Origin of the sequence: uncultured Shimia sp. (genome assembly GCF_913054185.1) — a bacterium.
Lineage (GTDB): Bacteria > Pseudomonadota > Alphaproteobacteria > Rhodobacterales > Rhodobacteraceae > Shimia.
Genome location: NZ_CAJXIV010000016.1, coordinates 1 through 50,972 on the forward strand (window position 1 = coordinate 1; position 50,972 = coordinate 50,972).

The following is a 50,972-nucleotide window of genomic DNA, read 5'->3' on the forward strand; positions in this document are numbered from 1 at the left end:
TGGACGCCGATCCGGCGATCAACATGAACCTCTATCCGTCGACACGGATCATCTATTCGCCAATCAACACCCGTGAGACTCGTGCGGATGGCTCTGCCAACCCACTGAACGATGTGCGGGTGCGTCAGGCGGTCAACTATGCGACCAATAAAGACGCGTTGATTGGCCTGGTTCTGCAAGGCGCGGGTCAGCCAATGACCGCACCGCTGATGTCCTCCTCTACACGTCTGGCCTCCAAGCTGGATCTGTATTCCTACGACATGGACAAAGCCATGGCGTTGGTGAAAGAGGCGGGGATTGAAGCCGGAACCAAGGTCACATTGACCACGCTGGCGGGCTCGTCTGATGACGCAACCATCTTTGCCGCGCTGCAACAGATGTGGGCACCATTGGGCATCGAGCTGGTGGTGGAGCAAGTGGATGGGGCCACCCGTGGCGCCAAGAACCGCTCTGGTGAGTTTGACATCCACACCTATGGCTGGGTGGACGATGTGAACGATCCAAGCCAGGTCACCGGCTGGTTGGGCTATTCTCCAGTGCGCAATGCGGTTGGCACCGGCTGGGAGAGCGACAAGTTCAACGCGCTCTTTGAGGCTTCCGGCACGGAAATGGACCAAGCGGCTCGGGCGCAACAATATGCGGACATGCAGAAGATCTACGCCGATGCTGCGCCGCTGTTGTTCATGTATGAGACACCGTTTGCGGTGGCGGTTTCCACAGAGGTCGACGGCTACGTTCAGACCCCTCTGGGTGCCAACATCTTCTCTCGTGCCACTGTGAGCAAGTAAGCGACCAACGCGCCGCGGGCGAGGGCCCGCGGCGCGTAACTTAACTGGAAAATACCCATGGCCGGACTGCAATATGTTCTGAAGCGCCTCGCGCTGATGATCCCCACATTTGTGCTTGTGATGATCATCATCTTTCTTTTGGTCCGGCTGCTGCCGGGCGACCCAGCCATCGCAATAGCAGGCGACAAAGCCTCGGACGCCGATTTGGCAGTGATCCGGGATAAGCTTGGCCTGAATGACCCGCTGCTGGTGCAGTTTTGGCTGTTCTTCACAAACACTTTGCAAGGCGACCTTGGGCAATCGATCATGATGCGCACGTCTGTGTCCGACGTGATCATTGATCGGCTGCCAACAACAGGGTTCCTTGCACTTTTTGCGGTGTCTCTGTCGCTGATGATTGCTGGGCCACTGGCCTTTGTCGCGGCGCTCAACCGGGGCAAGTGGCCTGACACAGTGATCCGCACCGTTTTTCAGGTCGGCTTGTCGATGCCAGTATTTTACATCGGTTTGATCCTGCTGACCTTTCTCGCCGCGAAGCTGCGTTGGTTCCCTGTTGGGGGCAGTGGTGAAGGCTTTTGGGGGCAGATACACTACCTCTTCCTGCCTGCAATGACGGTTGCGCTTTATACGTCTGCGATCATCATGCGGAACTTGCGCGCCGCCATTATCGAAGTGCTGGATGCGGAGTATGTGCAGTTTGCGCGGGCCAAAGGGCTGCCCAACCGGTTGATCCTGGGACGCCATGTGCTGCGCAATGCGCTGATTTCCACGATCACGCTTTTGGGCCTGTCGATTGGCAACCTGATGAGCGGCACCCTGGTGACCGAGACCGTGTTTGCGGTGCCGGGTTTGGGGCGGTTGATGCTGGAGGCAATTTTTGCCCGCGATTACCCGCTTATTCAGGGGCTGACGCTGACCTTTGCTGTTCTGGTGTCGATTGTGTTCCTGCTGACCGACCTGTTCCAAAGCCTGCTTGACCCAAGGATGCGCCTGACATGAGTGATGCTGCTGTGACGTCTGCAAAAACATCTGATGCGCCCCAGACACGGGTACAGATTGCCTTGCGCAAGCCGGGGTTCCTGATTGGGGCGGTGATCATTGGGTGCTCGGCGCTGCTGGCGCTGTTTCCAGGCCTTTTTTCACCGTATGACCCTAACTTCATTGACTATCTGGCGGTGCGTCAGCCGCCAAGCTGGGCCCATCCATTTGGCACCGACATGCTGGGGCGGGATGCGCTGTCGCGTGTGATCCACGCCTATACGGTGAACATGCAGATGGCGATTTTGGCCACGGTGTTTGCGCTGACCATTGGTGTCACTGTTGGGGCCTTGGTGGGCTATTACCGCGGCGTGGCTGACATGATTTTTGGCCGGGTTGTGGATGCGGTTATCACCTTCCCGTTTCTGGTGCTGGTCATCGCGGTTGTGGCTGTGTTGGGGCCGGGGCTGATCAATATGTATATCGCGATCACTCTGGTCGGCTGGGTCTACTATGCGCGGCTGATGCGGGCGGAAGTGATTGCGCAGATGGGCAATGACTACGCCAGCGCCGGGATCGTCATGGGCTATTCCGACCGACGCATCATTTTTCGCCATCTGCTGCCCAATGCGATCACACCGGTGATTGTCTATTGGATGACCGATATGGCGCTGGCGATCCTGTTGGGCTCGTCGCTGGGCTACCTCGGCTTGGGGGCACAACCGCCACAGGCCGAATGGGGCGTGCTGATTGCCGAGGGGCGCAACTTTATCACTACCGCGTGGTGGCTGAGCCTGATGCCGGGGATTGCGATTGTGATCACGGGACTGGGTTTCTCGCTGATTGGCGATGGCTTGGCTGACCTTTTGCGGCCACGTGGGTGAGGGAAAAGACAATGACAGATCACCCAATTTTGGAAGTAGAGAACCTCTGCACCACCTTTAGCCGAGGCGGCACCGCCCTCCCTGCGGTGCGCGATGTGAGCTTTGCGCTGGGCAAAGGTCAGGTGCAGGGGCTTGTGGGGGAAAGTGGCTCTGGCAAGAGTGTGACGCTGCGCTCTATCCTTGGCTTGGCGCGGCACTATGGCGAAGTGAGCGGCTCGGTGCGCTGGCAGGGGCAGGAGCTGACCACCATGTCAGAGCGGCAATTGCGCAAGATCCGTGGTCGGGAGATCGCGATGATTTTTCAAGAGCCGATGACCTCGTTGAACCCCTTGCTGACCGTGGGCACGCAGATCAAAGAAACGTTGACGGCGCATACGGATTTGGGGCGTCGGGCGCGGCGGGATCGGGCGATAGAGATGCTGGATCACGTCGGCATTCCGGCAGCGGCGACGCGACTGGAAGAATATCCGCACCAGTTTTCCGGCGGCATGCGGCAACGGGTGATGATCGCGATTGCCCTCGCGGCGAGCCCAAAGCTGTTGCTGGCGGACGAGCCAACCACGGCGCTGGACGTGACCATTCAGGCGCAGATCCTCGATTTGATTCTGAAGCTGGCGGATGAAATGTCGATGGGCGTTGTGCTGGTGACACATGACCTTGGGGTTGTGGCGCAGACTTGTGACACGGTGTCGGTGATGTATGCGGGACGGGTGGTTGAGCAGGGCGCGGTGCGTCAGGTTTTGCGCACGCCGCGCCATCCCTATACCGAAGGCTTGATGCGTTCGGTGCCGCAAGATGTGCCGCCGCGTACGCAGCTCTATTCGGTGCCAGGCACGCCGCCCAGCCTGTTTTCCTTACCTGAAGGCTGCGCTTTTGCGCCGCGGTGTCAGGCGGCAGGCCCAGCCTGCCAGACCGCGCGGCCCACGTTGCAGGACATTGCTCCGGGGCGGCAGACGGCCTGTTTCCATCCACTTCCAGCCACACAAGAAGACGCCGCATGACCCAGACCGTGATGAAAATCGACGACCTGCATTTGTCATTTCCAGTGTCGCGCAGCCTGCTGGATGTGGTGCAGCGTAAGCCGGGGAAATCTGTCAACGCGCTCAATGGGGTGAGCCTTGAGTTGAAACAAGGGGAGACCCTTGGTGTGGTTGGGGAATCCGGCTGTGGCAAGTCGACCTTGGCGCGCTGTATTGTGCGGCTGTATGCGCCCACAAGTGGCCAGATCCACTTTGAGGATGAGAACATTTTTGGCGCGGCGGCACGTAAAGATCGCAGCTACAATCGCCGTGTTCAGATGATGTTTCAGGACCCGTATTCGTCGCTGAATCCCCGCATGTCCACGGGGGACATTCTGGCGGAAGCGCTGCGGGTGCATCAGATGCGACCTGAGAGCGAGATTGCCGCTCGGGTTGCGGAATTGTTGGAACTGGTGCGGCTGCCGCAGGATGCGGCGGATAAACTGCCACATGAGTTTTCTGGCGGGCAACGGCAGCGGATTGCCATTGCGCGGGCCTTGGCGGTGGAGCCGGAAGTGTTGATCGCGGATGAGCTGGTTTCAGCCTTGGATGTGTCGGTGCAGGCGCAGGTGGTGAACCTGTTGTTGGAGCTGCAAGATCGGCTGAATTTGACAATCCTGTTTGTGGCGCATGATCTGCGATTGGTGCGGCATGTGTCCAATCGCGTGGCGGTGATCTATCTGGGGCGGATTGTGGAGATTGGCGACAGTGAGACGTTGTTTTCGGCGCCGTCACACCCCTATTCGCAGGCTTTGTTGAGCGCGGCGCCCTCATTGGATCCGGACGACAAAGGCGCTGCAATCCAGCTGGAGGGGGAACTGCCCTCGCCGCTGAACGTGCCGTCTGGCTGTCCGTTCCATGTGCGGTGTCGTCATGTGACGGCGCAATGCCGGACGGTTGTGCCTGTGCTGCGGGTCTTGGAGGGGCGGGGCGAAGTGGCCTGTCACCTTGCCGAGGAGGTCAACCAGCATGCCTGATTGTGTGATGGGGGGCGTTCCGCCGCAGGTGACGGCGTTGCGCGCAGAGATGCGTGTGCGTGGGTTGGATGCGTTCATTCTGCCAAGATATGACGCGCACCAGGGCGAGTATGTCGCGCCGCATGACGAGCGGTTGCAATATGTGACCGGATTTTCGGGCTCAGCTGGCATGGCGATTGTGACCATGGATGAGGTCGCGATGTTTGTGGATGGGCGGTACAGCGTTCAGGTGCGGGAAGAGTGCCTGGGCGCGGTGTTTTCTTTCCATCACCTGTTTGAGGAACCGCCGGAGGATTGGCTGGCAGATCATGCCGGAGACTGGTGGCGGATTGGGTTTGATGCGATGCATTTGCCGCCGAGCTGGTACGATCGGTTTGCCGATGCGTTGACTGAAAAAGGTGCGCAGCTGGCGGCGCAGAATGACAATCCGGTGGACTTCATTTGGGACGAACAGCCATCTTCGCCAATGGGACAAGTGACAGCCATGCCGCTGCAATTTGCCGGACGTGCCACGTTAGAAAAGGTTGCGGAACTGACGGCCTTTATGGCGCAAGAGCAGGCGCAGTTTCATGTGGAAACGCAGCCTGACAACATTGCCTGGTGTCTGAATGTGCGGGGCGACGATGTGCCGTTTTTGCCAATCCCGCAGTCCTTTATGCTGGTGTCGGACACTGGCGCGGTGACGTGGTTTGTCGAGCCAGAAAAATTGCCGGCAGATTTGGCGGCCACGCTGCCGGAAAACATCTGTGTGGTGCCGCCGCATGGCTTCCTCCCGTTTGTCCGCGCGTCGGTGAAAACCTGGCAGAAGGTCTTGGTGGACCCGGAGTTTTCGCCGGTTGCTGTGTGTTTGGCGCTGGAGAATATTGGCGCAAAAATTGACCGGCGCACCAGTCATCTGACCTACCTGAAAACACTGAAGAATGCAGTTGAGTTGGAAGGTATGCGCGCTTGTCATATTCAGGATGGCGTGGCGGTGACGGAGTTTTCCGCCTGGTTGGCCGAGACGGTGCCGGCGCGAGCAGCGGCGGGTGATCCGCTGCGTGAAAGTGAGGCGGAAGCGGAAGTGCAGGCGTTGCGTCAGGCAAGCGGGAGTTTCCTGAGCGAGAGTTTCAACACAATCTCGGCGGCGGGCGGCAATGCCGCTATGTGCCATTACGCCACCACGGAGATACGCGACGCGGAGATATTGCCGGAGGCACCGTATTTACTGGACAGCGGTGGGCAGTATGAAACCGGCACAACGGATATCACCCGCAGCTTTGCCTTTGGGCAGCGGCCCGCAGGCTACGATCAAGCCTATACGGCGGTGTTCAAAGCGTTTTACGCGCTGGCCACGTTGAAGTTTCCACGCGGCACGCAGGGCCATCATATCGATGCAATTTGCCGTCGCCCATTGTGGGACTTAGGGTTGGATTATGACCACGGCACGGGCCACGGGATTGGCCATCGGCTGTCGGTGCATGAGCATCCGCAGCGAATTGGCAAGCCAGTCAGCGAAGTGGATCTGGTGCCCGGTATGGTGATGTCGATTGAGCCGGGGCATTATGTTGCGGGGCTCTATGGTATCCGGATTGAGAACTTGTTTGAGATCGTCGAAGAAGAAAATGGCTTCTTTGGGTTTCGCAATCTGACATGGGTGCCGATCATGACCGAAATGTTGGATTTTGACGCGCTGACAGCGGCAGAGATTGATTGGTTGGCCACCTATCATCAGCACGTGGAGACCAAGTTGGCACCGTTGCTGAGTGGGCGAGCGCTGGCGTGGTGTCGGGCCAATGCGGCCAACAGGTAATTTGCAGTGATAGGTTGAGCGTCGTACGGACGGGCCGGGGCGTTAGACCGGCACGTCAGGTGTGTTTTTGATTTCGTTGAGCGCGAGGCTGGTGCGGATGGATCCAATGTGCGGCAGCTTGAGCAGGCGCTGTTTGATGGTTTCTTCATAATCCCGCACGCTGAGCGCCAATACCTTGAGGATGTAGTCCTGATCGCCGGTGGCGGAGTAGCATTCCACCACCTCAGGAAGAAACTCAACAGCAGTCTCAAACTCTTCCAAGGACTCCTGCGTGTGCAGTTGCAGTTTCACCAAACAGAACGCGACAATGTCAAAGCCAAGCTTCTGCGCGTCCAAAACATACCGTTTTTCAGTGATGTAGCCGTCTTCGCGCAGGCGTTTGAGGCGGCGCCAGCACGGGGTGTGGCTCAATCCGGTGACCTCGCCAAGCTCGCGCATTGTAAGCTCAGGTTGTTCCTGAATGGCACGTAAAATGCGTTTGTCGGCGTCGTCCAATGTTGATCCCTTCCGTCGTTGTAACTGTATACAGCGAAAGCAAATTTCCTTGCAGTCCAAAAATTGACCGTTTGGTCCTATTTCTTGACCAGAAAGCGAAACACTGTTGCGCGGGTGTTTCGGAACGTGTCTAAAAACGTGACCCGGTTTCCCGAGCGTCACCTAGGCTTGAATTGTATTTATAGAGATTTTTGGGAGGAAATCATGAAACATTGGATCGCAGCAGCCGCGACAGCTGCACTTGTGAGCGTTGCACCGGTTGCAAGCTTTGCGGAGACCATTCGGGTAACTTTGCAGCTGCCGGAAACCCATTCTTTGGGACAAAACTGGCAGGACTTTGCCAACATCGTCGAAGAGAAATCCGGCGGTGCGCTGGAAATCCAACTGTTCCCGTCCGCACAGCTTTTCAAAGACAAAGAAGTGCCGGGTGCCGTGGGCAGTGGTGCTGTTGAAGCAGGCTCTGCGTTCATTGGTCGTTTTGCGGGTTCCGTGCCTGCGGTGGACGTCGTGTCGATCCCGTTTATCTTTGCTGACGAAGCGCACATCCGTGCGGCCGTGGCGCCGGGGTCTGACATGCGCGCCACATTGGATGCGGCGATCCTGAAAGAGACCAACAACCGTATTCTGTGGTGGCAGGCGTTTGGGCGGAACGTGTATCTGACCAACGGCGACGCAATTGTGGAACCGGCTGACATCGCAGACAAAAAAGTCCGTACCTACGGCAAGGTTCATGGTTGGACCGTTCAGGAATTGGGCGGCGCGCCAACGTTGATGTCTGGTTCCAAACAGTTCTTGGCCTACCAGCAGGGTGCTGTGGATGTGGGCATGACTGGCGCGTCGGCGGTGAAATCTCGCAAGTTGTTTGAAGTGATGGATCAGATGACCCTGACCTTTGACAGCGCGATCGAGTTTGTCGCGGTGATGAACAATGATGTCTATGAAGGCCTGTCTGACGAGCACAAAGCGATCATCGACGCGGCTGCTGCGGAAGTGGAGCAGAAGCTTCGGGATCAGATTTATGCTGAGGAAGCCACAACAGTTGATGAGATGAAGGCCAACATGACCGTGACAGAGTTGACCGCTGAGCAGCGTGCGGCATGGGTGAGCGCGACGGCCAGCGTTGTGGATCGGTTTGTTGAAGAAACCGGTGACACCGGCGCGGCTGCTGTGTCCGCTGTGAAAGCCGCGATGACCAACTAAGACTTTGGGAAGGCTGCCAATAGCGGTGGCTTTCCCTTTTTTGTTTCCCCGCGAAAATTCAAAGCAAGGAGTGGCCAATGATCATCCGGATCATTGATGGTATCACTGAATTTACAGGCAAGCTATGTGCCTGGACTCTGTTTGCCGTCGGCTTTTTCATCACGTTTGAAGTGCTGATGCGTTACGTGTTTAACGCGCCCACCATTTGGGTGGATGAGATCAGCCGGGTGCTGCAGGTCTGGGTGGTGTATCTTGGCGCGGCTTATGTGCTGAAGCACCGTGAGATGGTCACGATTGATGTGCTGCTGAGCAATCCGAATACAGTCTGGCGCCGTTTGGCGGAGACTTTGGCCATCATAATTCTGTTCATTTTTGCGGGTACGGCTTGTTATTTTGGCTTTCAGCTTTGGTTGAAGGCGACAATGGCCGGGCACACAACAGATACTTATCTCGCGCCACCCAAGATGATCACCCACGCTCCGGTTTGGGCGGGCAGTGCTTTGTTGATGTTGCAAGGCGCGGCGCAGCTTTATCGCGTTTGGGCGGAACCTTTGCCCAAGGATGACGTGATGGGGAGCGCACACTGATGGAAGCGGTTTTTATTCTTGTGGCGTTGATGGCGCTTTTGTTGTTGCGCACGCCGGTGGCCTTTGCACTGGGCGGGCTGGGTGTGATCCTGTTGGGCCTCAAAGGCCTGCCGTTGGTGGCGGTGCCGCAGCGCCTGCATGGCTCGATGGACAGCTTTGAACTGCTGGCTGTGCCGATGTTTTTGTTGATGTCCAATGTTTTGCTGAAAGGTGGGGTGGGGCGCGATTTGTATGCGGCGGTGCAGAGCTGGGTCGGGCATTGGCCCGGTGGGTTGGGCGTCGCGACAATCTTGTCCTGCACCTTGTTCTCCGCGATTTCCGGCTCTTCGGTGGCGACGGCAGCGACCATTGGCACTGTGGCGATCCCGGAGATGTCCAAGCGTGGCTATGACAAACCGTTTGTCTACGGCATGTTGGCGGCGGGTGGCACCTTGGGCATTTTGATCCCGCCGTCGATCCCGCTGATCATTTATGGCGTGGTGACGGAAAGCTCGATCCCGACGCTGTTCCTCGCAGGCATTGGGCCGGGGTTGTTTTTGGCGGGCGCGTTCATTGTCTACGGGATGTTGTTTTCGCGTTTCTCTGGTGCCTATCAACCAATTGCCAAGACGGATTGGGGCACGCGTGGGCGGGCCTCGCTGATGGCGCTGCCAACCGTGGCGTTGGCGGTGGCGATTGTTGGCTCGATCTACACTGGGATTGCGACACCGTCAGAAAGCGCGGGGCTGGGCTTTGTGATTGCGCTGATCATGACGTTTGCCATGGGGCGCATGGATTGGGCCAAGCTGCGGGAGGCGGTGGAAGGCTCTCTGCGAACTTCGGTGATGGTGTTGATCATTGTGGCGGGGGCCAAGGTGTTTTCCTATGCGATCACGCTCTATCTGATCCCACAGTCGATCAGCGCGTTTTTGACAGAGAACATCTCCAACCCAAGCCTGTTCATTCTCGCAGTCGGCCTAGTGCTGCTGTTCATGGGGTTCTTTTTGGAGAGCCTGTCGATGTTGCTCATTATGGTGCCGGTGCTTCTGCCGGCGGTGCTTAACATCGGGATTGATCCAATCTGGTTTGGCATTTTCTTTGTGGTGCTGATTGAGACCGCGCTGATTACGCCGCCCGTGGGGATGAACCTGTTTGTCATCCAAGCGGTGGCCAATGCGCGGTTGCAGGAGGTCGCGAAAGGCGCGTTGCCGTTTGCGGCGATCATGTTGGCGGTCGCGGTGCTGTTGTGGTTCTGGCCCGCGCTGGCGCTCTATATTCCCTATGAATTGGCCCGCTGAGCAAAAGGACAGTGACAATGACAAATACAGTTCGCATTGCGCCCAACGAGGGGCGCAACCTGCGCGCGGCCCGTCTGCGCTCGCTTTTGGAGCAGAAAGAACTGGTGGTAGCGCCGTGTTGTTATGATGCGCTGTCTGCCAAGCTGATTGAGCAGGCGGGATTTGACATGACATTCATGTCGGGCTTTGCCGCCTCGGCCTCGCGCATTGGCATGCCGGATTTGGGGCTGATGAGCTATGGCGAGGTGGTGGACCATGTGCGCAACATTTCAGAGGCGACTAGCCTGCCGTTTGTGGCCGATGGCGACACGGGCTACGGCAATGCGATGAATGTGATCCGCACCGTGAAAGGTCTGGCGCGGGCCGGGGCGGCGGCGGTGATGATTGAGGATCAGGTGGCACCAAAACGCTGTGGCCATACGCCGGGCAAAGCGGTGGTGGAGCGTGAGGTGGCGTTTGATCGCATTAAGGCAGCGGTGGATGCGCGCGAAGAAGAGGATGTGCTGATCCTGGCCCGAACAGACGCGCGCAAGGCGCATGGGTTGGGCGAGGCGATTGACCGGGCGCAGCGGTTCTTTGAGCTGGGCGCGGACATCATTTTTGTCGAGGCACCGCAGAGCGTGGATGAGATGCGCTTGATTTGTGAGGAAACGCCAGGGCTGTTGATGGCCAACATGCTGGAAGGCGGCGATACGCCGATCCTGCCTCAGACCGAGCTGCGTGACATGGGGTTTAACATCGCGGCTTATCCGTTGACGTTGTTGTCTGCGGTGATGCAGCAGGTGGTGGAGACCCTGGCCGAGCTGAAGGCGGACAAGGTGCAGGACAGCGCGCTGATGTCGTTTGCAGAGGTGCGGGAGCGGATTGGGTTTGAGACGTATTATGAGGCGTCTGAGGGGTATAAGGCGTAAACCTAGCTGAGTTGCGCGGCGGCGCAGGTGCGGAATTTTTGCACCTCTGGCGCCGCGCCCTCGAGCGGGATGGTTACGGTTTGGGCTTCGGTGAAGGCCAGCGCCGCTGCGTTGAATTGCAGCCCGTCGAGCACATTGCCAAAGCCTCTGTCCGCGACGTTGAGCGTCTGATTGTTGTTTGAGAACGCGTGCTCAGGCGTGGAGATGGCGATTTCGTTGGGACCGATGAAGCGCATGGCGAACCATGGGGTGGGCTGCCATGGCGCGGATTTTTGGGTGATCGCGAGGGTGTAGAGCGGTTTGCCTGGGTCGTAAGTGAGGTGGGTGTGGGCCTCTTCGGTCTCATAGGTGAGGGTGCAGATGGGCAACGTTGTGGCTTCCCAAGCGGTGGCTGGCGAGGCGAGGAAGAGGGCAGGGATCAGGAGTGCGCGCATGGTCAAAGCACGGTGGCGACCGTTGCTAAAGTGAAAAGCGCGGCAGGGCATAGTGCTAGGGTGAGCGCAGTTTTCGGGGCCCGGTCCTTCCAAGTCAGCAGCGTTGCTGGCACAAGAAATGCCGCTGTGATGGCTGCAAATATCAACACAAACTGAAGCATGAGGCCACGACCGTCCTCCGGCGCGAGGCTATGCGTGTCAAACCAAGCCCAGACAAAGAGGATCAGGTAGGCGACAATCAGGACGGTTGTGGCACGTTTCACGAGGTCTCTCCGTTTTTTTTCCGGTCTTTCGCGGTGATGCCTTATCCAACATCAGGATGTGTCACGACAATAGCGGGACCACCGAATTCATATCCAGAGATTTCAGAGGCGTCCCCGCCTAGTCGTAGGTAGAGTTTGCCGTCCAGTTCGAAGAGGTTGGGTGATACACCTAGCAATAGAGCCAGCGTATCTGGGTAAAGACGGTCGAGTATGGGAACAGCGATGGCTTCTCTGGTGTGGCGCCAATTTATGAATTGCTGCCTTTGGCCTGATTGCTGCGGAGGCTTGTATTTGTGAAGAGACACGCTGTCCACAATCGAAAAGCTGGATCTCTCGAAATCAACCCACTGATCCGTGTTCTCAGAATGGAGCTTGGGTGCGCCAGCGAAATACTGCGCCTCCCATTTTGGTTTTTTGCCGCCGCCTTTCAGCAAGAATTCGATTGGCGCAAGCTCCAGTGCGTCTGCCAGAGGCGACTCGGCGGGCACTCCGTTGCTTTGAACAAAGATCAGTTCGCTGTTGATGATCACAACTGACGGCGGCGCTGGTGTCACACCCTCTAATTGCAGGATCGGGACCTCCGGCACAGGTTTGAGGATGGACCACGCAGCCCCTTCGAGTTGTTTGGCTTCGTTCCAATTCTCTAGCGCAAGCTTGGATTTATGTGTGAGCGGTCCAAATCCGTCAGCGCCATGAAGCGCAATATCGGAACTTATTATTTGATATTCAGCGTCCACGACGACCCGCAGTATCATTCAATTTATGCATGTAGGCACGCTAGCGCGCGCCTTGGCAGTCTGTCCAGAATTCAAAACGCTTTCGCCGGGCCGATTGGCCCGGAACAAGGCGCGGGCCTTTCTGTTGCGTTCACCGCCCCCGCCGCTTCACATTACCACCGCGTTGCCCAGCCCGACCAGCCATAGAGCGGCCACGGCTTTTGGTGGCTTTCTCTTCCGCGGCCTTGATCGCGTATTGCCGGGCCATGGGGTCATCGGCGACGGCCAAATCCACGGCCTCCAGACGTTTGACCTCATCGCGCAGTCGGGCGGCTTCTTCGAACTCCAGGTTCTCGGCGGCTTTGCGCATGTCGTCACGCAACCCGTCGAGCACCGCCTCCAGATTGGCGCCGTGCAGCGGGTTGTCAATGGTGGCGGTGACGCGAGATTGATCGGTGTCACCTTTGTAGAGACCGGACAACACATCCTCGACGTTCTTTTTCACAGTCTGGGGGGTGATGCCGTGCTCTTCGTTGTAAGCGATCTGCTTGGCGCGGCGGCGCTCGGTCTCGCCCATGGCGCGTTCCATGGAGCCGGTGATGCGGTCGGCGTACATGATCACGCGGCCCTCGGCGTTGCGCGCGGCGCGGCCGATGGTTTGCACCAAGGAGGTTTCGGAGCGCAAAAAGCCCTCCTTGTCGGCGTCCAGAATGGCCACAAGGCCACATTCGGGGATATCCAGCCCCTCGCGCAGCAGGTTGATGCCGATCAGCACGTCAAAGGCGCCCAGACGTAAATCGCGCAGGATTTCAATGCGCTCCAGCGTGTCGATGTCACTGTGCATGTAGCGCACCTTGATGCCCTGTTCGTGCAGGTATTCGGTGAGGTCTTCGGCCATGCGTTTGGTCAGCGTGGTGACCAATGTGCGGAAGCCTTCAGCTGTGACTTTGCGCACCTCGTCCAGCAGATCGTCGACTTGCATTTCCACCGGGCGGATTTCGATCACGGGTTCCAGTAGGCCCGTGGGCCGGATGACCTGTTCGGCAAAGACGCCGCCGGCTTGCTCCAACTCCCAGGCGGAAGGCGTGGCAGAGACAAAGACCGACTGGGGCCGCATGGCGTCCCATTCCTCAAACTTCAGCGGGCGGTTGTCCATACAGGACGGCAGACGGAAGCCGTGTTCGGCCAGGGTAAATTTGCGTCGGTAGTCGCCGCGATACATGCCGCCAATTTGCGGCACGGAGACATGGCTTTCATCCGCAAAGACAATGGCGTTGTCAGGGATAAATTCAAACAGGGTGGGGGGCGGCTCGCCCGGAGCGCGGCCGGTGAGATAGCGCGAATAGTTTTCGATGCCGTTGCAGAAGCCCTGCGCCTCCATCATTTCCAGGTCAAAGGTGCAGCGCTGCTCCAGCCGTTGGGCTTCGAGCAGTTTGCCTTCGTCGACCAGTTGATCGAGGCGCGTGCGCAGCTCATTCTTGATGTTGATGATGGCTTGGGTGAGGGTGGGTTTGGGCGTGACGTAGTGGCTGTTGGCGTAGACGCGGACTTGGTCAAACGTGCCGGTTTTTTCGCCGGTCAGCGGGTCGAATTCGGTGATGCTTTCCAGTTCTTCGCCAAAGAAAGAGAGTTTCCAGGCGCGATCTTCGAGGTGGGCCGGGAAGATTTCCAGACTGTCGCCGCGCACGCGGAAAGAGCCACGCTGAAAAGCGGCATCGTTGCGGCGGTATTGTTGGGCGACAAGATCATTGATGACTTGGCGTTGGTCGTATTCGCCGCCGGCTTTGAGATCGAGCGTCATGGCGGAGTAGGTTTCCACCGAGCCGATGCCGTAGATGCAGGACACCGAGGCCACAATGATCACGTCATCGCGCTCCAAAAGCGAGCGGGTGGCGGAGTGGCGCATGCGGTCGATCTGTTCGTTGATCTGACTTTCCTTCTCGATGAAGGTGTCAGAGCGCGCCACATAGGCTTCGGGCTGGTAGTAGTCATAGAAGCTGACGAAGTACTCCACCGAGTTCTCCGGGAAGAAGCCTTTCATTTCACCATAAAGCTGCGCGGCGAGGGTTTTGTTGGGCGCGAGAATGATGGCGGGGCGCTGGGTTTGTTCAATCACCTTGGCCATGGTGAAGGTTTTGCCGGTGCCGGTGGCGCCGAGCAGCACTTGATTGCGCTCACCGTCAGCGATGCCTGCGGTGAGTTCGGCAATCGCGGTGGGTTGATCGCCGGCCGGTTCAAACTCGGTGTGCATGACAATGCGCTTGCCACCCTCAAGCTTGGGGCGGCGTTGGGCCGCGCGATCGGCCATCTGGGGCAGGTTGGTTGCATCACTCATCGCGGCATCCCGTGTAAGAAAGAGTCGTTGGCGTGATTTTGGTCTCTTTTTGTTCTTATGCAAGGGCGAAAGCGCAGATGCGTGGGGCAGATGACAGATGGGTGATGCCGCTGTGCAGCATAGAGCGCTTCGCGGGCGCAGAAAAACTGACTGTTCATTCAGTCTGTCGGTGTGTGTAACGGGGTAAACTTACCTCTGGGTAGCGGTCGATGTGTGGGTTTTGGTAAGAAATTACCGGTCGGTTGGTAATTTTAGAACAAAATTCCACCAATTCTTGAAATTAAATATATGTTGCGCTTGCCAAATGATTGGCTTCCTCGCTATGGTTAACTCAGCAAGCAGCCCACTAAGGTCGCCAGTCCAAACTGCACCTACACCCCTCGCTCCCCGCGGAAAGGTCAGGCATCTGGGCTGCTTGCAAGCTTTCCCCACTGAAAATCACCATTTTGTACAGACGTTGCGGCGGTTTGTCTGCGTTTGCGCCCTTGCTCGAAGGCTGAGAATCCGTGATAAAGCGGCAAGCCAAGGAGAGCATCATGATTGCGCGTATCTATCAGCCAGCCCGTACGGCAATGTCCTCGGGCGCCGCAAAAACCCACCTGTGGGTGTTGGACTACGGCCCGTCAGAAGCCAAAGACATTGACCCGTTGATGGGGTGGACTGGTTCGGGCGATACCCAAAGCCAAGTGCGCCTGACGTTTGACAGCAAAGAAGCCGCTGTGAATTACGCGCGTGAGAACGGCATCGAAGTGCAAGTGACCGAGCCGCACAAGCGCAAGGCCAACATCCGTCAGGGTGGCTATGGCGAGAACTTTGCCACTAACCGTCGGGGTGTTTGGACCCACTGAAGCTGGTGTGAAACCGGGGAACGATTGCACCGGATCTGGGCGAGCTCTACGACGGCATCGAAACGATCCATATTCTAAGGGGTCGGGGTGTTGCCGAGATACGTGCTATTGAAAAAGGGGCGCCTTCGGGCGCCTTTTGTTTGTCTGGAGGGGGCTTATGACTGAGATTGAATTTCTGATTGAGGGAGGGGAAGGGCCTGCGGCCCCGACGTTTCTGTTTGCCCATGGTGCCGGTGCCACGATGGACGCGCCTTTTATGACGATGGTTGCAGAAGGCCTGGCTGCGCGCGGCATTCGGGTGGCACGATTTGAATTTGCCTACATGGCGGCGCGGCGTAGCGGTGGGCCGAAGCGGCCGCCGCCAAAGATGGAGGTATTGCAGGAGGAATTCCGTGCGGCGGTTGAAGCGCTCGATTGCGTCGGGCCATTGGTGATTGGCGGAAAGTCGATGGGAGGGCGCGTTGCCAGCCTGATCGCTGATGATCTGTTTGCCTCGGGGGCTGTCTGTGGGCTGCTGTGCCTGGGCTATCCATTTCATCCGCAGGGCAAGCCGGGGAAGCTGCGCACGGAGCATTTGGCGAGCCTGAAAGTCCCGACGTTGATCTGCCAAGGTAGTCGCGATGCTTTTGGCACGCGTGAGGAGGTGGCGGGATACAAATTGGCAGCCCAGGTCAATCTGTCTTGGATCGAAGATGGCGACCATGACCTAAAGCCCCGCAAACGGGTGACAGGGGGGGACCATGCGACACAGTTGGAACGGGTGTGTGATGCGGCAGCTGCGTGGATTAAGGCGCAACACTAGAACGACGTGGTGCGCGACGCTGACGCTCGACCCAAGGCGCAACCTCAGTCTCCGGTCGCAGGCCACCAGTCTTGCGCTGCAATGGTCATTCGGGCTGACTCAGCCGTGACCTTTCGGGGGCTCCAACAGAATTTGTGCATTCTGCAGAGCGCGAGATACAGCACCAATTTGTAACCTGAGGAAAGACCTGCCCTACAATAAATGGCCCCCACCACAACTGGCGAGGGCCACTTCTTTTTATTGACGATGGATCAGTGTTTAAACTTCTTGATCTCGCCGCTTTCCAGCTTGGCCACATAAGCCTGCATTTCGCGTTTCACCACAGGTGCCAAGAAGTAGAGGCCCAGAATGTTCGGCACACAGATCAGGAAGACCAGCGCATCCGAAATATCCAAGATTGGACCAAGTTGCACGACGCAGCCCAGAGCCACAAACGCGCAGAAGATCAGTTTGTAGATGGTTTGCAGGGTCTGATCTTCGCCAAACAGATAGGTCCAACCTTTCAGGCCATAGTAGGACCAAGAGATCATGGTTGAGAAGGCAAAGAGAAGCGCGCCAAAGGCCAGCGGCACTGGGAACCAGCTGATCTGACGTTCAAACGCAGCTGAGGTCATGGCCACACCTGTCGCATCACCCGCAAAGTTGGGGTCGGCCACTTGGCTTGTGCCAATAACTAGCGCGGTGATGGTACAGATGACAATCGTGTCGATGAAGGGTTCCAGCAAAGACACATACCCTTCGGTCACCGGCTCATCTGTACGCACAGCTGCGTGTGCAATCGATGCGGACCCAATACCTGCTTCGTTTGAGAACACAGCTCTCTGGAAACCAATGATCAACGCGCCCAAGGCACCGCCGGTCACACCCTCGCCGGTGAAAGCACCTGAGAAGATGTTGCCAATCGCCGCCGGGATCGAGGCAAAATTCATCAGGATCACGATGATGGCAAACACGCAGTAAAAGACAGCCATAAATGGCACAACTTTTTCCGTCACGCGAGCGATGGACTTGATGCCGCCAATGATGACCGCAAAAACCACCGCTGCAAGGATCAGGCCAACCAGCCAGCCGTAGCCGTCCAAGGCGCCACCGGCGACTGTGTTCAGCTGCACATAAGCTTGGTTTGACTGGAACATGTTGCCGATGCCCAGGGCACCGATAAAGATACCGATGGCATAAAACGTGCCCATGAACTTGCCAAAGCCCACCATGCCGCGTTCTTCAAAACCCTTTGTCAGGTAATACATGGGACCACCAGACACAGAGCCGTCTGGGTTCTCGTTCCGATATTTCACGCCAAGCGTACATTCGACAAACTTGGTGGACATGCCCAGAAAACCCGCGACAATCAGCCAGAAGGTGGCGCCAGCGCCGCCGACGGTCACCGCAACCGCGACCCCGCCGATGTTACCGATGCCCACTGTGCCGGACACAGCTGTGGCCAGTGCTTGGAAGTGCGATACTTCGCCTGCGCTGTTTGGGTCTGCATAATCCCCGCGCACAAGCGCGATGGCGTGTTTGAAGCCACGCAGGTTGATGAAGCCCATGTAAAAAGTGAAAAACACCGCCCCAATGACCAGCCAGAGCACGACCAGGGGAAGATTTGCACCGGCGATCGGAACTTTGAAGAACACAACAGTGCCAATAAAGGACGCAATTGGCGCCGTGATGTTGTTGATGGTTTCGTCAATTCCAGCATGAGCTGGTCCGGCAATCGACAATGCCGTAAACAGAAAAAACAGGATGCGTTTCATAATGCACCTCCGGAAACTAAAGCTTCTATCAATCAGGGAACGACAACGACCGGCACAGGTGCGGTCTGGATCAAGTTTCCTGCAACGCTTCCGAACAGAAGTGATTTCAATCCGCTGTGCCCACGACGACCGATCAAAATCTGCGCGGCGCCAAATTCTTTGGCGATCTCTATCAGCGTCTCCGCTGGATGACCGTGACGCACGACGCCGTCGCACTCCAGTCCCTGGCCTTGCAGCCTGGTAAGTGCTGGGGCAACGATCTCGGAATTGGCCCGTTCGATTTCAGTTTCCCGACGCTTGTGACGCGTCGCGTTTTCTTCCGGTGTGTTAAACGAATATGGCGACCATTCGATCACATAGGCAACGACCACTTTGGCCCCGCCTTGCTTCGCTCTGGCAATGGCATGGTCCAGTGCACGGTCAGAACCGTCACTCCCATCAACCGCCAAAAGTACAACATTTTCCATTATTTAATCCCTAGTTGGCTTATCATTTAAGTGTAGCGATCTTGCGCCGCTCTCGCTTAAATTGAGTGACTCTAGGTCACTCACGGAATTCTCTATAGGGCCAGTTTCCTCAACAAATGAGTCCTGTTTGGAGATGGAGTCAAAAATTGCCCCGAAAAACATGGCGGCGTCGGTGCCTTTGAGGGTGAATTGCGTCGTTTGCGAGAGTACGTCTGTGGTCCATCGGGAACACTGGAAAGTGAAAGGCGGGACAGGCGGCGGACTCCTGAAGTGCTCTGGCAAACCGCGACAGATCCGGCGCGTCTTGTGGGGGAAACATCCTCCGCGAAGTTTGTGCAGGAAAGCGGCCTCCTCCGAGGCACCAAAGCGTATTATTGATCCTGCAACATATTCCTTGATCTGTGTGCATACGTTTGACAAACACCCCTAAATATCCCTCCAAGGGCGACCAAGCTGGTCGCCTTTTCCTTTTGACCAACCTTTTGGAACGCTGCCATGACGATCACTCACCTTGTCACTCATTCTGGCGGCTTCCATGCCGACGAGCTGTTGTCCTCCGTGGTGCTTACGCGACTGTTTCCTCAGGCGGAGTTGCTCCGCAGTCGGGATCGGAAATCGATCGCTCCGGCAGCCCACAAAATCATTTATGATGTCGGCGGGACCTACGACGGAGAGGCGCAAATCTTCGATCACCACCAACGGCCCGGTCCACTGCGTGGCGATGGTCAGCCGTTCAGCTCGTTTGGGCTTATATGGGCACATTACGGGCGGGCGTATCTGGCGGAAATGGACGTGTCTAAAGATGCCGTTGAAGCCATTCATGCTGAGTTTGACGCCAAATTTGTGCTGCCAATTGACCTCTTGGATAACGGCGCAATGGAGCCGTCCGTTGCGGGGCCATTGTCGATCCTGACGTTACCAGCCCTGTTGGGAAGCTTGAAGCCGGTGTTTGACGACCCATCGCCAACCGCAGACGATGACGCATTCTTTGGGGCTTTGCCCATTGCCCGGAGTTTTGTCGAAGCCCAGATTCGCAATCTCGCAGCCAAAGTCCGGTCGCGAGATATTGTGATCAAGGCAATCGCCAACGCAGGCACCTCGCCCATTCTTGAGCTGCCTATGGGCATGCCTTACCGCTCGGCCCTCGACCAGGCAGAAGCAGAGCATATGCTGTTTGTGATCCATCCACGCGGTGATGACTGGACGCTCAACGGGATCAAGCTGTCAAATGACACCTTTGAGCAACGCGCTGATCTGCCCGCCGCTTGGGCTGGCCTGACAGACAAGGAGCTTGAAGAGACGAGCGGTGTTCAAGGCGCCAAATTTTGCCACAACGCCCGTTTTATCGCTGTTGCCAACTCCCGTGAGGCAATCCTGAAAATGGCCAAAATTGCAGTGCAAAACGTCCACTAAGGTTTTGGGTGTCGACAGCGTTCTTGCCCGCGCGAGGCTTGTTATCTGCTTTCACAATTGCAGCAGGCGGATTAGTCACCCTTATCTGTAGTTTCCCAGGAATAAGTTCATGGCGCAAAAATCCACTATTTATAAAGTTGAACTTTCCGTGTCGGATATGGATCGTCACTACTATGCCACCCACAAACTGACTGTCGCCAAACATCCGTCAGAGACGGATGAAAGAATGATGGTACGGCTGGTTGCTTTTGCCCTGAACGCCGATGAACAACTGGAACTGACCAAAGGGCTGTCGACTGACGATGAGCCGGATATCTGGCAGAAAAGCCTAAGCAATGAGCTCGAGTTGTGGGTCACATTGGGGCTTCCGAGTGAGAAGATCGTACGTCAGTCTTGCGGCAAAGCTGATGCGGTCATTGTTTACAGTTACGGTGGCACAACCGCCGAAAATTGGTGGAACAAAATCAACACCAGCACCACCCGGTTTGGCAATCTTCAGGTGATCAATTTTTCCGAGACAGACACCCAAGCGTTGGAAAAACTGGCAAGCCGCACGATGAAGCTTCAGGTGAATATTCAAGATGGCGACGTGATGGTCAGCGCTGAGGACAACATTGTCTATTTGACACCCATCACATGGAAAGATGCCGCGCGTTGAGCGGTTGATAAGAGGAAGAATGGTATGGGAACGCCTGAATCCGAAAACACGGCTGCGCGCCCAGAGAACCGGCTGGCACCTCGTGTCCGGGCGTATCTGTGCGACCTTTTGGCGGGGGACCGGCCAATCACATATCAAGCGCTTGCCAAAGACCTTCAGTTGTCACCGCCAAACACGATCCAACAACTCACAGAGGCGTTGGAATGTCTGATCGAAGAGGACGCTGCTGCGGGTCATCCGCTGATCGCGGCGTTGGTTGTCAGTCGGGCGCGCGATGGCCTGCCTGCGCCAGGGTTCTTTGAGCGCGCATACGGCGCGGGACGCCTTCACAGTGATCCCGCAGCCTTCTATGCCGCAGAGTTTGCAGATGCAGCCACATTTTGGTGCAGGTCCACTTCACCTTGATTGGATGAGCCAAGTCATCAGCCACATATGATGTGAACTCTGGCCCGACCGATCAGGGTTGTGTGCGTCCGTTTTGAAGTGTGGATTGATGCCGTTTTCAAAGCTGGCGGAATGTGTTGGCTTTTTTTTGCGAGGGCGATGACGTGGCTGTCCCTTTGCAGTTCATTTCCCCTCTCGCTCCTCTGGTGTATCTCTGTCAAACTCTCCTCAACAATCTTGGCAAACGAGGGCCGTCGTAATGAGTATGTCGCGTCGTAATTTTTCTCTCGGGCTCTCGGCCCTGACCCTAACAGCCTGTCAAAGCACGCCGGGTACATCCTCAAGTTCTTCTGTCTCGAAACCGCAAGGACTCCCGGCTGATTTACGTCCGCAACCCAACCGTGACTATGCCGCATGGGTTGCCAGTTTTCGTGCGCGCGCCTTGGCCAAAGGCATCACAGAAACAAGTCTTAACGCGGCATTTCGCGACACGGGCTATTTGCCCGGCGTCGTTAAGCGGGACCGCAACCAGACGGAGTTCACCCGCACGCTTGAAGATTACCTGTCGATCGCCGCGTCCGAGGAACGCATCTCCAAAGGCCGCGCCGCTTTTGCGCGGCATAGCAGCACGCTAAAAAACCTTGAGCAAAGCTATGGTGTGGATGCGGAAATCATCTGTGCCATCTGGGGGCTGGAAAGCTACTACGGCGAGCGCACAGGCGACATTCCAGTGATCTCTGCCACTTCCACTTTGGCCTTTGATGGACGACGGGGCAGTTTCTATGAAAAACAGCTGATCGCGGCGCTCAAGATCATTCAAAGTGGTGATATCGCGGCGCACCGAATGACGGGAAGTTGGGCCGGTGCCATGGGGCACACGCAGTTTATTCCAACCAGCTATTTGTCTTTTGCGGTGGATTATACCGGCGATGGTCGTCGTGACATTTGGTCAGATGATCCGTCTGACGCATTGGCTTCCACCGCTGCGTATCTGCAAAAGAACGGCTGGTCCCGCGGCACCAAATGGGGCTGGGAGTTGCGCTCAGGTGAAATCGCGTCGCGGGTGATCCGACCACAGGCTGGCGGCCCACGGTTTGCGGTGACCGGAAACTTCAACGCCATTAAGCGCTACAACAACTCTGACAGCTACGCGATTGGAGTGGGCCATTTGGCGGATCGCATTGGCGGCGCCGGCCCGCTGCGCACTCCGTTCCCGCCGGATCAATACGGGCTCACCAAAGACGACCGCATCGCCTTGCAAACTCGCCTGACAGTGCGGGGGTTTGATACCGGGGGGGCGGACGGTGTGTTGGGTCCCAAATCTCGCGCGGCAATTGCCGATTACCAGCGCAGTGTCGGGATTGAGCCAAGTGGAAACCCATCGCAGGCGTTGCTGACGTCATTGGGTTGAAGGTAGCGCACGCATTGGAAGATTGAACGCTCAATTCACAATTCTATCGTAGGTCGAGGATTTTTAGTGTTTTCCCGTCAGGCGGGTTTGAAGCCTTGCGCCTTGTTTTTGGGCGATTTTTACGAAGATGCAAATTTGCGTAAATTGGCTATACTTGGGGTTTAACCTATTGGTGGAGTGCTTCGCATGGCGGGCACACGCGCGACCTTTGTTGATGAGGTCGAGGGACTTCAAACATTGCAACGCGCATCCGAAACGGTCGTTTTCGCAGATGTCGTGGATTCCGTGCGCCTGATAGACAAAGACGAAGAAGGCACCATTCAAAGATGGCTCAGCTTTGTCGACGACATTGAAAGCGATCTCAAAACCCGAAAGTCCGGACGAATTGTCAAACGCCTTGGCGATGGAATTATGCTGGAATTTGATGACCCTTCGGAAGCTGTGCATGTGGCGCTGAGAATGCGCAAGACGCTGGCCACACAGAACCAGCGCACACCGGCCATGCAGCATATTGGCATTCGCATTGGCATGCATTCTGGTCAGGTACTGCGTACACCAGATTCCGATTTGTACGGGCGCCACGTGAATATTGCTGCCCGATTGGCCGCTGCCGCCCAGCCCGGAGAGGTAATGGCGTCAGTTGAGGTGAGAGATACCTTGGCCAATAGCATGGATGCAGAATTTGAGGACATCGGCCAAATTTATCTGAAAAACGTCCCTGACCCGGTTCATGCCTTTCGTGTTGTTGGCACTGATGAGGTTTCTCCGGTTGCGCCATTGATGTCGCCTGAGGATTTGCTGCCCACAATTGCTGTGCTTCCGCTGATGATGCGCAACAGCGCGGAGGCATCTGTTTGGGGAGGCATGTTGGCGGACGACTTGACGGTTGCCCTATCCCGCTCTCATCGGATGAATGTTATCTCGCACTTGTCAACGCTCGCAATTTCGGTCGAGAGAAACACGCCGGCTGAACTTTCCAAAAAACTGGGGGCCGATTTCTTATTGTCTGGGTCGTGTTCCGTGGGGCAAGACCGGCATATCCTAGATCTCAGCCTGTCTCGGCCACGCTCAGGGCATGTTATTTGGTCTGATCGGATTGAGGTTGATGCCGCTGAGGTGCTGCAAAAGAACCTGATATTCTCAGAGGTGGCCAACGAAGTTCACCTGGCCATTCTGGATTTGGAAACGCGGCGGGCGATGAGCTTCCCGGTGCCAACCTTGGATGGGTACGAAATTCTGATGGCGGCGGTTGCGTTGATGCACCGCCTGTCCCCAACAGATTTTGCCCGTGCGGGTGAGCTGCTTGATGCCTTGATAGATCGGATGCCATTCAACCCTGTGCCGTTGGCTTGGAAGTCGCGCTGGCATGTGCTGAAGGTTGTGCAGGGATGGTCCACAGATTTGCAGGCGGAGGCCGCATCCGCGCTCAATCATACGCGCCGCGCGCTTGATCTTGATCCGACAAACACCGGCGCGCTGATTGCGGAAGGGTTTGTCCAAACCAATCTGTTGCATGATTTGTACGAGGCGGAGGAGCTTTATAACAGCGCGTTGGAGTACGCCCCAAATGAGGCCACAGGCCGCGCGCTGCGAGGCACGCTTTACGCGTTTCGCGGCGAAGGCCGGAAAGCCGTGCGTGATGCGGAACGGTCGTTGCACCTTGCGCCACGCGACCCGCACCGGTTCTTTTTTCAGTGTCTGGCGGGCAGTGCCAGCATGGTCGCCGAGGATTACCCGCGCGCGCATGAATTGATCAAAAGCTCACTGCGTCTCAATCGCTTGCATATGTCGTCACTGCGCATGCTGGCGGTCATTGAGTGGCGGATGGGCAATCATGAGGCCGCGCGCAACACTGCGCAAAAGATCGGTCGGTTGGATCCGGCATTTACCATCAGTAGATGGAAACGCAGCACGCCAAGCGCCGAATTCCCGGTGGGTGTCGCGTTTGCCCAAACCTTAAAAGAGATCGGAATTCCAGACTGACAAGGCATTGAAACTGAACATATATGGAGGATTTTCTCATGAGCAACGCATCCAACGTGGCACCGGAAGGTGCCTTTGGCGCATTTGGAGCCTTTGGGGCTTTTTCTGGCAGCGGCGCCTTTGGTGCTTTTGGGGCGTTTGGCGCACCCGGACCAGCCGATCCACCGCTGATTTCGCAGGCCTTGATCACCAATCATGATGGAATTTCCGGCACATGGGCACCGGTCACTGGGGCTTCGGTGCTTCCAAATTCAGAAGAAACAACCGCCTATTTATCGAAACTGTCAGTCCCTGTGCGGGCCAGCATATTTGCATTTGAACTGGGAAGCCGCATTGGTTTTGGCTTTGAACAATCCTCATCCGCCAGTGCCTCCAATTGGGCGCAGGTGTACCATTTGGAAACGGTTGCGCCCCCGAGCGCCACCACTGCGGTGCCGCATCCCGTTCCCGGCACCAAGTATCAACATCTCATCGCCATGAGGCGTCCCACACAGGAGATATTTGCCAAGCAGCTGACGCTGGTCGCAAATTACGCGGACTTGCGCCAAGACCGTATGGCCGAGATTTTGGCGCAGCTGGGCACACCAACAGAGTTTTTGCGCGCAATCGCCTACATTGAGCCAGCGCGAACGCCGTTCACCATTGAGCTTTTGGCAACCGCACATTGGCTGGCGAATTTTGTGGAAATGCGGCTCAAATACGCGCTTGCCTGCAAACGGCCGAATGAGTTTTCGCCACAAATTCAGCCGATGATCTGGACCCCGTCCCACGGCAGCCTGCCAAGTGGTCATGCTACCGAGGCGTTTACAATGGCGCGGGTTCTTTGGGCGTTGCTGCGCACCTTAGGTGTTAAACCTTATTCGGAGGGCATCTGGGGCGAAATGTTGATGCGCCAAGCGGCGCGGATTGCCATCAATCGTACGGTCGCTGGTGTGCACTTCCCTGTCGATAGTGCCGCTGGTGCCGTTCTGGGGCTCACGCTTGGGAAATACTTCGTGGACCGATGCACGCAAGTTGCGCCACATACCAGTTGGTCCTTTGATGGGCGCCATTACCCGGACACTTTGGACTTTGACTGGCGGGCGTATTTTGACCCAAGAAATCCTGCAATTGGTCACGATCCTGAACAGAAAGCGCCGCCGTCAGACGGACAAGCTGCGCCTTATGTGAGCAAGACCAATATTGCAAACCCAGAGCAAAACCAGATCCGATCGCGGCCGTTGGAGTGGCTCTGGCGCATGGCGGCGGCGGAATGGGCGGATCTGGCCGCGGACACTGAGACGGCGGCGGTGACCGGGCCAGGAGGCGTATCGGGTGGGGGCGCAAGCCAATGACCATCACATGGACAGACCTTTCCCGAAGCCAACAACCGCGGGACCTGTTGACCTACTTTGCGCTCAACGCGATGCAGCGGTTTTTTGAGGCAGATCGTGATTTTGTCAATGAAACCCCAGTTGGTCTCGATCCTGTGGATTATGAGGATCAAATGTGGCTGGCGCTGGTTTCTGTGGCAAAAACCGCCAACAATGAACGGAGCTGGTCGCTCCAGGATCTGCTGAACAAAGCTGGTGATTACGATCCGCCACTTCCAGAGGGAGCGGTGATCATTCCCGGAGAATACGACCTTTCTTACAGAGAACGGACCGATCTTGATGTTGTCAGCATTTATGCAAAGCGGGCCTACCTCAACGCGGCCAACGCAGCGGACGGCGAGCGCAGGCTGGGCATTGCGTCCATAACTACCTGTGCGCCGCTTGATCGGCGGTCGCTGCATCTTTCATCAGACCCGTTTGCCCCGCGAACTGTGACCCAATCAATCTCGTCCGAAGCTGTAGTGACTGCCGTGATTGATCATGGAATTGCGATAGCCCATGATCTTTTCCGCCGCGAGGAAAATGGAAAGCTGGCCCTGAGCCGCGTCGACTTTTTCCTCAACATGGATGATGTCTCTCAAACATCTGGGCTTCTGCAAGCATCACTTGGGCGGGTCTGGACGCGATCTGAAATCGAAACTGTCCTGGAAAAGCACCTTCACAATGGCTTGCTTGATGAGGCCGAAGTGTATCGCGAACTGGGGCTGATCAATTGGCAAGATCGCCCCTTTAACTCCTGCGCGCATCGGGTGTCTCATGGCACACATGTGGCCGGTTTGGCGGCTGGGTATGATGCTGATGAACCTGTTGGCGATGATCGGCGCATCATTGCGATCCAATTGCCCACCAGTGTCGTCCGCAACACGATGGGATTTGGTATTGAAACAACAATTGAAAAGGCGCTTGAGTTTGTTGCTGAACACATTCAAAACTATGAGCAGGACGGAGAGCCGGTCACCCCACCTCTGGTGATTAATTTCAGTTTCGGGAATTTTTTGGGTCCACATGACGGCACTGGTGTGGTGTCCCGTGCCATTCATGCGGCTTTGGCTGATATGTCTCAAGCGACAAACCGGCCGCGGCTACTGTTACTGCCGTCTGGCAACGGCAACCTGTCCCGCTGTCATGCTGTGATTGAGCTGACGGAGCAAGCGCCTGAAAAGGAAATTGATTGGGAGCTGCAGCCGTCAGATCGAAGCGCATCAGTACTGAGCATTTGGCTGCCGTTGATGCCAGATATTCCGGATGCGGCTTTGTCCTTAAGCATTACCTTACCCGGTGAGAGTGAGGCTCATACCATCACTGTGGGCATGGTCCCTCGGTTCACCTTGATAAACCGAACTGCTCCGGGCGGGGGGGAGGTTGTGATTGGAATTGTGATCTATTGTCCGCCACAAGCCCCGACGTTTCGCGGGCAGATCATGATTGTGGCGCTTCCCACTGACAATCCGAAAGATGTGCGTCCTGTGGCGCCCTTTGGCAATTGGACATTGCGCTTTGCCAAAAGGGAAGGCGTGGGGCCCCTAAAGTTAAATGCTTGGGTGCAACGGGATGAAACTTTGCCTGGATTTCCCGAGTTTGGGCGCCAGTCCCGCCTCAGTGACCAAAACTATCCCAGGTTTAAGTTACCCAGTGGCAAAACGCTTGATGAAGACCTTTCGAGCCGGCCAAGTTTGGTGCGGAGAGCGGGTATGATCAATGGCATTGGCTGTGGCACCTTGCCTGCTGTCATCGCCGGCTATGTGAATTCAGATGGCAAAATGGCGACATATTCTGCAGGCGGGCCGACCTTAAACATCAGCAGACTGTTTGGGCCAGATGCCTCCGCGGTCAGCGACGACAGCGTGGCTCTGCATGGTGTTTTAAGTGCGGGTTCAAGCAGCGGCTCGCGCGTTAGTATGAATGGCACCAGCGTGTCGACACCCCAAGTGGCCCGGTGGGCGGCGGATAAAATGGCTGCCGCGCCCAATGTGTCGTTTGGGCGCGCGGATGTGTTCGCGCAAGCACTGACAGACGATCCGTATCAACCGGACAAACCGGCACCCACGCGCACTGGCGGGGGACGTTTAAGACTGCCTTCGGTCTTTGGTGGACTGCGGTAGCTAAGCGTTATAACTGCACCCACTCTGCAGGTGGCTTTCCTTTGCCAGGGTGCAGTTCCCCACACTTGGGGCAGGTGCGTGCCTCGGTGCTGTTGTGGAAGGCGTCATAGATTTTGGGCAAAGCGGTGACGATGCCTTCGGGATCCTCCAGCGATACTTCTTCGCGATGCACAAGAGCTTCGCAGTTAAAGCAGAACCACTCAAACCCCTCTTTCATGCCGGGTTGCCGAGGGGCCTCGACCACGATCCCGATGGAGCCTTCCTGTGGCCGCTGCGGGGCATGCCGGGTGTGTGGTGGCAGCATAAAAACTTCACCTTCCCGCACCGGGACGTCATAGATTTTCCCGCCTTCAGCGATTTTGAGCATCATGTCGCCTTTTTGCTGAAAGAACCATTCCTCAACCGGATCGTCATGGAAATCGACCCGTGTGTTGGGGCCGCCGACCACCATCACAATCATGCCATCGCCATCTTTATGAAGTAGCTGGTTGCCAACGGGCGGGCGCAGCTTGTCCTCGTTTTCGGCAACCCATTTATTGAAGTTGAAGGGCTTTAACGTTGGATGGCTGCTCATTTGTTTTCTCCCGGTGGACACATCTGCTCTCTCAAAGCCTAAGACAAATGGCGCTCCGAAAATAAGGTATTCAAGGAATTTTGCTATCGGAATTTTGAATATCAGATGGGCACTGCCAGCATCATTGTGATCCCCATGACGGCAAGTAAAGCCGCGACAAACAGGCGGCCAACGGCGATTGGCTCACCGCTGCGGAGCAAAACAATGAGGGCTGCTGAAAAAAGCACATCAAGCGATCCAATTACGGAAACCGCCAAAACGGACGTAGATTGAAGCGCCAGGAACTGAAGCACCTGCCCGAAACTCAGCGCAAGGGCCGTGATCCAATGCCAAGGCCCACGATCGATCAAAAGTGTGCGTGGCCCCCGAGATGTGTTGGCATGCATCGCGGCTACAACGGGGAACCAGATGCAGCCTATCAATGCGCCTATGAGGGCTCCGAGGGTCGGATCGGGCAATCTCTGCAGCCCCCAAGATCTGAGGGCATAAGAAAGGGCGTAGAAAAAGGCAGAGGCGACCCCGAGCGCCAATCCAGTTGAGACCGAAGCGGGGAGGTACCAACTGGGGGTGCGGAGGTAGAAAACGATGCCTAGCAGCACAACAAGGCCACCAAGAACTTCCCTTGAATGCGGCACTTGGCCAACCACCACAAAAGCAAGCGGCAGCGCAAAAACTGGTGTTAATCGGCGCAACAAACCTGTGGTGACCGCACCGACCTGTTCGGCGGCGCGATACATGGTGATGCGCCCAAGAACGGTTGAAAACAGGCCCGCCGCCGCAAAAGCAGCCACGGCGATGAGTGCGCTTTCAGACTTCAGATGAGTGAGGGAAGACCTGCCCCAGACCAGCCAAAGTGCTGCCGACAGGCAGGCCGTTGTGACAACCGCGAGGAACACGCCTTTGTCGCCTTGTGCTGTGGCCTTGCCTTTTACTATGGAGACGCCCGCAAGCCCGTAAGCAAACGCGGCCAATAGGGCATAGACCTCACCCGTGGCAGGCAAAATCAGAGCCTGAGGCCGCAGGATTGAAACGCAGCTGCGGTGGCGGATTTTTCGGCGTCGGTCAATTCCAGCATTGGATGCCGCACGTGGCCGCCCACTTGGCCAAGAAGCTCTTGCCAGTATTTGCCATGTGCCGTTGGTTTGCCGGCCGGTTTGGTGGATTTGATCGCCTCGCGCACAGGATCAAGGCTGTCGCGAACACGCCGCGCCTCGTCAAACTTACCGGCAAAGGCCAATTCGGTGTATTCATGCATCCGCAGATCGTTTTTGCTCTGCAATTGATAGGGGGGCGATGAGCACAGATAGAGTTGCCATTTCAACTCTTCGATATTGTCCAACCAATCGTCTTCGAGGGAGGTTGAGACCAGGATTTTGTGGCCAACCATCTTTGTCAGCCGCGCATACATCTCCCGTGGGACGGAGTATTTGATCGCCATTATGTTGGGCAGGTCGGCAATGCGCGCACAGGTTTCAGGCGCCATGAGATAGCCGCTGTCAGGGTGGCTCCACATCGCGATGCCAATGTCGAGGCGGTCACACAGGTATTTGTAATAGTTATACAAAACCTCATCTCGATCGTGGCAGAAACTCAACATCGGGGCGTGAACCACCACGTAGTCAGCACCACAGTTCTGCGCGTGTCGTCCCAATTCAAGAACCATGTCGACGCTTTGATCGGAGATCGACATGATTGTCCCAGCCTTGCCTGCGCATTCTTCGGCCGCGACGGTCATGTTCCGTTTGCGCTCTTCCAGAGACATCGACCAGAATTCGCCTTGTTTGCCCGCAATAAACAGCCCTTGGATATGAAGGTCATCAATCCAATGGCGAATGTTGCTGCGCAGGCCGGCTTCATTCATCGCGCCATCGGCATCGAAGGGATTCAGGGCGGCGGCCCAAATGCCACGCATGGTTTCGCGGGCATAGGCTTTTGCCTCGTGTTTTTTGTATTGCATGGGACGCTCTCCGAATTCGATCTGTGTCATAGAGACCAGAATTCTCATAGTTGGCCACGTCTTTGCGTTTATGCGGGTATTCAATATTTTGATAGCTGGCGCCCTGGGAATTCGTGTAGGGGGTGGGCAAAGGAGCTGACAATGAAAATTGGTATTATTGGCGACGGTGCAATTGCACGGTATGTGCGGAGCCATCTGGACGACACACATGTTTGCATTGTGCGGCCCAACAAGATCCGTGGCGTGCAGGCCAGCGATACAACTTTGCGCGTCGCGGACGCATCGCAAATCCCTGACGATACGGGCCTGATGATTGATTGCGCAGGCCATTCAGCTTTGGCGCAGCACGGTCCCTTGATCCTGCAGCGTGGGATCAGCTTGGTGACCGTGTCGCTTGGGGCGCTTGCGGATGCGCAGTTGTACAGTGAGCTGAAATCGGCGGCCCGCCAGGGAGCGTCTCAGCTGCACCTCGCCAGTGGGGCGATTGGTGCCTTGGATTGCTTGCGCGCCGCCAAGGTTGGGGGGCTGGACACGGTCACCTATTTGGGTCGAAAACCGCCACAAGGGTGGATTGGATCCCCAGCGGAAACCACATTGGATTTGGAGACGCTGAAGATTCCAAGTGTGCATTTTGACGGAAATGCGCGTGAGGCGGCGACCGCATACCCCAAAAACGCCAATGTCGCCGCCGCCGTGGCTTTGGCGGGTGTTGGTTTTGATCAGACACAGGTCAGGCTGATTGCGGATCCAAGCATTGATGCAAACATCCACGAGCTGAGTGCGACAGGCGAATTTGGCTCTTTCACGTTTCGGATCGAAGGCAAAGCCTTGCCGGACAATCCCAAAAGTTCCGCACTTGCGGCCATGAGTGTTGTGGCGGCGATTGACCGGATGCAAGCTGCAATCACAAGTTAGGAAAACCATGGCTGCGAAACATACGCGCATACTTGATCGGGCTCTCACCCGGCTCAAACTGCGTCAGCTCCGCTTATTGATCGCCGTGAGTGAACAGGGCAGCATTCAGAATGCGGCGCGTGGGCTTGGCATCTCTCAGCCGGCGGCCAGCAAAATGATCCAAGATCTGGAGGTGGATTTTGAGGTCAAACTGTTTGAGCGCACCAATCGCGGGGTTGTGCCAACCCTGTTTGGGGAAGTCCTGATCCGCCACGGCAAGTTGATTTTTGCACAAGTGTCAAACGCGGCTCAGGAGCTCGATGACCTGAACGAAGGCAATTCAGGGCGTGTTGTTATAGGAACGCTGCTGGCGGCTTCTCCCGAGTTGTTGCCAAATGCCGTGGCGCTCCTGTTGGAGGAACGCCCCAATGTCGCTGTGAAGATTGTTGAGGGAACAAACGACATCTTGATGCCCGCTTTGTCCGCGGGTGAAATTGATTTGGTGGTTGGGCGCCTGCCAAGCCATCGGCATCGTGCGGAAACGGTCCAGGAAAAGCTCTATGATGAGCAAATAAGAGCCGTGGTCGGGCCGCGACATCCGCTTTGCAATTCAAAGGATCTGCAGTTTTCTGATCTCACGCACTTCCCGTGGATACTGCCACCGATTGAAACCACCCTGCGCCGCCAAATTGACCGCTTCTTTGTCCAAAATGGTCCTTATCAGCCAGAAACCTGCATTGAATCCGTGTCGTATCTAGCAAACCGTGCGCTTTTGCAGTCCCGCGACTTTGTGTGCCTCATGCCCTCTCATGTCGCGGCGCTGGACATCCAACAGGGGATTTTGTGCAAGTTGGATTGGGGCCCGCCGTTTGGGGCTGGGTCTGTCGGGGTTTCTTATCGCAACAGCAATGCGCTGTCTCCGGCAAGTGCGGCTTTCCTGTCAATCCTTAAGCGGGTTGCTCGCGACGGGTGAGGCACACCTCAGACCAAGTGATATCAAAAAAGCTGATATCCACATCGCCTCAATGCGGTTGAGCTGATGCCGGTGTGGGTGAGACACTACAGCAAAGCAACCGATATTCGTGAGGCCCGCATGGCGACCTATCCAAAGTTAGGACTATTTATTGGCGGCAAATGGCGCAAAGCCAAAAGGGACATGCCGGTCATCAATCCGGCAACCGAAGAGGAGCTTGGCCGCCTTCCTTGCGCCAGTCAGTCCGATCTGCAGGATGCGATTGATGCCGCTGAAGCAGGGTTGCAGATTTGGAGCAGAACCGCCCCACGTGAACGCGCTGACACAATTTTGCGCGCCGCAAGCATTATGCGGGATCGCCAAGAAGAGATTGCTCAGGCGATCACCGCCGAACACGGCAAACCTTTGGCGCAAGCTCGCCTCGAAGTCATTCGAGGTGTTGAATTTTTTGAATGGGACGCTGGTGAGGCGATGCGGATGTACGGGCGGGTGATCCCCGCCGCCAGAGGATCCAAGCTGTCGGTGCATCATCACCCGGTTGGTGTGGTGGCCGCGTTTTCCCCTTGGAATTTCCCGATGAGCCAACCCGCGCGCAAGATTGCAGGGGCGCTGGCCTCCGGGTGTTCCATTGTTCTGAAAGCGGCAGAAGAAACCCCTGCTGGTGCCATCCATATTGTGCGCGCTTTTGAAGACGCCGGCTTGCCTCCAGGTGTTCTAAATCTTGTGTTTGGCGTGCCTTCAGTAATTTCTGAATTCATGATCCCCCAGCCTTCGGTGGGCCTCGTTGCGCTCACAGGATCCACGGTGGTTGGGCGGCATCTCACGGCCCTTGCGGCCCGGCATGACACGCGGGCGTTGATGGAACTTGGGGGGCATGCGCCGGTTATTGTGTGCGAAGACACCGACGTCGAGAAAGCGGCCCTGAGCGGTGCCGTGCGAAAAATGCGGAACGCGGGGCAGGTCTGCACCTCGCCGACGCGCTTCTTCATTCACGAGAGTATTTTTGATCGGTTCGTTGAGACATTTGTAAAACGCGCCTCGGAGACGGTTGTGGGCAATGGCATCACCGAGGGTGTTGAAATGGGTCCAACGGCCAATGAACGGCGTGTTCCCGTTCTGACGGCCCTTGTCGAAGATGCCGTCAGCAAAGGTTCAATCTTGCGCACAGGTGGGGCGCGTCATGGCGCTGTTGGGTATTTCTTCCAACCCACGGTGCTGACAAATGTGCCGCCTGATGCTGCGATCATGCAAGAAGAGCCCTTTGGCCCCATCGCGGTTCTGAACCCTGTGGCCAATCTTGACGATGCCATCGCGGCGGCAAACGCCGTACCATACGGATTGGCCGGGTATGGGTTCACCAATCGGGCGGATTACATCGATCGCATGATTGACGACGTGCAAGTTGGCAACCTGTCGATCAACACGCTCGAAGCCTCTTTGCCCGAAACACCTTTCGGCGGCATCAAATCTAGTGGCTACGGCCGCGAAGGTGGGGCCGAGGGTTTGGACAACTACCTCACAATCAAGAATGTTTGGCATTCCGCCCAAATTGCTTGATCCAAACACCAACCTGATAACCATCTGCCACTAGGTGAAAAAATGACTGATTTCAACAAAACCCGGGCCATGTTCGACATACCTGAGGGCATGATCTACCTCAACGGCAACTCGCTGGGCCCAATGCCCAAAGCGGCGCCCGAGGCGATCAATAACTTCCTTCAGGACGAGTGGAAAACCGAGCTTATCAAAGGCTGGAACACCAAAGGTTGGTGGATGCAGACCAACACGCTTGGAGATCGCGTTGGGCGTCTGATTGGGGCGCCTGAAGGCACCACGGTTGTCAGCGACACGCTGTCGATCAAAGTGTTTCAGGCGGTCTCCGCCGGGTTGGCTCTGGTGCCTGACCGCAAGGTGATCCTCTCAGACAACGGCAATTTCCCGACTGACCTGTATATCGCGGAAGGTCTGATAAAGCTCAAGGACGCGGGCTACGAGTTGCGTATCCCGGATCCTGAAAACGTGATCGATAACATCACGGACGAAGTAGCGGTGGTTATGGTCACCGAAGTTGATTACCGCACGGGCCGCAAACACGACATGTCGGCCCTGATCGAAAAGGCTCATGCTGTTGGCGCGGTTGTTGTCTGGGATCTGGCCCACTCCTGTGGGGCAATCCCGGTGGATGTGATGGCGACGGATGTGGATTTTGCCATTGGCTGTACCTACAAATATGTCAATGGCGGCCCTGGTGCGCCCGCGTTCATCTACGTTGCGCCTCGATTGTTGGACAGCGTGGAGCCTTACCTGTCTGGTTGGTACGGACATGAAAGCCCCTTTGCGTTTGACACCGATTACCGCCCAATGCCTGGAAAGATCGACCGGATGCGCATTGGCACACCATCGATTGCTGCGTTTTCGCTGCTGAGCGCGGCTTTAGACGTCTGGGAAGATGTTGACATGACCGATCTGCTTCAGCGGTCGATAGACCTCAGCGAGTTGTTCATCAAAGAGGTCGAAGCCCGGTGTCCGGGGGTGACCTTTGCTGGGCCGCGCGACCCAATGCAACGTGGCAGCCATGTACCTTTTACGTTTGAGCACGGCTATGCCTGTATGCAGGCACTGATTGCAAACAATGTGATTGGCGATTTCCGTGCGCCAAACGTCATGCGGTTTGGCATCACACCGCTGTTTATAAACGAAGAGGACATTATGAAGGCGGTCGATACGCTTGCCGACATTTTGGCCAAAGAAACATGGAAAGAAGAGCGCTTTCAGGTGCGGGCCAAAGTGACCTAAGCGTCGTCATTGCTATGATGCCTTCCAAGTGAAAGGCCCCAATCTTGCAAACGAGGTTGGGGCTTTTTTGTTGCCAACAACAAATATGCGCGGCACGAGGGTGATGTTCTCAATCATGTGCAACCAATAAAATCAGTTTAACTTTGTTATGTACGCACTAAAGTGAGTGTTCGACGCAAAGAGGATGCGAGCTGATGAAAACCGCCTTTCGGGATGTGAAAGAAGACATTCGGCGCCGGATTGTGCGAGGCGTTTGGGGGGCAGGGGATCTTTTGCCCAATGAGGTGGATCTGGCCCAGGAGTTCCAATGCGCGCGCGCCACGGTCAATCGCGCCATGCGTGAGTTGGCGGATGAGGGGTTGGTTGAGCGGAAGCGCAAAGCGGGCACACGCGTGTTGTCGTCACCGGTGCGTCAGGCTCGGTTTCACATTCCTATTGTGCGCAAGGAGATTGAGGGCCGTGGCGCGATGTATCGCTATGCATTGGTCAATCGTGAAATTATCGACACGCCGGATTGGCTGCGGGCGCGTCTTGGTCTGGAACAAGGTAAACAGGTGCTGCATCTAACCTGTATGCATTACGGAGATAGCAGCCCTTATCAGTATGAAGATCGTTGGATCAATTTGGCGGCGCTTCCGCAGGCGGCAGATGCGGATTTTGAGACAGTTGGACCCAACGAGTGGCTGATCGCTGAGGTGCCTTATTCTGACGCTGAGATTAGCTTCTCTGCGCTCACGGCGGAAGCGGAGGTTGCCAAACATCTGGGCTGCGCTGAGGGGGATCCGCTTTTTCTAGCGGAGCGCTCAACCTGGTTTGAGACCCGTGCGATCACCTATGTGAGATTGGTGTTTCACCGTGGGTATCGCATGACAACGCGGTATTGAGGTCAGAGTCCGTCGCGCAGCGGTTTGACCGCTTTGCGATAGGCGGCAGCGATTTTGTCGCGGTGGATGTGGCGGCCGTGCTGAACCATGTGGCGTCCGGCGGACCAGACATCCGTGACCATGCGATTGTCGCCGGTAAAGACAAAACTGTCGAGGAGGGTGTCGCCTTGTAAGCCAGTGAGGTCGAGATGGTCTGTGTCCAGCGCCAGAAGATCGGCCCAAGCGCCAACCTCCACCTTGCCGGCCCCTCTTCCAGCGGCTTGTGCTCCGCCCGCAGAGATGGCGTCAATCATGCGACGCCCGGTTGAATGCTCTGTTGAGGCAAGAGCGGCGCGGCTGTGGTCGCGCAGGCGTTGGCTGGTGTCGAGTTGGCGCAGTTCTTCGGCTAGGGAAATCCGAATGTTGCTGTCTGATCCAATCGAGATGCGGCCGCCCGCGTCCATCCAACGCACGGCGCGGAAAATTCCGTCCCCCAGAGAAGCTTCGGTCAGAGGGCATAGCCCGGCGACGGCACCGGTTTTGGCCAGCGTCTCGGTTTCATATGGCAACATTTGTGTAAGATGGATCAGGCACCAACGGTCATCCAATGGCAGGTTGTCCAGCGCCCATTCGACAGGGCGGGCATGCCAGCTGGCTTGGATCTCTTCAACCTCAGGAATTTGCTCCGCAAGATGCAGATGCACGGGCCCATCAGGTACCAATTCCGCAGCTCTGCGCAGAGCGCTTTGCCCAACGGCCCGTAGGGAATGGGGCGCAACACCCAAGTTGGCATCATCCGGCAGGACAGTGAGCGCGGCGCGGGAGGCTTCAATCATGCGCGCAAAGCGGTCTGGGTCATTGCCAAACCGCACCTGCCCAGGAGCCAGAGGGCGTTGGTCACAGCCGCCAAATTGATAGTGCACCGGCAGGAGTGTCAGTCCAATTCCGGAGGTTTCCGCGGCAGCGACGATCCGCTCTGCCATTTCACCAATCTGATCATAAGGAACGCCTCCGGGTTGGTGATGCAGGTAGTGGAACTCCACATTGGTGGCAAAACCCGCCTCAAGCATTTCCATCTGCACCAGTGCGGCGATGGCCTGCACTTGCTCCGGGGTGAGGGCGTCAAGAAAGCGGAACATGAGGTGCCGCCAGGTCCAGAAGCTGTCGGTCTTGTTTTCGCCCCGCCGTTCCGTGAGGCCTGCCATGGCCCGTTGAAAGGCGTGGCTGTGGCTGTTGGCCGGGGCCGGCATCAAGGCGCCAACCCTAAGACCTTCTGGGGTTCTGTTCGCCTTGATGTCGGAAATGCGGCCATCCGCGCCAATTTTTATCCGAACATCCTTGGCCCATCCATTGGAGGTCAGTGCCTGCTCTGCCCAAATGATGCTCATGACGGTTCCCTGCTTGACTGAATATTATGTGCAGACATAATGCAAATTAATCTGACTCGGCAAGGGATTCGTCGTCATGCTCCTAACAAACGCCACTTTGGCCACCATGACCGGGGGAGAAGCCTACGGGCTGATCGCCGAGGGTGCGATCGCGATTGAGGGGGAGCGCATTGTTTGGGTGGGGGCGCAGGCCGATTTGCCCGCTAACTATGCGGAGTTGCATTCGCAGGATTTGGGCGGGCGGCTGGTGACGCCGGCGCTGATTGATTGTCACACACATATTGTGGCTGGCGGCAATCGGGCACGTGAGTTTGAGATGCGGTTGCATGGCGCAAGCTATGAAGAGATTGCGCGGGCAGGGGGCGGGATTGTCTCGACCGTGAAAGCCACGCGGGCGGCGTCTGAAGGCGAGTTGCTGGCGGATGCGCTGCCGAAGGTCGACGCGTTGATTGCTGAAGGCACAACGCTCATTGAGGTCAAGTCCGGTTACGGGTTGGACTTGGAAACGGAACTGAAGATGTTGCGTGTCGCGCGTCGGATCGAAACCGTGCGCCCGATCCGGGTCGTGACAACCTTCCTTGGGGCGCATGCGGTGCCGCCGGAGTTTGCCGGACAAGGCGACGCCTACATCGACACAGTGTGCATTCCGGCGCTGCGGGCTGCTCATGAAGAGGGGCTGGTGGATGCGGTGGACGGATTTTGCGAGGGGATCGCGTTTCAGCCCGCGCAGATCGCACGCGTGTTTGAAGTGGCGCGTGAATTGGGCCTGCCGATCAAGTTACACGCGGAGCAGCTATCCAATCTTGGAGGGGCAAAACTGGCCGCCAGCTATGGCGCGTTGAGCGCGGATCATATCGAGTATCTGGATGAAGACGGCGTCGCGGCGATGGCCTCGGCGGGAACGACGGCTGTGATTTTGCCCGGGGCGTTTTATACTTTGCGCGAAACTCAGGTGCCGCCAATTGAGGCGTTGCGCAAACACGGCGTGCCAATGGCGCTGGCGACGGATGCCAATCCTGGCTCCTCACCGCTGACCTCGCTTTTGTTGACGATGAACATGGGCTGTACGCTGTTTCGCATGACGCCTGAGGAAGCTTTGGCCGGGGTTACTCGCAATGCAGCGCTGGCGCTTGGCGCTGCGGATTGCGGCACAATTGAAGAGAACAAACGGGCCGATTTGGCCGTGTGGGATGTCAGCCACCCGGCTGAGCTTGCTTATCGCATCGGGTTCAACCCGTTGCATCACCGTATCTTTGGAGGTCGCGCATGAGCGTGTTTGAACTCACCCCTGGCGTTGTGACGCTGGAACAACTGGCGGATGTGTATTGGAATGAGCGTGCTGTCACGTTGAACCCGGTCTGCAAACCTGCGGTGGATAATGCGGCGAGGCGTATTGATGCGGCCGCGGCAGGAGATGTGGCAGTTTATGGCGTGAACACAGGGTTTGGCAAATTGGCCAGCCTTAAGATCGCACCGGAAGACACGGCCACGTTGCAGCGCAATTTGATCCTGAGCCATTGCTGCGGCGTGGGTGGGGCGGTGCCTCGGCGGATGGCCCGGTTGATGATAACTCTCAAGCTGTTGAGCTTTGGGCGTGGGGCCAGCGGGGTGCGCTGGGACTACGTCGAGCTGCTGCAAGACATGCTGGCCAAAGGCGTGACACCGGTGATCCCGGCGCAGGGCTCGGTGGGGGCTTCCGGCGATTTGGCACCACTCTCGCACATGACCGCTGTGGTGATTGGAGAAGGGGAGGCGGAATACGCGGGGGAAGTCTTGCCTGGAGCCGAGGCGCTGGCGAAGGCCGGACTGTCACCCATTCAGCTGGGCCCCAAAGAAGGGTTGGCCTTTATCAATGGCACGCAGTTTTCGACGGCTTTTGCACTGGCGGGGCTATTTGAGGCCTGGCAGTCGGCGCAAAACGCACTGGTGATTTCTGCCATGTCGACAGATGCGATCATGGGCTCAACCGCGCCGTTGCAGCCAGAAATTCATCAGTTGCGCGGTCAACGTGGGCAAATAGAGGCGGCAGCAACCATGCGTGCCATCCTCGCAGGCAGCGAAATCCGAGAGAGCCACCGGGATGACGACAGCCGTGTGCAGGACCCGTATTGTATTCGGTGCCAACCACAAGTGACCGGCGCGGCAATGGACGTGATCCGACAGGCAGCCACCACGCTTGAGATTGAGGCCAACGCAGCCACCGACAACCCGTTGGTGCTGACTGAGGCGGGATTGATTGTGTCTGGTGGCAATTTCCATGCGGAGCCTGTGGGCTTTGCCGCAGATATGATTGCCTTGGCGGTGTCAGAGATTGGCGCAATTGCCCAGCGGCGCATTGCGTTGATGGTCGATCCAACGCTGAGCCATGATTTGCCGCCGTTTTTGACGCCGGAGCCGGGACTAAATTCTGGCTTGATGATTGCCGAGGTCACGACGGCTGCGTTGATGAGCGAAAACAAACATTTGGCCAATCCCTGTGTGACGGATTCGACGCCTACGTCTGCCAATCAAGAAGACCATGTGTCCATGGCGGCGCATGGTGCGCGCCGGCTGATACCGATGGTGACCAACCTGAACCGAATTCTCGGGGTAGAGCTGCTCTGTGCCGGGCAGGGTGTTGAATTCCGCACTCCTTTGGTGACGTCTGAGCCGTTGCAATCCGTGCTGATGCGATTGCGACAGGACGTTGCGACGCTTGGGGCTGACCGTTACATGGCGCCGGATCTGGAGGCAGCGGCAAACTTGGTTGCGGCGGGGGCGCTTACAAAAGCTTGTGGCGCAGCCTTGCCGGAGCTGAGCGCATGAACACCGTTGACGTGATCCATGGTGACAGCCCCATCATTTTGGGACAGCCGCATGGTGGTACCTTTGTGCCAGAGGAGGTTTTTGCTCGGCTCAATGCCAAAGGACAGGAATTGGCGGATACCGACTGGCACATCACGCAGCTCTACGACGGGCTGCTGGATGGGGCGACGGTGGTGACATCAAACATCCACCGCTATGTGATTGATGCCAATCGCGATCCCGCAGGCGTTTCACTTTATCCTGGTCAAAACACCACGACGCTGGTGCCGCTCACCGACTTCGACGGGCAAGCGATTTGGCACGGCGGACAAGAGCCATCTGCGGATGAAATTGAAAGCCGACGCGAGGCTTATCATGCGCCGTATCATGCTGCATTGGCGGAACAGATTGCCCGTATGAAAGCCCGCCATGGTGTGGCGATCTTGTATGATTGCCACTCGATCCGATCAGACATTCCCTTTCTTTTTGAGGGGCAACTGCCAGCTTTTTCTATTGGCACCAACATGGGGGCAACCTGCGACGACAGGATTGAGACCGCTGTGAATGAGGCCGCTTTTGCGGCCGACGGCTTTGATGCTGTGTCCAATGGGCGTTTCAAAGGCGGTTGGACCACGCGTCACTATGGCCAGCCGGATCGCAATGAACATGCCATCCAGATGGAGCTGGCGCAGCACACCTATATGCGTGAAGCGGCACCCTGGACCTACCTGCCGGAGCGTGCGGAGACACTGCGCACGCATCTCAAAACCATTCTTCAGACACTCAATGATCTCGCCTTGTCAGGCGTGCTGACCCGATAAGGAGACCGATATGACCGATCCACGCAAGAACACCCGTGATGTTTTCCCGCCTACAGGCACTGAGCTGAATGCCAAAAGTTGGATGACCGAAGCGCCGTTGCGGATGATGATGAACAACCTGCATCCAGATGTGGCAGAGAACCCGCATGAATTGGTGGTGTATGGCGGCATTGGTCGCGCGGCGCGCACTTGGAAAGACTTCGATCTGATTGTCGACACGTTGAAGGACCTTGAGGGCGACGAGACCCTCATTGTGCAATCTGGCAAGCCTGTGGCGGTTGTCAGAACCCACGCAGATGCGCCGCGTGTACTGATTGCCAATTCCAACCTTGTGCCGCATTGGGCCAATTGGGACCACTTCAATGAGCTCGATAAAAAGGGCCTGATGATGTACGGTCAGATGACCGCCGGGTCGTGGATATACATTGGCACACAGGGCATTGTGCAGGGCACTTATGAGACCTTTGCTGAGGCTGGGCGTCAGCATTACGGTGGTGACTTGACCGGCAAATGGGTGCTGACCGGTGGCCTTGGCGGCATGGGCGGGGCGCAGCCTTTGGCGGCGGTCATGGCCGGCGCCTGCTGCCTCGCGGTGGAATGTGACGAGACCCGTGCCGACTTCCGTCTGCGCACCCGCTATGTCGATGAGAAGACTGATAATCTTGATGAGGCGCTGGAGATAATTGGCCGTTGGACCAAGGCGGGCGAGGCCAAATCTGTGGCGCTGATTGGCAACGCGGCTGACATCTTCCCGGAAATCCACAAGCGTGGCATCCGACCGGATATTGTGACGGATCAGACCTCAGCCCATGACCCGGTCAACGGGTATCTGCCGCAGGGCTGGACCGTGGCTGAATGGCGCACAAAGGCAGAGACTGCACCTAAAGAAGTGGAGAAGGCCGCACGCGCAAGCATGAAGGTGCAGGTTGCGGCGATGGTGGCCTTCCATGAAGACGGCGTGCCGACGGTCGATTATGGCAACAATATCCGCCAGATGGCTTTGGAAGAAGGCTTGGAAAATGCCTTTGCGTTCCCGGGGTTCGTGCCAGCCTACATCCGCCCGCTGTTCTGCAAAGGGGTTGGGCCGTTCCGTTGGGCCGCGTTGTCTGGTGATCCTGAGGACATCTACAAAACTGACGCGGCAATGAAGAAGCTGTTTCCTGAGAACACACATCTGCACAATTGGCTCGACATGGCGCGCGATCGGATTGCATTTCAAGGCCTGCCGGCGCGGATTTGCTGGATTGGCTTGGGGGACCGTCACCGCGCAGGGCTGATGTTCAACGAGATGGTCGCGTCTGGCGAGTTGAAGGCACCGGTTGTGATTGGTCGGGATCATCTTGACAGCGGGTCAGTGGCGTCGCCAAACCGCGAAACTGAATCCATGAAAGATGGGTCTGATGCGGTGTCTGACTGGCCATTGCTCAATGCGCTAATCAACACAGCGTCCGGAGCCACTTGGGTCAGTCTGCATCATGGTGGCGGGGTTGGCATGGGATTCAGCCAGCATTCCGGCGTGGTGATTTGTGCCGATGGCACGCCTGAGGCCGCAAAACGCCTAGAACGTGTGCTGTGGAATGATCCGGCCTCTGGTGTTTGGCGTCATGCGGATGCGGGTTATGACAGCGCAGTAGAGTGCGCCCGTGACCATGGATTGCGCCTGCCTGGTATTTTGGGGAAGTGAAGTCTCTTTCACCTGCCTTGGAACGCTAAACCACTTGCCAGTTTTATTTCGGCAAAACTGGCAAAATCGCATAGCTCCATGGCCGTGGAGTTAGTGATACTCGAGGTAGAGTGAAATTGGCTGGACGTCTTCAGTTCAGCGACAGGCTGAAAAGGTAGGACGGCGGGCGGCGGCGTTCAGGCTTTTGCGCGTTTGTTCAAAAACTGCGCAAGCGGCGTCAATTAAGCGTTGTTCCTGTGGGCTGCGAAAGGCGCGGCGTTTGGGTGTGGTTTCGCGAGTTGCGGTCTGTTCTCGCTTCGGCTCTTGTTTGGCTTTGCTCGTGCTATGAGTGTCATGCGCGTTGGTTGTGCGGGGGCGTTGCGTCTGCTTCGTGGTGCGTGCTGTGCGTTTTGCCTGCGCCTTGGGTTTCTGACGCTTGTTGGGCGTTGGCTGCATGCCTTTTTGCAGGCGATGATGCGCCACAGCGTCATATGCTGCGTTGATCTCGCCCATGCGGTGGGTGGCTTCTTCTGGGTCGGTCCGGGCGAGGTCCGGATGGTAGCTCCGCACCAGCTTGCGCCAAGCGGAGCGCATTTCTTTGTCGCTGACCTCAGGTGTCACGCCCAAAATCTGGTATGCTTTTGCAATCTTGTCTTTCATACCGGGGGCCTCGCTTCGCTGGATGCGGTCGTTAATCATTTGGTAATAATTTGAACTACCTTTTCTGCGAGATGTCCGGAAGCCGGGTCTAGAGTGCGTGGTTAACACATCTAAAGATTAACCTTGATCTGGATTGCGAGAGTTCGAGTTGAGGTAAGGCGCTGCCGAAAAAGCAAAAAGCCCCGGCGCGGGGGCGTCGAGGCTTTCGGTCTTTTGATGTGTTGGTGATCAGTTTGTTTTGATCAGGTGTTGGGCAACCATGTCGTGGTCGAGCCACAGAACGGGGCCGTCAGGATTTCCAGCGGACCCAAAGATCAGCGCACCGGTGGCGTTCACCACGTGCTGGCTGAGCACGTCACTGACCAGCTCCTTACGGTTGCTGTGCAGGGCCACGATGTCCTGAGAGGTGCCGACGGTCATGTCGACCTGATCGGCGGAGTTGTTCATCGGCCATGCGGTGAAGTTGTAGAACGGCTGCATCGCGTCGCTTTGCTGGTAGTCCTGTACGGTCTTCAGCACGCTTTCGAGGGTCACATCTTCTTTCAGCAGGCCTTGGCATTCCGCCCAAAGTGCATCAACCCATGCCCCGCCCCCTTCGAGGCGCAGCGCTTCCAGTAGCGGCAACAAGGACAGCTCGATGCCAGCAAAGACGTCAGACGAGTTGGTGCGGATTTCCGGGCAGTTGAAGACGGTGGCTTTAACGCCATTGTCCCAAGCTTTTTGCGCAAACTGCTCCAGGTTCATTTTGGCGAAGCCTTGGGTGTAGCTGGTGTAGGTTTGCCAACGGTACTCGCCACCGATCAGCACGCGGGTGCCGTGGTATCCGTAGGCAGAATAGCGCACCTGGCCGCCGTCAGCTTCGATCTTGCCGCGCAGCTCGGCGCTGTGCTCGAGCAAGTGGCCAAAGCTGTTGGCGGTCACTTCATCAAAGTTCTGCAGGATCAATTTGCCCAGGTCGGCGTCCAGAAGGGCTTGGGAAGACATGTGACGTGCGCCGCGGCCTTTGTAGATGCGGTTGGCAATTGCCAGGAAGGCTTTCGCGCGAGGAATGCCGCCTGCCATGGTGTGGGCAAAGTGCACGTTTTTGCCAGCAGGAATGTGATCAGCAAGTGCGCCCATGACCTCTTTCAATGCGCCGGTGAAGCGGGCAGTGCCTGTCTCGCGGCAGGCGTCAACCTTGTCCCAATCGAGCTTGAACTCTTGCCAGTTGTCCAGCGTCATCGCTTTGAGCATGTCGGTTGGGGTGTCGCCACCTTCGGGCGCGTCCATGTCAAAGCCAGCCATCAACGGGATGTTGATGATCTTACCGCCGAGGTTTTCTTCGGCTTGGGCCAGCTCCTCGTCGGTCAGGGCGCGCAGGGAGCCATCGTCTTCGCGGCGACCCACGGTGATGCCAACAATGGTCATTCCGGCCGCTTTGGCGGCGTCGATCAGGCCTGTGGCGTAGCCGCGTCCAAACAGCTCACCAAAGAGGACAAACACGTCACCCTCACCATAAAGCGTGTTGTTGGGGAGATGTGTCAGAGGGATAGACTGTTCCATTGTGTCTTTCTGTCTTGTGTAGGTGGTGCGGCGGTCGTCAGCCTGCACAAAAATGCGATTTATGTTTAATTGCCTGAGTGGCGCGTAATGGTCAAATCCAGAAACCATTTGAGGGGCAATTGCAACTGGATGTGGGGTTGCCGGAGCACGGTTTGCGACAGGATTTGAGATTCCGTCAGTTAGTTTTGGTTCAGGGTTGCTCGGTATTCACGCGGGGATTGGCCCGTTTGAGAGCGAAAAAAGCGGGAGAAATGGGACTGATCTGAATATCCTAACGCCTGTGCGACGGTGGCGACCGTCTGGGTCGCGTCTGAAAACATCTCTTTGGCAACATCAATACGGAGGCGCTTCAGTTCCCGAGGCAGGGTTGTGTTTTGCAGTCGCAGCGAGGCCTTGAGACGCGCCAGAGAAATGCCCAAGGCGTCGGCAAAATCTTGTTCGCTTAGGGTGCGGTCTTCCAATAGGGGGCGTGCCGCAGTGCGCAGGGTGCTGATGATGGAGATATTTTGGGGAGTGGGTGGCACAGAGGTGCCTAGGTGATTGGACCGACTGTCTTGAGGGTGAACGGGCAGGGTAAGCCAGCTGCTTGGGAAAGTGAGTGAGAGGCCTGAAACATTCGAGCGTTTGATGCCGACGCCCGTTGGCATTTGGGGAAGCGCCTCCGGGAAAGGGGTTTCCAAACGCACCAGCTTCGGTTGCCAATGCGCGTGAGACAAATGGCGCAAAGTACGGATGTGCAACCCCATGCCAAACCCCTCAACCTGAACAGGCATTTGATGCGTCTGCACGGAGCGCGTAACCGCATAGGTGGCGTGAGGAGCCGTGACCGTCAATGTGTGGCGAACAGAGCTTGCCTGCTGCGGGACGCTCAACAGAAACCGGGTGTAGTAGTCACCAATAGTACAGGCATTTTCAAATGCGTCCTGGGTAGGAAGCCATGTTTTTATGTCAAAAGTGTCCGCAACATTGTAGCCGAGATGCGGGTCTTTGGCCTTTTCCGCAAGCGTGTTGGTGAGGCCGTAAATGATTTCGGCGTGCACGGCTTTTTGCGGATTACGCAAGTCGGTTTTGGTCAACCCATAGAGCTTTAAGGCGGCGTCGACATTGCAGCCCCGCGCCATCGCGAGATCCACAAAAGGGAGTAGAAGCTGGGCTTTGATAAAACCGTCATGTTTGGTGGGCATTGGCCGAGGTCCAGGTTGTTACACTGTCACTTTTAGGCCAGTTTTGGCGCAGTTGTCGGCCATTTTTTTTGACTGTTTGGCCAAAAGAGATCGAAAGTGGCCTGTTTCTTGCGACACGTAGAAGTAGAATTGAAGAAATTTCTTTAGGGAGCGCGATTATGTCTAACCGGATTTTCTCAGGACTCATGTCTGCTGTTGTCGGGGTTTTTGGTACCTCTCTTGCGGCGCAAGATGCTGTGCCACAGACACTTTTCACCAATGTGCATGTCTTTGATGGCGTGAACGAGGCGCGGATTGAAAACGCGTCGGTACTGGTTGAAGGCAATCTCATTAAAACCGTGAGCACGGATTCGATTGATGCACCGGATGCCACAGTGATTGATGGTGGTGGGCGCACGTTGACGCCGGGGTTCGTGGAAGCCCACGCGCACTTGATGCTGATGGGGCCAAGTCTACCTTCGATGGAAGCGAATACCACGTGGGAAGATTTTGCCATCCACGGGACACTGATGGCAGAGATGTATCTGATGCAGGGGTTTACCACAGTGCGTGATGCGGGTGGGGGCAATGCTGGCTTGCGGCGTGCGATTGACAGCGGGCAAATCCTTGGCCCTAGATATTATCCTTCGGCGGCGTTTATTGGCACCCGTGGCGGCCATGCGGATTTTGCGAACTTCACAGCCCCCCCAGGATCGTCGACCAATATGGGACGCTTGAATATGGCGCAGGAAGCGGACAGCGCAGCGGATGTTCAAAAGTTTGGCCGCAATAACTTTCGCATGGGGGCAACTCAACTCAAATACATGCAATCAGGCGGCGTAGTCTCGGCGTTTGACCCCTGGCAGCTGCTGGCTGGGTCAACCGAGGAGATAGAAGCGGCCGTGCAGGTGGCAGAGGAATACGGCAGCTACGTCATGGCACATTCCTATCGCAAAGAGGCGATCTTGAGTGCATTGGAAGCTGGCGTGATGTCGATTGAGCACGGGTTCTCCTTTGACTGCGAGATTGCCGAAGTGATGAATGCCAAAGGCGCGTTTATCACCACCAACCTGACGGCTTTTGATCCAGGTCTGTTGGAGATTCCGGCTGTTGCCAGCGTGCCAAGTAGCCTGGCCAAGGCAAAGTCGGCCTCTGCCACCTTTGCCAACTACATTCCCAACATGCAGGAATGTCCCGTTAAGCGTGCGTTCCAAACCGATTGTGTGGGCTCGGTGGCCGCCTGTAACATTCAAATTGCTTATGAGAAGAATCTGAACAACGACTTCTTTGGACCTTATGCGTCACTGGTAACGCTGACTTCGGTTGGTGGCGAATTGGTTGGACTGTCTGGTGATTTCACCAACCCTTACACTGCCGGCAAGCTGGGCGTGATCGAGGAGGGCGCCTATGCAGATATCCTGCTGATTGACGGTAATCCTTTGGAAGACTTCTCTGTGGTTGGGACCGGCGACAAGTGGTTTGGCGCGGACCCGCGACCAGACAGCCCAGAAACATTGCGCATTATCATGAAAGACGGCGTGATCTATAAAAACACGCTGAATTAAACCTGTTAGGGCGGTGTCTGTTGGCTCCGTCCTAACGGTTTATCCTCGCAACCCTCTGGACGTGGAGCACAGCATATGCGGTTTCCAATTCTGGCTTTGATCGGGTGTTTTGCAGGCGCGCCTCTGATGGCGCAGGTCGGGCCAAATATCGACGATCTTGCCAAGGAGCTTTCCAATCCTGGAGCCGCAAATGCGACTTTGAATTTCAAACTGGAGTATCGCAGTTTTGATGGATCCTTGGCAGGGGCGGGTAATCAGAACAGCACGACCTTGACGTTTCAGCCCGTGTTGCCGTTTGTTCTGCCAAACGGCAACAACCTGATCTTCCGACCAGCTTTCAGCTATGCATGGGATCAACCAAGCGTGAGTGGTGGCGGCATATCGCAACGGAATTCTTGGGGCGATATCCCCTATGATCTGCTTTATTCTTGGAGTGGTGATGGGTGGACATTTGGAGCCGGTGTCGTCGGGTCGATGCCGACGGGAAGCGCGGCTTCATCTGACAATTGGTTGCTGGGGCCGAGTGCCTTGGCTGTGCGAACGGCCGATTGGGGGGTTTGGGGTCTGTTTCCATTTCACAATGAGAAAGTAGGCGGCAGCGGCCCCGATACCTCGATCACGTCGCTGCAGTATTTCTTGTTCTATAGCCTTGGCCAAGGCTGGTTGATCGGTACAGGACCAACCATGAGTTACGATTGGAATGCCCCAGATGGCGATGCCTGGACCGTGCCGGTGCAGCTGTCCCTTTCAAAAACGACTGCGATTGGTGAGCAACTGGTGAAGTTAAATTTTTCGGCTGAGTACAATGCGGTACGACCAGACGTTTTTGCCGAAGAATGGACTTACACCTTTACCTTTAGTCCAGTTGTGAAAAATCCGTTCCAGAGAACGCCGCCTGCGCCGGTGGACGCCGCGACACGCGCCGCTATCCTTGCGCCTATACGCTAATCCATTCCGGAGGTCAGTATGACGATCTATAAGTATATATTGATGGGGTTGATGAGTGCGGCGGCGTTTGGCGGTTACGCCAAGGCTCAATCAGGTGGTCTGTCTGGACCTTCTTCCGTGGCAGCAGATTTGCAGCCGGGTGACGGGCTGACCGATCCACAGTTGCGGTCAGACTTCCCTCGCAATGTGGCACCTGGGTGGTTTGCCTGGAAAGATGGGCTTGCGGAGAGTGGCTTCAAGTTCAACTTTGACTATCTCGCGCTGGGCCAATGGAGCAACATGGATGTGGCCGAGGACAGCGCCGCCGGTGGCATGTTCCGGTTTTATGGCAATTGGGCGGCCACAGAGAATGGCAGCCTGACGTTCAAACTGGAGCACCGGCATGCCTATACTGATGTGGCGCCGCAAAATCTCGGCTTTGCGGCCGGGGCGACGTTTATGCCGGGCACGGCCTTTAACGACAATGGCACGCTTTTGACCAACCTGTTCTGGACACAGCGTGCGCCCGAAGGCGGCTGGAGTATTCAGGCTGGACAAATTGATGTGACAGACTTCCTGGATATCTACGGCGCGGTGAGCCCTTACTCGGCGTTCCAGAACCTGTCGTTTAACACCAACCCAACAATCAACGCGCCAAACCCGGGATTGGGCTTGGCGGGCGGTGTGTGGCTTGGCGATACCGTTTACGCAGTGGGCAGCGTGGCTGATGCCAACGCAGATCCGTCTGATCCGGGGTTTGACGTGTTTGACCATGGCAAGCTGTTCAAGAGCTTGGAGGTCGGCCTCACCAGTGCGCGAGACCGGATCTATTTTGACAATGTGCATTTGGCACTTTGGCATATTGACGGTGACGCCAATAAGGCCCGCGCCGAAGACTATGGCGCGAGTTTTTCAGCAGCTTGGTTTGTGGACAATAAATGGCTTCCGTTTGTGCGTGCCGGCGTCGCCGACAAGGGGACGGGGCTTTACAAGCGCTCACTGTCCACTGGTTTGGCCTACTACGGGCGTAACACGGATGCGGCGGGCCTTGGTTTGAATTGGGCGGAGAGTGCGACCTCGACCCAAACGCAATTCACGGCCGAACTGTTTTATCGCTTCTCGATTTCGCCAGGGCTACAGATCACGCCGTCTATTCAAGTGATTGACAACCCGCTGGACAACTCGGGCTTGGGCACAGTCACGGTACTGGGGCTGCGGACACGCCTGGTTTTCTGATCTGATTGTCTCCATCGTGAGTCGGTGTTTTGAGTTCACGGCCTGTTACCGGGGATATTGACCGGAACAAAATGTCACACCTTCGAAAAGTGAATGTTAGCGCTCGCAGTTGAAGTGGGTGCCGATTTACAGGTGTTTCAAGACATTAACGAAACATAAACAAGCCCATAAAAATAGGGGATTTCTTGTGCCGGACACAAAGTAATTTACAAGAAGGCTGGAGTGATCGGAAATATCTTTACAGGTTTTCTGTTTTATTTCCGTACTTTGTTCCCTTGTTTTCACAAAGCCCTATTCTGTCCTCGGGGTCTTGAGCCAATTGGCTTGAGTGAGGAGTTTTGAAAGTTATTGACCGAGGGAGGAGCCTTCATGTCGTTGGACACCAATGTATCCGCCAGCTCGTTGCCATCCGCAGAGCTAACCAAAGACGCACATATTGATGCCGCCACTTACACTGAGATGTACGCGGCCTCTATGTCTGATCCTGAGGCGTTTTGGCGCGAGCATGGTCAGCGTGTCGATTGGATCAAGCCCTACACCAAGGTGAAGAACACCTCCTTTGCGCCAGGTGCAGTGGACATCAAATGGTTTGAGGACGGCACGCTCAACGTCTCCGCCAACTGTATTGACCGCCATCTGGAAACCCGGGGCAATCAGGCCGCGATTATCTTTGAACCGGATGATCCCAACGAGCCGGCGCAGTCGATCACCTATGCGGACCTGCACCGCCGCGTCTGCCGCTTTGCCAATGTGCTCGAAGAGCTGGGTGTGCGCAAAGGGGACCGCGTGGTGATTTATCTGCCGATGATCCCGGAGGCGGCGTATGCCATGCTGGCCTGTGCCCGCATCGGCGCAATCCACTCAATTGTCTTTGCCGGCTTCAGCCCCGATGCGCTTGCCGCTCGGATCAACGGCTGTGACGCCAAAGTGGTGATCACTGCGGACTCCGCGCCCCGTGGCGGCCGCAAAACCGCGCTCAAATCCAACGCCGACGCGGCGCTGTTGCACACCAAAGACACCGTGAAGTGCCTGGTGGTGAAGCGCACCGGCGATCAGACCACCTGGATTGACGGCCGGGATTATGACTACAATGAGATGGTCATGGAGGTGGGTGACTATTGCAAACCCGCCGAGATGAACGCTGAAGATCCGCTGTTTGTGCTTTATACTTCCGGCTCCACCGGCCAGCCCAAAGGTGTGGTGCACACCACCGGCGGCTATCTGGTCTACGCGTCGATGACGCATCAATACACCTTTGACTACAAAGACGGCGACATCTTCTGGTGCACCGCCGATGTGGGCTGGGTCACGGGCC

Annotated in this window: 46 protein-coding genes; 32 read left to right on the forward strand and 14 right to left on the reverse strand. The window is 56.6% G+C overall.

All coding sequences use genetic code 11. The features are described from left to right. The 6 genes from QZ517_RS05505 to QZ517_RS05530 all read left to right on the forward strand — a co-directional run. The coding region (locus tag QZ517_RS05505; protein WP_294223385.1) for an ABC transporter substrate-binding protein at nucleotides 1-788 on the forward strand (788 nt) is incomplete at its 5' end. 57 nt (nucleotides 789-845) lie between these two features. Further along, nucleotides 846-1,787, forward strand: coding sequence for an ABC transporter permease (locus QZ517_RS05510; RefSeq protein ID WP_294223388.1), 942 nt, complete (start codon nucleotides 846-848; stop codon nucleotides 1,785-1,787). After that, entirely contained in the window at nucleotides 1,784-2,650 is an 867-nt protein-coding gene (locus QZ517_RS05515; protein WP_294223391.1) for an ABC transporter permease, read from the forward strand. The genes QZ517_RS05510 and QZ517_RS05515 overlap by 4 nt, the downstream gene beginning before the upstream one ends. 11 nt (nucleotides 2,651-2,661) lie before the next feature. Continuing rightward, nucleotides 2,662-3,651, forward strand: coding sequence for an ABC transporter ATP-binding protein (locus QZ517_RS05520; protein WP_294223394.1), 990 nt, complete (start codon nucleotides 2,662-2,664; stop codon nucleotides 3,649-3,651). Continuing rightward, complete coding sequence (locus QZ517_RS05525) at nucleotides 3,648-4,646, forward strand: oligopeptide/dipeptide ABC transporter ATP-binding protein (protein ID WP_294223397.1); 999 nt, start codon at nucleotides 3,648-3,650, stop codon at nucleotides 4,644-4,646. Before QZ517_RS05520 ends, QZ517_RS05525 begins: the two co-directional genes overlap by 4 nt. After that, nucleotides 4,639-6,438 carry an aminopeptidase P family protein gene (locus QZ517_RS05530; protein ID WP_294223400.1) on the forward strand — a complete coding sequence of 600 codons (1,800 nt, stop codon included), beginning with the start codon at nucleotides 4,639-4,641 and terminating at the stop codon, nucleotides 6,436-6,438. Before QZ517_RS05525 ends, QZ517_RS05530 begins: the two co-directional genes overlap by 8 nt. Before the next feature lie 42 nt (nucleotides 6,439-6,480). On the opposite strand, the gene QZ517_RS05535 is transcribed toward QZ517_RS05530, so the two are convergent. Further along, a complete protein-coding gene (locus tag QZ517_RS05535) occupies nucleotides 6,481-6,933 on the reverse strand; it encodes an Lrp/AsnC family transcriptional regulator (protein ID WP_294223403.1) in 453 nt (150 codons plus the stop codon). A 204-nt stretch (nucleotides 6,934-7,137) separates the two neighbouring features. Between QZ517_RS05535 and dctP the strand changes: the two genes are divergently transcribed. The 4 genes from dctP (at nucleotide 7,138) to QZ517_RS05555 (ending at nucleotide 10,908) form a co-directional block, all read left to right on the forward strand. Continuing rightward, nucleotides 7,138-8,133, forward strand: a complete 996-nt coding sequence (gene dctP / locus QZ517_RS05540) for a TRAP transporter substrate-binding protein DctP (RefSeq protein ID WP_294223406.1) — start codon at nucleotides 7,138-7,140, stop codon at nucleotides 8,131-8,133. A 77-nt stretch (nucleotides 8,134-8,210) separates the two neighbouring features. Further along, the gene (locus QZ517_RS05545; RefSeq protein ID WP_294223409.1) at nucleotides 8,211-8,720 is read left to right on the forward strand and encodes a TRAP transporter small permease; all 510 of its coding nucleotides are present in this window, start codon (nucleotides 8,211-8,213) and stop codon (nucleotides 8,718-8,720) included. Next, entirely contained in the window at nucleotides 8,720-9,997 is a 1,278-nt protein-coding gene (locus tag QZ517_RS05550; RefSeq protein WP_294223412.1) for a TRAP transporter large permease, read from the forward strand. The genes QZ517_RS05545 and QZ517_RS05550 overlap by 1 nt, the downstream gene beginning before the upstream one ends. Before the next feature lie 17 nt (nucleotides 9,998-10,014). Beyond that, on the forward strand, nucleotides 10,015-10,908 hold the full coding sequence (locus QZ517_RS05555) for an isocitrate lyase/PEP mutase family protein (protein ID WP_294223415.1): 894 nt from the start codon (nucleotides 10,015-10,017) through the stop codon (nucleotides 10,906-10,908). Nucleotides 10,909-10,910: 2 nt separating this feature from the next. Here QZ517_RS05555 and QZ517_RS05560 read toward each other — a convergent pair whose 3' ends face one another. The 4 genes from QZ517_RS05560 to uvrB form a co-directional block, all read right to left on the reverse strand. Next, nucleotides 10,911-11,342, reverse strand: coding sequence for a hypothetical protein (locus QZ517_RS05560; protein WP_294223419.1), 432 nt, complete (start codon nucleotides 11,340-11,342; stop codon nucleotides 10,911-10,913). Between the two features lie 2 nt (nucleotides 11,343-11,344). Beyond that, nucleotides 11,345-11,605 (reverse strand): hypothetical protein, encoded by a 261-nt coding sequence (locus QZ517_RS05565; RefSeq protein WP_283426457.1) that lies wholly within the window; start codon nucleotides 11,603-11,605, stop codon nucleotides 11,345-11,347. A gap of 41 nt (nucleotides 11,606-11,646) precedes the next feature. Further along, nucleotides 11,647-12,360: a hypothetical protein gene (locus QZ517_RS05570; RefSeq protein ID WP_294223424.1), complete on the reverse strand. Its 714-nt coding sequence runs from the start codon at nucleotides 12,358-12,360 to the stop codon at nucleotides 11,647-11,649. Nucleotides 12,361-12,472: 112 nt separating this feature from the next. Beyond that, complete coding sequence (gene uvrB / locus QZ517_RS05575) at nucleotides 12,473-14,656, reverse strand: excinuclease ABC subunit UvrB (RefSeq protein ID WP_294223427.1); 2,184 nt, start codon at nucleotides 14,654-14,656, stop codon at nucleotides 12,473-12,475. 536 nt (nucleotides 14,657-15,192) lie between these two features. On the opposite strand from uvrB, the gene QZ517_RS05580 reads away from it, so the two are divergent. Both QZ517_RS05580 and QZ517_RS05585 read left to right on the forward strand, forming a co-directional pair. After that, the gene (locus QZ517_RS05580; RefSeq protein WP_294223430.1) at nucleotides 15,193-15,504 is read left to right on the forward strand and encodes an ETC complex I subunit; all 312 of its coding nucleotides are present in this window, start codon (nucleotides 15,193-15,195) and stop codon (nucleotides 15,502-15,504) included. A gap of 157 nt (nucleotides 15,505-15,661) precedes the next feature. Next, a complete protein-coding gene (locus QZ517_RS05585; protein ID WP_294223433.1) occupies nucleotides 15,662-16,306 on the forward strand; it encodes an alpha/beta family hydrolase in 645 nt (214 codons plus the stop codon). A 251-nt stretch (nucleotides 16,307-16,557) separates the two neighbouring features. Here QZ517_RS05585 and QZ517_RS05590 read toward each other — a convergent pair whose 3' ends face one another. Both QZ517_RS05590 and QZ517_RS05595 read right to left on the reverse strand, forming a co-directional pair. Beyond that, nucleotides 16,558-18,060, reverse strand: coding sequence for an alanine/glycine:cation symporter family protein (locus tag QZ517_RS05590; RefSeq protein ID WP_294223436.1), 1,503 nt, complete (start codon nucleotides 18,058-18,060; stop codon nucleotides 16,558-16,560). Nucleotides 18,061-18,092: 32 nt separating this feature from the next. Then, nucleotides 18,093-18,527, reverse strand: coding sequence for a universal stress protein (locus QZ517_RS05595; RefSeq protein ID WP_294223439.1), 435 nt, complete (start codon nucleotides 18,525-18,527; stop codon nucleotides 18,093-18,095). A gap of 495 nt (nucleotides 18,528-19,022) precedes the next feature. Here QZ517_RS05595 and QZ517_RS05600 point away from each other — a divergent pair, with 495 nt between their 5' ends. The 7 genes from QZ517_RS05600 to QZ517_RS05630 all read left to right on the forward strand — a co-directional run bounded on the left by QZ517_RS05600 (nucleotide 19,023) and on the right by QZ517_RS05630 (nucleotide 27,851). Beyond that, a complete protein-coding gene (locus tag QZ517_RS05600; protein ID WP_294223442.1) occupies nucleotides 19,023-19,940 on the forward strand; it encodes an MYG1 family protein in 918 nt (305 codons plus the stop codon). Between the two features lie 109 nt (nucleotides 19,941-20,049). Next, nucleotides 20,050-20,598, forward strand: coding sequence for a YaeQ family protein (locus QZ517_RS05605; protein ID WP_294223446.1), 549 nt, complete (start codon nucleotides 20,050-20,052; stop codon nucleotides 20,596-20,598). Nucleotides 20,599-20,622: 24 nt separating this feature from the next. Continuing rightward, nucleotides 20,623-21,003: a hypothetical protein gene (locus QZ517_RS05610; protein WP_294223449.1), complete on the forward strand. Its 381-nt coding sequence runs from the start codon at nucleotides 20,623-20,625 to the stop codon at nucleotides 21,001-21,003. Nucleotides 21,004-21,241: 238 nt separating this feature from the next. After that, nucleotides 21,242-22,393 (forward strand): lytic murein transglycosylase, encoded by a 1,152-nt coding sequence (locus QZ517_RS05615; protein WP_294223451.1) that lies wholly within the window; start codon nucleotides 21,242-21,244, stop codon nucleotides 22,391-22,393. Between the two features lie 186 nt (nucleotides 22,394-22,579). Beyond that, entirely contained in the window at nucleotides 22,580-24,376 is a 1,797-nt protein-coding gene (locus tag QZ517_RS05620) for an adenylate/guanylate cyclase domain-containing protein (protein ID WP_294223454.1), read from the forward strand. Nucleotides 24,377-24,414: 38 nt separating this feature from the next. Then, nucleotides 24,415-25,710 (forward strand): phosphatase PAP2 family protein, encoded by a 1,296-nt coding sequence (locus QZ517_RS05625; RefSeq protein WP_294223458.1) that lies wholly within the window; start codon nucleotides 24,415-24,417, stop codon nucleotides 25,708-25,710. Beyond that, nucleotides 25,707-27,851, forward strand: a complete 2,145-nt coding sequence (locus QZ517_RS05630) for a S8 family serine peptidase (RefSeq protein WP_294223460.1) — start codon at nucleotides 25,707-25,709, stop codon at nucleotides 27,849-27,851. Before QZ517_RS05625 ends, QZ517_RS05630 begins: the two co-directional genes overlap by 4 nt. A 7-nt stretch (nucleotides 27,852-27,858) precedes the next feature. Here the strand turns inward: QZ517_RS05630 and QZ517_RS05635 are convergent, their stop codons facing one another. The 3 genes from QZ517_RS05635 to QZ517_RS05645 all read right to left on the reverse strand — a co-directional run bounded on the left by QZ517_RS05635 (nucleotide 27,859) and on the right by QZ517_RS05645 (nucleotide 30,382). Beyond that, the gene (locus QZ517_RS05635) at nucleotides 27,859-28,425 is read right to left on the reverse strand and encodes a 3-hydroxyanthranilate 3,4-dioxygenase (RefSeq protein ID WP_294223463.1); all 567 of its coding nucleotides are present in this window, start codon (nucleotides 28,423-28,425) and stop codon (nucleotides 27,859-27,861) included. Between the two features lie 101 nt (nucleotides 28,426-28,526). Beyond that, nucleotides 28,527-29,426: a DMT family transporter gene (locus QZ517_RS05640; protein ID WP_294223465.1), complete on the reverse strand. Its 900-nt coding sequence runs from the start codon at nucleotides 29,424-29,426 to the stop codon at nucleotides 28,527-28,529. A 2-nt stretch (nucleotides 29,427-29,428) separates the two neighbouring features. Continuing rightward, nucleotides 29,429-30,382, reverse strand: coding sequence for a dihydrodipicolinate synthase family protein (locus QZ517_RS05645; protein ID WP_294223468.1), 954 nt, complete (start codon nucleotides 30,380-30,382; stop codon nucleotides 29,429-29,431). Nucleotides 30,383-30,523: 141 nt separating this feature from the next. Between QZ517_RS05645 and QZ517_RS05650 the strand changes: the two genes are divergently transcribed. The 5 genes from QZ517_RS05650 to QZ517_RS05670 all read left to right on the forward strand — a co-directional run bounded on the left by QZ517_RS05650 (nucleotide 30,524) and on the right by QZ517_RS05670 (nucleotide 35,929). Next, complete coding sequence (locus QZ517_RS05650) at nucleotides 30,524-31,297, forward strand: aspartate dehydrogenase (protein WP_294223470.1); 774 nt, start codon at nucleotides 30,524-30,526, stop codon at nucleotides 31,295-31,297. Nucleotides 31,298-31,304: 7 nt separating this feature from the next. Continuing rightward, nucleotides 31,305-32,249 carry a LysR substrate-binding domain-containing protein gene (locus QZ517_RS05655; RefSeq protein WP_294223473.1) on the forward strand — a complete coding sequence of 315 codons (945 nt, stop codon included), beginning with the start codon at nucleotides 31,305-31,307 and terminating at the stop codon, nucleotides 32,247-32,249. Nucleotides 32,250-32,369: 120 nt separating this feature from the next. Beyond that, the gene (locus QZ517_RS05660; RefSeq protein WP_294223479.1) at nucleotides 32,370-33,806 is read left to right on the forward strand and encodes an NAD-dependent succinate-semialdehyde dehydrogenase; all 1,437 of its coding nucleotides are present in this window, start codon (nucleotides 32,370-32,372) and stop codon (nucleotides 33,804-33,806) included. Between the two features lie 42 nt (nucleotides 33,807-33,848). Then, entirely contained in the window at nucleotides 33,849-35,045 is a 1,197-nt protein-coding gene (kynU, locus tag QZ517_RS05665) for a kynureninase (RefSeq protein WP_294223484.1), read from the forward strand. A gap of 194 nt (nucleotides 35,046-35,239) precedes the next feature. Continuing rightward, a complete protein-coding gene (locus QZ517_RS05670; RefSeq protein ID WP_294223487.1) occupies nucleotides 35,240-35,929 on the forward strand; it encodes a GntR family transcriptional regulator in 690 nt (229 codons plus the stop codon). Between the two features lie 2 nt (nucleotides 35,930-35,931). Here QZ517_RS05670 and QZ517_RS05675 read toward each other — a convergent pair whose 3' ends face one another. Continuing rightward, on the reverse strand, nucleotides 35,932-37,296 hold the full coding sequence (locus QZ517_RS05675) for a formimidoylglutamate deiminase (RefSeq protein WP_294223490.1): 1,365 nt from the start codon (nucleotides 37,294-37,296) through the stop codon (nucleotides 35,932-35,934). A 76-nt stretch (nucleotides 37,297-37,372) separates the two neighbouring features. Here QZ517_RS05675 and hutI point away from each other — a divergent pair, with 76 nt between their 5' ends. From hutI to hutU, 4 genes are read left to right on the forward strand one after another with little or no spacing between them, the layout of a single operon-like run. After that, nucleotides 37,373-38,566, forward strand: a complete 1,194-nt coding sequence (gene hutI, locus QZ517_RS05680) for an imidazolonepropionase (RefSeq protein ID WP_294223492.1) — start codon at nucleotides 37,373-37,375, stop codon at nucleotides 38,564-38,566. Further along, nucleotides 38,563-40,101, forward strand: coding sequence for a histidine ammonia-lyase (hutH, locus tag QZ517_RS05685; RefSeq protein ID WP_294223495.1), 1,539 nt, complete (start codon nucleotides 38,563-38,565; stop codon nucleotides 40,099-40,101). The genes hutI and hutH overlap by 4 nt, the downstream gene beginning before the upstream one ends. Beyond that, nucleotides 40,098-40,901 carry an N-formylglutamate deformylase gene (gene hutG / locus QZ517_RS05690; protein WP_294223500.1) on the forward strand — a complete coding sequence of 268 codons (804 nt, stop codon included), beginning with the start codon at nucleotides 40,098-40,100 and terminating at the stop codon, nucleotides 40,899-40,901. Before hutH ends, hutG begins: the two co-directional genes overlap by 4 nt. 10 nt (nucleotides 40,902-40,911) lie before the next feature. Then, nucleotides 40,912-42,585 carry a urocanate hydratase gene (gene hutU, locus QZ517_RS05695; protein ID WP_294223503.1) on the forward strand — a complete coding sequence of 558 codons (1,674 nt, stop codon included), beginning with the start codon at nucleotides 40,912-40,914 and terminating at the stop codon, nucleotides 42,583-42,585. Between the two features lie 135 nt (nucleotides 42,586-42,720). On the opposite strand, the gene QZ517_RS05700 is transcribed toward hutU, so the two are convergent. From QZ517_RS05700 to QZ517_RS05710, 3 genes are all read right to left on the reverse strand, one after another. Continuing rightward, complete coding sequence (locus QZ517_RS05700; protein ID WP_294223505.1) at nucleotides 42,721-43,224, reverse strand: J domain-containing protein; 504 nt, start codon at nucleotides 43,222-43,224, stop codon at nucleotides 42,721-42,723. A 228-nt stretch (nucleotides 43,225-43,452) separates the two neighbouring features. Then, nucleotides 43,453-44,766, reverse strand: coding sequence for a hypothetical protein (locus QZ517_RS05705; RefSeq protein WP_294223509.1), 1,314 nt, complete (start codon nucleotides 44,764-44,766; stop codon nucleotides 43,453-43,455). A 179-nt stretch (nucleotides 44,767-44,945) separates the two neighbouring features. Next, nucleotides 44,946-45,950 carry an AraC family transcriptional regulator gene (locus QZ517_RS05710; RefSeq protein ID WP_294223514.1) on the reverse strand — a complete coding sequence of 335 codons (1,005 nt, stop codon included), beginning with the start codon at nucleotides 45,948-45,950 and terminating at the stop codon, nucleotides 44,946-44,948. Between the two features lie 158 nt (nucleotides 45,951-46,108). On the opposite strand from QZ517_RS05710, the gene QZ517_RS05715 reads away from it, so the two are divergent. The 4 genes from QZ517_RS05715 to QZ517_RS05730 form a co-directional block, all read left to right on the forward strand. Continuing rightward, nucleotides 46,109-47,494: an amidohydrolase family protein gene (locus tag QZ517_RS05715; protein WP_294223517.1), complete on the forward strand. Its 1,386-nt coding sequence runs from the start codon at nucleotides 46,109-46,111 to the stop codon at nucleotides 47,492-47,494. A 126-nt stretch (nucleotides 47,495-47,620) separates the two neighbouring features. Beyond that, complete coding sequence (locus tag QZ517_RS05720; RefSeq protein WP_294223519.1) at nucleotides 47,621-48,442, forward strand: hypothetical protein; 822 nt, start codon at nucleotides 47,621-47,623, stop codon at nucleotides 48,440-48,442. Nucleotides 48,443-48,460: 18 nt separating this feature from the next. Next, complete coding sequence (locus QZ517_RS05725; RefSeq protein WP_294223521.1) at nucleotides 48,461-49,657, forward strand: carbohydrate porin; 1,197 nt, start codon at nucleotides 48,461-48,463, stop codon at nucleotides 49,655-49,657. A gap of 369 nt (nucleotides 49,658-50,026) precedes the next feature. Then, nucleotides 50,027-50,972: AMP-binding protein (locus tag QZ517_RS05730; protein WP_294223523.1), on the forward strand; the 946-nt coding region annotated here is incomplete at its 3' end.

Bases quoted from the DNA above. Each gene is read 5' to 3' on its own strand.
- QZ517_RS05510 (WP_294223388.1), top strand. From the start codon at position 846: ATGGCCGGACTGCAATATGTTCTGAAGCGCCTCGCGCTGATGATCCCC.
- QZ517_RS05515 (WP_294223391.1), top strand. From the start codon at position 1,784: ATGAGTGATGCTGCTGTGACGTCTGCAAAAACATCTGATGCGCCCCAG.
- QZ517_RS05520 (WP_294223394.1), top strand. From the start codon at position 2,662: ATGACAGATCACCCAATTTTGGAAGTAGAGAACCTCTGCACCACCTTT.
- QZ517_RS05525 (WP_294223397.1), top strand. From the start codon at position 3,648: ATGACCCAGACCGTGATGAAAATCGACGACCTGCATTTGTCATTTCCA.
- QZ517_RS05530 (WP_294223400.1), top strand. From the start codon at position 4,639: ATGCCTGATTGTGTGATGGGGGGCGTTCCGCCGCAGGTGACGGCGTTG.
- dctP (WP_294223406.1), top strand. From the start codon at position 7,138: ATGAAACATTGGATCGCAGCAGCCGCGACAGCTGCACTTGTGAGCGTT.
- QZ517_RS05545 (WP_294223409.1), top strand. From the start codon at position 8,211: ATGATCATCCGGATCATTGATGGTATCACTGAATTTACAGGCAAGCTA.
- QZ517_RS05550 (WP_294223412.1), top strand. From the start codon at position 8,720: ATGGAAGCGGTTTTTATTCTTGTGGCGTTGATGGCGCTTTTGTTGTTG.
- QZ517_RS05555 (WP_294223415.1), top strand. From the start codon at position 10,015: ATGACAAATACAGTTCGCATTGCGCCCAACGAGGGGCGCAACCTGCGC.
- QZ517_RS05560 (WP_294223419.1), bottom strand. From the start codon at position 11,342: ATGCGCGCACTCCTGATCCCTGCCCTCTTCCTCGCCTCGCCAGCCACC.
- QZ517_RS05570 (WP_294223424.1), bottom strand. From the start codon at position 12,360: ATGATACTGCGGGTCGTCGTGGACGCTGAATATCAAATAATAAGTTCC.
- uvrB (WP_294223427.1), bottom strand. From the start codon at position 14,656: ATGAGTGATGCAACCAACCTGCCCCAGATGGCCGATCGCGCGGCCCAA.
- QZ517_RS05580 (WP_294223430.1), top strand. From the start codon at position 15,193: ATGATTGCGCGTATCTATCAGCCAGCCCGTACGGCAATGTCCTCGGGC.
- QZ517_RS05585 (WP_294223433.1), top strand. From the start codon at position 15,662: ATGACTGAGATTGAATTTCTGATTGAGGGAGGGGAAGGGCCTGCGGCC.
- QZ517_RS05590 (WP_294223436.1), bottom strand. From the start codon at position 18,060: ATGAAACGCATCCTGTTTTTTCTGTTTACGGCATTGTCGATTGCCGGA.
- QZ517_RS05595 (WP_294223439.1), bottom strand. From the start codon at position 18,527: ATGGAAAATGTTGTACTTTTGGCGGTTGATGGGAGTGACGGTTCTGAC.
- QZ517_RS05600 (WP_294223442.1), top strand. From the start codon at position 19,023: ATGACGATCACTCACCTTGTCACTCATTCTGGCGGCTTCCATGCCGAC.
- QZ517_RS05605 (WP_294223446.1), top strand. From the start codon at position 20,050: ATGGCGCAAAAATCCACTATTTATAAAGTTGAACTTTCCGTGTCGGAT.
- QZ517_RS05610 (WP_294223449.1), top strand. From the start codon at position 20,623: ATGGGAACGCCTGAATCCGAAAACACGGCTGCGCGCCCAGAGAACCGG.
- QZ517_RS05615 (WP_294223451.1), top strand. From the start codon at position 21,242: ATGAGTATGTCGCGTCGTAATTTTTCTCTCGGGCTCTCGGCCCTGACC.
- QZ517_RS05620 (WP_294223454.1), top strand. From the start codon at position 22,580: ATGGCGGGCACACGCGCGACCTTTGTTGATGAGGTCGAGGGACTTCAA.
- QZ517_RS05625 (WP_294223458.1), top strand. From the start codon at position 24,415: ATGAGCAACGCATCCAACGTGGCACCGGAAGGTGCCTTTGGCGCATTT.
- QZ517_RS05630 (WP_294223460.1), top strand. From the start codon at position 25,707: ATGACCATCACATGGACAGACCTTTCCCGAAGCCAACAACCGCGGGAC.
- QZ517_RS05635 (WP_294223463.1), bottom strand. From the start codon at position 28,425: ATGAGCAGCCATCCAACGTTAAAGCCCTTCAACTTCAATAAATGGGTT.
- QZ517_RS05645 (WP_294223468.1), bottom strand. From the start codon at position 30,382: ATGCAATACAAAAAACACGAGGCAAAAGCCTATGCCCGCGAAACCATG.
- QZ517_RS05650 (WP_294223470.1), top strand. From the start codon at position 30,524: ATGAAAATTGGTATTATTGGCGACGGTGCAATTGCACGGTATGTGCGG.
- QZ517_RS05655 (WP_294223473.1), top strand. From the start codon at position 31,305: ATGGCTGCGAAACATACGCGCATACTTGATCGGGCTCTCACCCGGCTC.
- QZ517_RS05660 (WP_294223479.1), top strand. From the start codon at position 32,370: ATGGCGACCTATCCAAAGTTAGGACTATTTATTGGCGGCAAATGGCGC.
- kynU (WP_294223484.1), top strand. From the start codon at position 33,849: ATGACTGATTTCAACAAAACCCGGGCCATGTTCGACATACCTGAGGGC.
- QZ517_RS05670 (WP_294223487.1), top strand. From the start codon at position 35,240: ATGAAAACCGCCTTTCGGGATGTGAAAGAAGACATTCGGCGCCGGATT.
- QZ517_RS05675 (WP_294223490.1), bottom strand. From the start codon at position 37,296: ATGAGCATCATTTGGGCAGAGCAGGCACTGACCTCCAATGGATGGGCC.
- hutI (WP_294223492.1), top strand. From the start codon at position 37,373: ATGCTCCTAACAAACGCCACTTTGGCCACCATGACCGGGGGAGAAGCC.
- hutH (WP_294223495.1), top strand. From the start codon at position 38,563: ATGAGCGTGTTTGAACTCACCCCTGGCGTTGTGACGCTGGAACAACTG.
- hutG (WP_294223500.1), top strand. From the start codon at position 40,098: ATGAACACCGTTGACGTGATCCATGGTGACAGCCCCATCATTTTGGGA.
- hutU (WP_294223503.1), top strand. From the start codon at position 40,912: ATGACCGATCCACGCAAGAACACCCGTGATGTTTTCCCGCCTACAGGC.
- QZ517_RS05700 (WP_294223505.1), bottom strand. From the start codon at position 43,224: ATGAAAGACAAGATTGCAAAAGCATACCAGATTTTGGGCGTGACACCT.
- QZ517_RS05705 (WP_294223509.1), bottom strand. From the start codon at position 44,766: ATGGAACAGTCTATCCCTCTGACACATCTCCCCAACAACACGCTTTAT.
- QZ517_RS05710 (WP_294223514.1), bottom strand. From the start codon at position 45,950: ATGCCCACCAAACATGACGGTTTTATCAAAGCCCAGCTTCTACTCCCT.
- QZ517_RS05715 (WP_294223517.1), top strand. From the start codon at position 46,109: ATGTCTAACCGGATTTTCTCAGGACTCATGTCTGCTGTTGTCGGGGTT.
- QZ517_RS05720 (WP_294223519.1), top strand. From the start codon at position 47,621: ATGGCGCAGGTCGGGCCAAATATCGACGATCTTGCCAAGGAGCTTTCC.
- QZ517_RS05725 (WP_294223521.1), top strand. From the start codon at position 48,461: ATGACGATCTATAAGTATATATTGATGGGGTTGATGAGTGCGGCGGCG.